Here is a 57,671-nt window from a genome sequence, read left to right on the forward strand (position 1 = left end):
TCGCCCCATGCCGGCGACCATCTCCTCAAGGTAGGCGCCCAGCGCCTCGTCCAGCTTCTTGAGCTGCGCGGGTGTCATCCCGACCGTAGATCACGCCCGCCACCTGGATTCAAGTGACCGGGTAGTATTAGTCCCCTCCCTTACGAGGTCCTGGGCAATCTTGGCAAGAGCCCCCGTCAACGCAACTCGGCACTGATCAGGCCCCCTGCATCCCGCTGTCACGAACTCAAGAATCTCGAAAACGGCTTCATGATACCCGCGAGAGTGCGGCCCTTGGTGCCCCCGGATACGAACCAAGTTCGCGGGGGCATTGAGGCTCATACCTGCCTTGTCAAAAATTTCCTGAAAGCGCTGAGTCCATGGCCCCCCATTCGCGTCGGACACGGTGTTCTTATCCGTGCAGATGTGATGAACCTTGCCGTCAGGGTCGCCTTGAATGCCTCCCCCAACTCCCCCGGCAGGGCGAGCCCCCACACCAGCACCGGGCCCCATGGCGACCGCGGCAACAGCAGTCGGAGCAAGCGCAATGTTGAGGACCCCAGCAGACGAGATCGAGATCGACTGGACCCCTCCCGACAGCGCGCCGGCAAGCACGAAGCCCCCTTCTGCCTCTGCCCTGACCGCTGCCTGAGCGAAGCCCGGCATTCTCGGCCCCTGTGCAGCCATCGCGTTCTTACCGCCGAGCGCCGACAGGGCGACGATCACCAGCACGCGAGCGCCGTTGTCGCCAAGGATCTTTCCGAAGCGATGCCCAGCGCGCTCCAGCTCCGAAACGTTAGCGGCGTCCCTCGATTCGTCCATGAGGCGCAGGAACCCCCGCCCGAGATTCCACACCGGCCCTGTGCCGAGATACGCAATCAGTGATGCCGTTAGCGCAACTGCAATGACCTTCGTAATCGGCTCAGGCGCGACGAGCATTACAAGCGCCGTCCCGATCATCGTCGTCACCATGGCCCGCAACGCAGCCCCGTTCACCATGTCTCGGATGGCATCCTCGACGCCTTCCCAGACCGTATCGAGCGCGAAGTAGAGCGCCATCATACGGCGTTCCATCGGCCCGAACGTAAGCCCACCCGCCAACATGCCCATGCAGCCGTTGGGGTCGTCCTGCCGCTGGCAGATTCGCTCGTAGGCCGACGGGACGGCTCGCCCCTGAGCACCGTCAACGACTCCGCCATTCGACGCGAGCAGGGAGCGACGGTCGTCCCGTTCAACTTCCTTGAACGCGACATCTAATTTCATGTCGAGCACAAGCTGCGTGACAGCTTGCTTGAAGGCATCCCGCCCTATCTCGACAGGGTCGGACTCAAGGGGCGTGTAGCTGATTGTCTTGCCGTATCCCGTGTTGAGGTTGACGACCCGAGTCGTAGCGCATCCGGCCGTCAGCAGCATCAGCACGGCTATTACGAAAGCTCTCATGTGGCCCCAGGTTCAGCCGCCAGCATCCGCAGCGATCCGCCACATACCAACCGGATCTGACAACCTCAAAAGCTCGCTAGAATTCGCGGCTATCGGTAGACATTTCCACCCCAGACGAACGCCGCATTGACAAGCGGCATGCTGTAGGCAGCGACATGCCTTGTTGGCAGCAGGTACGCGCGAGCAGCTCGTTTTCCCAGGCGCCCGGACGCCCCTTCATCCAGTCCGGGGCCGGGGGGGCGGCCCGCGCCGACCGCGATCGCCCGACAGTTACCCTCGCGGCCCGCCCTTACGTGCATGCCAGGCCGGAGGGAGTGCTCGAAGGCGACGGTTGGGCCCGGGGTTCCCCACTCGTCGGCGACCTTCGCGGTGTCACGCTGTCGGGTTGGTAGGTGATCGAGCTGAACGCCTTCGATGCGTCCTCTCATGCGCAAGGTGGAGCGACTCCTGGCGGAGGCCGCGCAGGTGTGCCCGAAGCCGGTGGCCGGCACCGCCAGGGAAATCCTCAAGCTCAAGGATGCGCTCTGGACGTTCGTCTATACCGAGGGCGTCGAGCCCACCAACAACCTCGCCGAGAGGGACCTGCGCCATGCGGTCATCTGGCGCAAGACGAGCTTTGGCACCCAGAGCGAGGACGGTAGCCGCTTCGTCGAGCGCATCCTCACGGCCGTGAGGAGCCTCAGGAAGCAGGAGCGCAACGTGCTCGACGCTCTCACTGCGTCCCTTACGCTGGCACAGGGGGGAGCCGCTGGCGGCCACGCAGCGCAAGGAACTGCTCGAAGTGCTCGATGACCGCTACCAGTTGGGCTCGACGATTGTGGTCAGCCAACTGGAGCCCAAGGACTGGCACTCCGTCATTGGCGACGCGACGCTGGCTGACGCCATCTGCGTCCGACTCGTCCACAACGCGCACCGCCTCAAGCTCGGCGGCGAGTCGATTCGCAAGGCCGAGAGTTCGACCAGCGGGAAGAAGGCGGCGAAGTAGCCCCCACCAGCGTCGTCATCCCGGTGTTCGGCATGCTCCGGGACGGGTGGTCGCCTTGGGCCGGACTCAGTGATCGGCATGGCCGGAATACGCTGCCGGAGTCGCTCCTGGGCGAGGGCGCGGACCTGGAGCGCGACATCCTGGGCCGCGTGGAGCTGGACGGGCAGCGCTACGCCTGGCGGATCGAGCTGTGCGCGGACCCCGGGTGTGAGTGCGAGAACCTCTTCCTGGTGGTGTGGCTGCCCGGAGAGCCCAAGCGCGCCGTGTTCGCCATCACCGCGGACGGCCGCTGGATGGTGGAGCAGGCGGGAAACCCGGCCCTGACCATGGACGCGGTGGAAGGAGCGCTGGTGGCCACGGAGGCGTTCCAGGCGCTGCTCGGCCAGATGCGCGTGGAGCGTATCCTCCAGAAGTACCACCGGTCCTTGCGAGGGCCCTCGGCCGTCTGACGCGGGTCCTTGCCCGCGGTGAGGATCTTCGAACACGAGAAGCTCCCCGCGCAGGGGAGCTGAAAAAGCGAAAGGCCCGGAACCTTTCGGTTCCGGGCCTCTCTAGTGGCGAGGAGTACGGGACTTGAACCCGTGGCCTCCGGCGTGACAGGCCGGCGTTCTAACCAACTGAACTAACTCCCCACAAAAATCTATATGGGCGGAACAGGGATTGAACCTGTGACCATCGCCTTGTAAGGGCGCCGCTCTACCGCTGAGCTATCCGCCCTGGGCGGCCCCGCCGTGATTCAGTGAGGCGGCTTGTACCGTCCTCATCCGCCCCCGTCAAGCATCTGTTTTCGAGCCCCCGTCAGCACGCTCCGCTCCCTCGGAAGGGAGCGGATCCGACGGGCGCGGATCCGCCTGCTACCCGGCCCGCACCTTCCACCGCCGCACGCGACGGCGGGAGCGGGGAATCATCACCACGGCGCCCACCAGCAGGGCCACCGGCACGAACACCAACATCGTCTGCATCATCGCCTCCATGCCCGACACCATACGGACGACGTCTGACATCCTGACGGGGAGTTCGTGACTTTCAGGAAACGACACTCCAAGCCGCCGGGTTTCCGGCCGTCCTGGCAGGCAGGGGCCGGACTGGCGGTGAGGGGCTATTCGCCTTGGGGAGGACCGCCCCGGCCGCCGTGGCCCGGGCCGTGCGAGCGACGCTCCGAAGCGTGTGGGCCTGGGCGTCATGTGTTCGCAGCCGCTATTCAGACGCCGTCTGGATTTCCTGCCCCGGGGCTGGCTTGTCCGCCGAGGCAGGGACCTTCCCGTCGAGCGCCAGGTAGATGTTGAACCACGCCAGATAGGCGCGCCACGCCGGGTCGCGCTGCTCGAGGAGCGTCCGCCGCGCCTGTTCCATCCGCTGGGGCACGTCGAAGGGCATCCGCGTCTTGTCCTCGGATTGCAGCTGCGCCGCGAACCAGAGCACGTCCAGCTGGCCTGCATCGACCGGCGCGTGCGTGCGCGCCATCAGCGAATCGGCGTGCTCCAGCGCCTTGCCCAGCCACTGCGCCGCCTGCGCCGGGTCGCGGCGGTCCACGGCGTTCTCCGCCAGCCGCAGCTCCGCCAGCGTCACCGCGCGGATGTCCTCGTCGCGATCCAGCTCATCGAACTGCTCCAGGAACAGCGCTCGCCGCTGCTCCAGCGCTCGGGCCGCGGCGTCCATGCGCCCGAGCCGCGTCTCCGCGTTGGCGCGCAGCCCGGCGGCGATGATGCGATACGCGCGCTGCACGAACCTGGGCGTGGCGTGCGCCTGCCTCAGAGTGGCCTGCACGGCGGGCGTCGCCAGGTCCCGGTCCACCTGGTCCAGGTCCTCCAGCGCTCGCTGGGGCTTGTCCGCGCCCAGCGCCGCGCCGCCGCGGGCCAGCCGCAGCACCAGCCGGTTGCGCAGACCCTCTTCATCACGAGGGCCGGCTTCGATGCCGGGCAGCGCGCGGTCGTAGAGTGTCAGGGCCCGTTCGAACCGGCCCGCGGCCAGGTTGTAGAGCGCCGCGCGGTCCGTCACCAACGGGAGGAACCGTTCCATCTTCGGCGTGGCCTCCACCGTGGCCAGGGCCTTGTCCGCCGCCTGCGCGGCCTCCGCCTCGCGGTTGACGTGCAGGAGCGCCCGGGCACGGGCCAGGGAGACCGACAATCCCGCGCCGTTGTCCGTGTAGGGCAGCTTGTCCCGCTCGTCCAGGTAGCCCAGTGCGATGTGGTAGTTGCCCACCTGCGTGTGCAGCAGTCCCAGCGCGCCGAGGATCATGGCCTTGTAGCGCGCGTTGTTGCGCACCAGGTCCAGGGCGACCAGGTAGTGCCGGTTGGCGCGCTCGGCGGCGGCGGGGTTGCGGCCGCGCAGGAAGTCCTCGTGGTGGATGGCCCCCATGAGGGCCTGCACCTCGCGCTGGTTCTTGAGCTCCTGCCACGCCGCGCGCAGCTCCGCGAGGCCGGTCTTCACCGCCTGGGCGTGGGCGTCGTCATCCAGCTTGGACAGCCGGCGCGTCGTCACGTAGGCCTTCACGAAGTGCGAGAGCGAGTTGGCCTTGCCCGGCACCTCCGTGGTGACCTCCTTCATCACCACGTCGGGGGCGACGCCCGCGCGCAGGCGCAGGCTCATGGACTCGACGGCGCTCTCCAGCGAGCCCGTCCGCCGCGTCACGAGATCGAAGTCCGCGCGCGCCTCGTCCATCCGGTCCCGCCCCATGCGGCGGTAGGCGCGGCCCATCAGCGCGCGGCGGAACAGCCGCTCCGCCCGGCGCCGCTCCTCGGTGCCGGCCGGCGCGTCGTCGACGTAGAGCGTCGCCAGGGCCTCCATCACGCCGTCGGCGCCCAGGCTCGCCGCGCGCTCGGCGGCGTCCTGCACCACCACGCGGCGGCGGAGCGGATCCGTCTGCTGTTTGTAGAACGCGACCAGGGCGTCCCGGACGGGGCGGGGAGGGCGCTCCTCGTTCAACGCATTGACGTGGCGGCCCAGCTCCAGGGCGAACGCATACGGTGTCCCAGGGGGCTCCGCCGCGAGCGCCTGGGCCATGGCGGCGTCTGCCTCCGCGTAGGGGCGTCCCCGGTACAGGGCGCGGACGGCGCCGCGCGCGAAGTCGAGCTGGTCGTCCTGCTTGAAGACCTTGTTCTGGGAGAGCTTGTGACCGGCGGCGACCAGTGCGTCCCGGTCGTCCAGCTCCCGGTACAGCGCGTCCGCCTGTTCGTACCAGCCCTCCAGCACCGCGCGCGGCGTGGTGTCCGTCAGCTGCGCCGCCTCCAGCTCCTGGCGGGCGAGCGTGAAGTCGCCGGACGACTGCGCCAGCTCGCTGCGCACGACATGCCGGTAGACGGCGGAGGGCGGGCTGGGCGCGGCGGCGGGGTCCAGGGCCGTCATGCGTTGGCGTTCGGCCTCCTGCAACTCGTCCACCATGCGGCCCCGGTCGCGCTCCTTCAGTGCTTTCCGGTGGGCGATGAGGATGCGCAACGGCTCCGACAGCCCGGCGGTGACGGGGTCGTCCACCTTCGACATCTGGCGGGCGTAGAAGTCCGCGGCGTCGAAGTCGCCGTAGGCCAGGTGCAGCTGGCTCAGGCGCATCATCAACAACCGGCGGAGCTTGGGCCGGGTTTCGAGCAGCAGGCGCTGGCGGTAGAGGATGAGCTGATCCGCGCGCCGGCCCACCATGCCCAGCTCCTCGCTGAGGCGCTTCACGTCCCATTCGCCGGGCACCTGGCCATCCAGCGGCAGTTGATACACGTCCAGCGACTGGCCCCGGGAACAGGTCGTGACGAGCGACGCGGCGGTGGGGGACGGGTACTCGCAGTTCCACGCCTCGCTGGTGAGCTGGTTGGGGCTGGCGGCGGCGGCCTGGGCGGGCGCGTCGTCGCGCTCGGAGGCGAAGGGCACGCGGAACAGCACCCCGCTGTCGCTCGCGTCAATCACCCCGTCCCCGTTGGAGTCGGTGAAGAACTGCACCACGTACAGCGAGCGTCCGTCGCGCGCGAACACCGGCTGGCCCGTCTGCCCCGGGATGTCCAGCGTCAGCGGGACGGGGGCCGCGCCGGGGACATCCAACCGGACGGCCTCCAGGTGCGGCGCCGCTCGCGCGGCGAAGCCCGGCCCCACCTCCTGCACGGAGCGTTTGACGGGGACGTACACCAGCCAGCGCCCGTCCGGGGAGAAGGTGGGGCTGGTCAGGTTGCGGTCGAGCAGCGGCGTCACGTGCCACCCGGCCCCCAGCGCCACCTTCGACAGCCGCAGGTCTCCCTGGATGGTCGCGCGGCTCACCAGCGCGATGTGCGTGTCGTCGATCCACTCCGCCTGCAGCGCGCTGAGCTCCTCCTCCAGACAGCGGCGCTCCTTCGCCTCTGGCAGCTCCCTCACGCAGAGCTGGCCGCCGGCCTGGGTGCGGAACGAGATGTAGAGCAGCTGCTTGCCATTGGGGCTGATGCGCGGCCACGTCACGTCCGCGCCTTCGTCGAAGAGGCGGCGCTCGCGGCCCTTCTCCAGGTCCTGGACGAAGATCTCCGTCGCGATGTCCCGGTTGGACACGAACAGCAGCGAGTTCTCGTCGGGCCCCAGCTGCCCCAGGAACTGGTCGCCCATGCCCACGGTGAGCCGCTCGGGCAGGCGCATGCCTCCGTCGTTCTCATCGTCCTGGGCCCAGGCGCCGCCCGCGACGAGCACGGCCAGGGCCAGGACCCAGGGGCCTGGGCGCGTCAGCACTTCTTCTCTCCCCAGGTGCCGTCCTCGGCCTCCACCCAGCCTCCGCAGACGACGCCTTCCGCGTGCGCCAGACGCCAGTTCTGGCGCAGCGTCGCTTCCGGCACGCCGGGGCGCACGGTCTTCATCCACTGCCACAACTGGCGCCGGGCCCGGTTCACCCGCTCCACCAGGGCGGCGTCATCCGCGGACACGCGCCCGGCCGTGCACTGGCGCCGGGTGAGCACCAGCAGCCCGTCCTTGCCCTCGCCCACGCAGTGGCGCCGCACCAGGTCGTCCACGCGGTCCGCCTGCGTCTTGCCCAGGTTCTCCACCAGCGGCGGGGGCTGGATGCCCAGGTCCTCCAACTGGTTGGGCGTGAGCGGCACCGGCGTGGGGTTCATGCCCGCGCGCGCCAGCCGCTGCTCCACGTCCTTGTACGAGCCCGCGGCCTGCTCCTCGAGCGCCGTCGCCCGGTCCACCATGACGATCTCCGGGGCGCTGATGCACCCGGACGCGGCGAGGGCGGCCACGAGCAACAACCCACGGTGTCTCATTGCAGGGCCTCCGGAGGGGTCATGGAAGTGATGAGGCGGTCGACGATGGGGCCCAGGGGGATGCCCCGGATCTCGTTGATGCTGACCAGCCGGGCCAGGCCGCCCATGGTGATGAGCAGGCTGCCGAAGCCCTGCTTGAAGCTCACGCGCACGTGCTCCGGGTACCCCAGGCCCAGCGCGTAGCGGACGCGGTTGGTGGCGGGGTCGGTGTGGTGCGGGTCCTCCAGGTCCAGCAGGTCCAACAGGTGGCGGTTGCCAATGCGCAGGATCTCCGCGCGCCCGTTGATGCTGCGGTCCCTGGCGGAGATGACCATGGCGGCGTTGCCGTCGAAGGGCTCGCCCCGGGAGGACTTCACGCCCGTGGCCCTCACGTGGGCCTCCAGCGTGGAGTGCTTGCCCTGCCAGTTCAGCATGCACTGGCCGGTGATGCGTCCTCCTCGGACGCCCATCTCCAGCTGGCTCATGGAGAACACGTTCTGGTTGATGGCCAGGTTGCCCGCCAGCGGCGCGATGGTCACCCACGGCGTGGTGATGCGGTCCGCGGACATGAAGCCGCTGCGTGTGAGCAGCGGGTGCTGATCCGCGAAGCGCAGCATCGAGTACGGGTTCACGTCCAGGTCGTTCAAGAGCCGCACGCCGTCCTGGGAGACCTCCACGTTCTCCGTCAGCGGCACGTCGCCGTTGAGCGCCTCCACCGCGATGCCGGACTCGGGCATCCGCACGTTCACGTCCTGGAGCTTGAGGTTGGAGGAGGTGCGGAAGACCACCAGGTCCGGCGACGCCACGCGGAAGTCCACCGTGACCTTGCCGCTGCCTTCGACCTGGCCGGGCCGCGCGAGGCGGGCCAGGTCCTGCTCCAGCGAGCCCCGGAGCCCCATGCGCTGCTGCTCGTTGCTCAGGTCGAGCCGCCCCCGGACCTTCAGCAGCGTCTGGGTGCCACCATTGGACAGCTTCAGGTCCGGGATGCGGATGACGCCGGTGGGCTTGCGCACGACGGAGAACGACGCCTCCACGTCCTGCACGGGGTAGGGCAGCGCCGGCTTCTGCTCCATCGAGCGGACCTTCACGAGCTGCTTCAGCTCGATGTCCCCCTTCTCCCATTGGTCGGTGAAGGTGGCGGTGCTGTCGCTGGACAGGTCCGCGAAGGTCAACCGGCGCTCGTTCATGCTGACGGTGAGCTTCTCCACCGCCAGGGTCGTGCGGACGGTGCGCTGGGAGCCCTCGGCGTGGGACTCGCCCTCCCAACGCAGGGCGGGGACGTTGATGGTCTGGTCCGCCTGCTTCCAGCGCACGCCGCGCAGGTCCATGTGGGCCTTGCCCTCGAAGCTGGCGGCGCGCGGAGGCATGGGGGCCAGGCGGAAGCTTCCGTCGGAGCCCAGGTGCGTGATGAGGCCGGTCAGGGTGCCGTGCAGCTCGCCGGTCATCGCGAGCTTGGAGGGGTCTACTTCCGGGGGCACCCGCGCCTTCGCCAGCAGCGGCGACAGGGGGCCCAGCGGCGGGAAGTCGCCCTTCACGTCCATGCGGAGCGCGCGGGCCTTCGGGTTGAACGCCAGCGCCGCGTCGGCGGCGACCTTCAGGCCCTCATGGCCGGTGAGCCCCAGCTTGAGCGCGAGCTTGCGGCGGTCGACGTCGAACGTCAGCGTCTGGTGTTGCACGCCCGCGTCGGTGTCTCCGATGCGCAGCCCTTCGAGCTTCAGGTCCAGGGCGCCCTGGTGCTTCCACTCGTCCCCTTGCGACTTCAGCACCAGCGCGGCGCTGGCGGCCGACACGTCGTCCCATCCCGGCTTCCCCAGGCGCAGCTCTGTCTGGTGATCCACGCGCGGCGAGGGGGCGAAGAGGGCCGTCAGTCTGCCTTTGGAGGTCAGCGCCACGGCGAGCTGCTTCCAGGGGAGCCGCGCGGCGACGTCATCCGGAATGAAGGGCCGTGCGGCGACGAGGTCCGGCGTCTGGACTGCCAGCGTGTAGGCCACGTCGTCGGTGCCCTTGGTGGCGTCCAGCGACGCGTGCAGCGTGCCCACGTCCAGCTCCAGTCGCGCGCGAGCCTTGCTGAGGCGGGGCTCCTCCATCGTGGGGAAGGCGTCCGTCACGTTCAGTTGCACGCGCGCGGGCCCCTTGAGCACCTCGCGGCCCTTCGGGGCGAGCACCCGGAGCGTCTCCACGGGCAGGTCCGCCTTCAGCGCGAACGGGGGCTTCGCCGTCAGGGGCACCTGGAGCTGGAAGCCCAGGCGCTCCGCCATCGCACGGTACCCGGACGCCCGGACGTCCAGCGCATCCACCCTGGCGGACAGGGCCGCGTCGCCCGCGACCCGGAAGGGCGAGGAGAGGTCGGGCCTCAGCTGACGCCCCGTCAGTTCTCCGGAGGCCTTCGGAACGCGGAGCGGAGTGGCGCCTCCGACGTCCAGCCCCTGGAGCGCGAACGCGAGCCGCGTGGCCAGTCCCTGGGGTGCATCCGGGGTCGCCGTCAGCGAGATGCGTCCATCGCCAAGCTCCACCCGGAGCGCCTCCTGCACGAAGAGGAGCTTCGCCACGTCGACGTCCAGCCCGAGCCGGCCCTGGGCTCCCAGCTGGGGCATGTCGCTGAGCGTGACCTCGCGGGCCTCCAGGTGCACCTTGCCGCGCTCCAGCGTGAACGGGCGCAGGTCCTCGGGGATCCATTGCAACAGCCGTCCCAGGTCCACGTTCGCCAGGGCCTGTGTCAGCACGGGAGGAACCTCCGACGCATCCGGAAGCACCAGTTGGGCCTGCACCTCGGCGCTGTCGGTCAGCCGCGTGCGCTCCAACTCGACGGTGGTGTGTTGCTTGCTGGCGTCGAACTTCGCCTTCACCGCGCCGTGCAGCAGCGAGCGGAGCGTGAAGCGCGGATCGAAGGTCTGCTTCGCGACGTCCAGGTCCACCTTCACGTGAGCCACGTCCGTGCTCGCTTCCACCGACAGGGCCAGCTCCAGCAGGGCCTCGGCGGCGGGCGCTTCGCGGTTCAGCGTGAGGGCCAGCGGCTTCCCGGGCTTGCCGAGGTCCACGAAGAGCTTCCAGCCCTTGTCCCGCGGCTTCGCTTCGATTCCGGCTTCCAGCCCGCGCAGGGACCAGCGGTCCGCCACCGCGCCGCCCTGGACGCGGACATACGTCAGCGACACGTTCGACAGCTCGATGTTCGAGACCGGGAACGGGGAGGCGAAGAGGTCCGCGACCTGCCGGGAGGTCCCGGGGGACGCTTCATCCACGGCTTCGGGCTCCGGCGGTCCCGTCAGGTTCGTGAGCGACGTGGTCCCTTTGTCATCCGCCACCAGGACGACGGTCGCGTCGCGCACCGCCACCCGCTCCACCCGGACCGGCCCCTTCACCAGGGCCCCGAACGACCACGCCGCCTCCAGCGTGCCAACGCGCAGGAACTCGGGCGCGACGTCCTGGAACGGCGGCGGGGTCCACACCACCAGGCCCTCCAGGCGTAGCCCGGAGAGCACGTCGATTCGCGCCGTCTGGTAGTCCAGCCGCACGCCCGAGGCCGCTTCCACCTGCGAGACGACGTGCGGCTTCAGCCAGGGGTGGTCGAGGTGGTGGAGCGCGGTCACGACCGCGATGAGCAGGAGGACGAACGTCGCGAGGAGGATCAGGCCTGCGCCCGCGATGATTCGCGTCAACCGGCGACGAGGCCGTTCAGCACCGGGGGAGTCCATGATGTTCCGTCGAGGCGACCGGCCCGCCTCCTCCTACCATGCGACGGAAGCGGGCTTCAATCCGAGGATGCCTCGCGTCCCGGGCGTGGCCGGGCGCCTGGAGACCGTCTCAACCGAAGCTGGACGAAGTCATTCCCGCCGTGCCGCCGGCCAGGGGTTTGTAGGGGAAATAGAGGTTTCGCACGAAGCGGGTGAAGAGGTGCTCCTCGTTCCACCGCTGGCGGGCCATGCCGTACACGCCGGGGGCGCGCAGGTCGTGCGCGGAGACGCCGGTGACGAACTCGCGCTCGCTGTAGATGGCGAAGACCTCATCCACCGCGGCGCGGCTGCGGTACGTGCGGAGCATCGTGCGGTAGATGAGCTCGCTCTCCTTCTGGGTGAAGGCCAGCCCCTGGATGGCGTGCGCCATCTCGTGGAAGACCAGGTACTGCTCCGACTCCAGCCGGTCCTGCCGCAGCGCGATTCTTGCCCTGGGCCAGTCCGGATGGTCCCAGAAGAGGCCCGCGGCCTGGGGGGACACGGCCCGGGGATAGCCGTACTTCACCAGCGTGTGCCCGGGGGGAATCAGCTCCAGCGTCAGGGGCCGCGCGGCCTCCAGGCGGGCGATGAGCTGGAGGTTCCCGGCGAGCTGCCGCACCACCTCGTCCTGCACCCGCTTCACCTGGGCCGCCGGAGCGCCGTACGGCTTGAGCTCCAGCTTCGCGCTCACCCAGGCGCGGGCCCTCGCGGGGCCTTCCGCGGGGGGACGGCCTCCGCGCGATTCGAAGACGTCGCCTCCCTCCAGCAGGGTGAAGGCGCTCAACGGTTGCTTGAGCCCGACCTCCGCCGCCAGTGGGGTGACGTCCGGCGTGGAGCCGTCCAGCGTCTCGTAGCGCTCCGGGGCCATGGGCTCAGGAGCAGGTCTTCGCCTGCTGCTTGCAGGCGTCGGTGCAGGCCGGCGTCTGCGTATCGGGGGTGAGCCGCTCCGCGTAGCCCTGCGCGGAGTCCGGTGGCTGCCGCGATGCGGGCCGGCCGCGTGGCTGACAGCTGTCGAGGCAGGCGTCGTACTGGTCGCGGCAGGAGGGCGACATGTTCGACGTGTCGAGCGTCGCGCAGCCGGACAGCAGGGACAGGGCGGTCACTCGCAGTGCGAGGGCGGGAAGCGTCTTCATGCCCTGGAATCTACCCCTGAACCGACCCCGCGGGCCCATGGGCGTGGCGGACACCGCGAAACATGGAAGGCATTCAAAACGTGCTTGTGATTCGCGCGCTTCCGGGCCCGGGTCAGGGCGCACCGACTTATCGAAGGGGGCGGCCTTCAGGTAGTGTCTGTCCTTGTCGGCGTGCCGCACCGTCGCGCATGGGCTGACACCTCTTCCTGAACTGAAAGTCCTCATGGCCTTCCGCCATTGTCTCCGTCTGACTTCCGCGCTCGCGGCCGGTCTGGTGTTGCTCCTCACCGCTTGCACTCCCACGCAGATGCCCGTGGAGCCCGCATCCAGCGCTCCCGCGTCCACTGGCGATTCCGCTCCGGTGGACGTCTCGCCGGCCATCGACTTCCAGGCCGTCATCCGCCGCGTGCGCCAGTCCTTCCGCGCGGAGTCCGGGGCCTTCACGAGCGGGCAGGGGACGTACTCGGTCCGGGTCGACGCCGGTGGGTCGGTGCAGGTCTCGCCGCGCCATGTGACGGAAGGGCAGGACGCTCCCGTTACCGGCTCGCCGCTGCGGGTGAGGACGGCGTCGGTCTCCCGGGGTGGGCAGTCGCTGGCGAAGGCCGCGCGGACGTCGGTGCGCGACGACGGGGCGCTGGCTCTGGAGCGGGGGCCGGTGGTGGAGGTCCTCCAGAATGGCGACGCGGGGCTGGAGCAGCGCTGGGAGCTGGCGGCGCGGCCGGAGGGCTCGGGCGACCTGGAGGTCCGGGTGGAGCTGACGGGCATGGATTACGTCAGCGAGACGGCGCAGGGACACCACTTCGTGGACCGTCAGACAGGGCTGGGCGTGAGATACGGCCGGGCCACCTGGGTGGACGCGGCGGGCACGCGCACTCCTGTGGCGTCCGTGCGGGAGGGGCAGGCGCTGGTGCTGCGCGTGCCGGCGCGGGTGTTGGAGGAGTCGGGATATCCGGCCGTGCTGGATCCGATCATCTCTCCGGAGATCAGCCCCGACGCCCCGGTGCCCACATCGAGTCGCAACAGTGAATCCTCTCCGGCGGTCGCGGTGGGCAATGGCATCTACCTGCTGGCATGGGTCATCAACAACGGCACCGACAATGAGGTCGTTGGCACCCGCGTGCGCAGCTCGGATGGCGCGGTGCTGGACTTTTCGGGCCTGCTCCTGGGGACGGGGTGGGGCCCCCAGTCCAATCCCGCCATCGCCTCCAACGGGAGCGATTTCCTGGTGGCCTGGGATGAGGCCAGCGGCATCAACGCGGTGCGGGTGAGTGGCGCTACGGGTCAGCGTCTGGGGAGCGCGTTCGCGGTCTCCGTTGGCCAGGGGAGCAGGAACTCGCCAGCGATCACTTTCGATGGCGCCAACTACTTTGTCGTCTGGAGCGACTCCCGGAACACGTTCAGTGACATCTACGGCGCGCGCGTGAGGGCGTCGGATGGCGCGGTGCTCGACAGCTCCGGCATCCCCATTGCCCGCCTGTCAGGGGCCCAGCACTCACCTGCCGTGAGCTTCAACGGCAGTCAGTTCCTGGTGGCCTGGACCGACGACAGGAACAGCTCGGCGACGGACATCTACGGGGCGCGCGTCAGCGTCGCTGGCACCGTGGTCGACCCGGCGGGCATCGCCATCTCCCGTGCGATTGGCACCCAGAGCGGGGTCTCTATCGCCGCCGCCGGTGACACCTTCCTTGTGACCTGGGATGACACCCGTGCCGGTGCCGCGCAGAGCGACATCTACGGCGCGCGGGTGAGGAGCGCGGATGGCGTGGTGCTCGACCCTCAGGGGCTTGCCCTGGCCACCGGCCCCGAGTCTCAGGTCTCGAACTCCTGCGCCTTCGATGGAAGCCAGTTCCTGGTCGTGTGGCAGCGGACGTCCGGCTCCCAGCGGGACGTCTGGGGCGTGCGGGTCGGCGTGGATGGCACGGTGCTCGGCCAGACGGTGGCCCTGGCCTCGTCCCTCACGCATGCCGAGGAACTCCCGCTCACGGTCTTCGACGGGACCCGGTTCCTGGTCGTCTGGACGGACCTGCTCGATTCCAGCAAGGACATCCTTGGCATCCGGGTGCGCGGCTCGGATCTGGCGGTGCTCGACACCGCTCCGCTGATGCTCTCCGCGGAGGCCAACGCCGAAGGGGCGCCCGCCGTGGCCGCGGGCGCGGACAGCTACCTCGTGGTGTGGCAGGACACGCGTGCGCGCCCCGCGTACTCCGACATCTATGGCGTGCGGGTGAGGGCCTCGGATGGTGTCGTGCTTGATCCGGTGGCCATCCCCATCGCCACGGGTGTCAATACCCAGACGAATCCCTCCGTCAGCTTCGCGGAGGGCCAGTTCCTGGTGACGTGGATGGACAGCCTGCCCGGCCGTAGCTCCGGTTACGACATCCTGGGCGTGCGTGTCCGGGAGTCGGATGGGGTGGTGCTGGAGTCGTCGCCCATCGTCATCAGCGCCGCGTCCAACTCGCAGTTCTATCCGAGGGTGGCCGCCGGCGCCGGGCTGTTCTTCGTCACGTGGGAGGACTACCGGAACGGCACGGGCGGGACGAAGGATGTGTATGGCGCGCGGGTCCGGGCCTCGGACGGGGCCGTGCTGGACCCCGCCGGCATCGCGGTGGCGGTGGGCAGCTACGACGAGGGCACTCCCGCAGTGTCCTTTGGTGGAGGCTACTTCCTGGTGACCTGGACCGACTACCGCAACGGGAGCTCGAATCAGGACATCCATGCCGCACGCGTGCGCGCCTCGGACGGCACCGTCGCGGACAGTCCGAGCCTTCCGGTCACGACCCGCGCCGAGATGCAGCGCTCTTCCGCCGTGGCCTTCGATGGAACGCACTTCCTGGTCGTCTGGTACGACGCGGTGAGCTGGACCCCCTCGACGCTCTACGGCGCGCGGGTCAGGGCCCAGGATGGAGCCCTCCTGGACGGCGCGGGTCGCGAGCTCTTCGCGGGCAGTGCCTCCAAGGGCGCCCCTGCCTTGGCGTTCGATGGCAATGCCTATCTGTTGGTCTGGCGGGAGAGCTCCGCGTCCGCGTACCAGCTCCTGGGCGGGCGGCTGATGCCAGACCTCACGCTGGTGGACGCGGCGCGGTTCCTCATCTCCGACATCCCCATGAGCGTGTCGAGCACGACGGTGCCGGCGGTCGCATCCTGGGGACGGGGGCGCTTCCTGGTGGCGTATGAACCGTATGAGGTGGCGGTCGCGCAGCTGCGCACCAAGCTGCGGCTCGTGTCCGACCCCGTGAACGGTGCGAAGTGCGCCACTGGCCCGGACTGCACCAGCGGCTTCTGCGTGGAGGGCGTCTGCTGCCAGAGCGCGTGCGCGGGCGGAACGTGCGGGGGCGGAACGTGCACCTATCCTCCCGCGAGCATCACCTGCCCGGGAGACGTGGTCGCCGAGGCCACCTCTGCTTCGGGCGCGTCCGTGAGCTATCCGGCCGCCAGTGCCGTGGGCATGCCTCCGCTCGCCGTGACGTACAGCCATGAGTCCGGGAGTGGGTTCCCGCTGAGCAGCACCACTGTCACGGTCACGGTGGTGGATGGGGCCGCGCGCACGGCCTCTTGCGGCTTCTCCGTCACCGTGCGGGACACCACCGCGCCGGAGCTCACGTGCTCAGGGGAGGTGGTGGCGGAGGCCGTGGGACGCACCGGGGCTCCGGTGGACTTCCCTGCGCCCACGGCCACGGATGCCGTCACGGCCGCGCCCACGCTGTCGTTGAGCCATGAGCGCGGCAGCACGTTCCCCTTGGGCACCACGCCGGTGACGGCCACGGCGACGGACGCGGCGGGCAACTCCGCCACCTGCTCCATTCCCGTCACGGTGCGGGACACGATGCCGCCCTCGCTGTCCTGTCCGGCGGACGTCACGGTGGAGGCCACGAGCCTCCAGGGCGCCACCGTCACCTACGCGGCGGCGAGCGCTTCGGATCCGGTGTCGGACGTCACGGTGGAGTACAGCGCCGCGTCGGGCTCGCACTTCGACGTGGGCGGCACGCAGGTGCGGGTCGTCGCGACCGATGTCGCGGGCAACAGCGCCACGTGCACGTTCAACGTCACCGTGTCCCTGCCGCCTCCGCCCACGATCACCTGTCCCGCGCCGCTCGTGGTGGAGGCCACCCGCGCCGGGGGCGCCTCCGTCGTCTACCTGTCCGCGACGCCTTCTGGACGTGGACCGCTCGCCGTGACGTACAGCCAGGACTCCGGGACGGAGTTTCCGCTCGGGGCGACGTCCGTGAGCGCGACCGTCACGGACGGGCTGGGCCGCACGGACACCTGCGGCTTCACCGTCACCGTGCGCGACACGCAGGCGCCGTCCGTGTCGTGCGCCGCGGACGTGGTGGCCGAGGCGACGGGCCCCTCTGGCGCCTTGGTTGTCTTCCCGATGCCCACCGCCGCGGACGCGGTCACGGCCGAGCCCCAGGTGGCGCTGAGCCATGTCAGCGGCGCTGTCTTTCCGCTGGGCTCCACTCGGGTGAGCGCCACCGCGACGGACGGGGCCGGCAACACGTCCGGCTGCACCTTCACCGTGACGGTGCGTGACACAGCGGCTCCGGTCCTCTCCTGTGGCGCGGACGTCGTCGCCGAGGCGACGGGGCGCAACGGCACCGCCGTGGACTTCGCGGCCCCCTCGGCCGTGGATGCGGTCACGGCCGTGCCCGCCCTCGTGCTCAGCCATGAGCCCGGGGCGCTCTTCCCGCTGGGCACCACTCGCGTCAGCGCGGAGGCGACGGACGCGGCGGGCAACATCGGTCGGTGTGCCTTCACCGTCACGGTGCGGGACACCACGGCGCCGGACGTGGGCTGCCCCGGTCCGTTGACCCGCGAGGCCCAGGACGTCACGGGCACCCAGGTCGATTTCTCCGTGCCCGCTCCGCGCGACCTGGTGACGGCGTCTCCCAGTGTGTCGCTGAGCCACGCCCCCGGCAGCCTCTTCCCCCTGGGCACGACCGAGGTCGTCCTCTCCGCCACGGACGACGCGGGCAACACGGCGTCCTGTTCCTTCACCGTCATCATCCAGGACACCACCGCTCCGGTGCTCACCTGCCCCGCGCCGGTGCGGAAGGCGGATGCGCCCTCGGAGGGATTGGCCGTGGACTACCCTGCGGCCACCGCGCGGGACCCGGCATCCACTCCGACGCTGAGCTACAGCCACGCCTCCGGCGCCGTGTTCCCCGTGGGGACGACGCAGGTGACGGTCACCGCCACGGATGACGCGGGCAACAGCGCCACCTGCACCTTCCCGGTGAGCGTGGCCGCGCGCGTCCAGCCGCCTCCTGACGAGCCGCTCCCCGCGGGAGGTTGCGGCTGTGGCGCGAGCAGCGAAACCTCCGCGGGCCTCAGCTGGAGCGGGCTGCTGATGTTCACCTGGGGCGTGATGCGCCGCCGCCGTTCACGCACGGGAGGCCAGGAGGGCAGGGCGTAGCGCGATGCCTCCAGGGGCGCGAGCCGCTGGGCCTCCGGTGGAGGCTCATGCCGATGGGAAGAACCTCACACTGGAGCCATGTCCCGCTCTCGCTGTCCACGGCGCTGCTGCGACGCAGGTCCTTCAAGGAGCTGCGGCAGGCCGTGGACATCGCGCCGTTCACACGCTTCGACCTCGACCTGCTGGAGTGCCTGGACGAGGACGAGGACCGGGGACCGTTTGGAGACCGCTCCCGTCGCGAGCTCTGTCTTGATGCGCTCCAGCAGCGGACGAAGGACGCGTGTCTGCGAAAGGTGCTGAGCCCCTAGCCATGTCCCCCGAGCACCTCATGTCCCCGTGTTCCGCCCGTCGTGCGACCCTTCTCGCCGCGCTCGGGGTGCTGCTCCTGGGCGGGCGTGCCGCGCAAGCGACGTCCCCGCTCCCCCAGTCGACGCCGGTGATGCGCGCCATCACCCGGGACGACGCCGGGGCGTTGCGTGCGTTGCTGGCCGAGGGCGCGTCCCTCAACGACACCGACGAGCTGGTTCATCCCCGCCTGTATTCCCCGCTCATGGTGGCGTGCGAGTCCGGGAGCGAGAAGGCCGCCAACGTCTTGCTGGACGCGGGCGCGGATCCGCACCTCGTCGTGCCCCGGCACGCGCGGTACTGGCCTCCACCCGGGTGGAACGCGCTGTGCTTCGCGCGCCTCAGCGGCTTGAAGCGCATCGAGCAGCGCCTGCTGGACGCGGGGGCCTCCGCCGGGTCCGCGTGTCTGCCGGAAGCGGACTTCCTCGCCGCCGTCAAAGCGCGCCAGACTCCCCGGGTGAAGCGACTTGCCCTGCGGCGGCGGGGTGGGTTTTCCCCTTCCGTCATGCAGGACGCCATGGGGCAGGCCTTCGCCCACTGGGACCTCGCGCTGATGCGTGCCGTGCTGGCCGCGGGCGTGCCTTCACCGTCGCCCGAGGTGGACGACGTCGTCAGGCGTTGGCTCGGGGACGTCAACGACAAGGGCCCGGCGATGGTGGACGTCCTGTTGGAGGGTGGGGTGCGGCCTCCCCTCTGGATGCTGGCGGAGTCCGGCCTCACCGCGCAGGTGGCGCGAGTTCTCAAGCTGGGCGCTTCGCCCGATGGCCAGACGGGGGACGCAAGCACGCCGTTGCGGCTGGCCACGGTGAAGGGACATGTGGAGGTCGTCCGGCTCCTGCTGAAGGCGGGCGCGAATCCCAACGCGACGAGGCTCTCGACTCCCGTCCCGCTGCTGGAAGCGGTGCGGCGGCTCCAGGAGGACAAGGGGGACCCCACGCTGGTGAAGCTGTTGCTGGATGCCGGCGCGCGCGTGGACCTCCAACGCACCTCCGGTTCGCCCATCGCGCTTGCCGCGAACGGCTGTAGCGCGCAGGCCGTCTCCCTGCTGCTGGGCAGGATGTCTCGTGGCGCCATCGCGGAGGAGCCAGGCACCTCTCTGTATGCCCAGGCCCTGCGCGCAGGGGCCTTCTGCACGGAGGCCAGGGCCGTGCAGGTCCTTCAGGCCCTCTTCGCGGGCGGGGTCCGCATCCGGGAGCAACGGGACCTGCACGCGGACTTCCTCCGGGGGCGGGCCCGGGAGTCCCGCGCCATCAAGACCGAATTGCTGAAGGCGGGCCTTCAGCTGCCCGAGACACCGTGAGGAGGCCGCCGCTCCCGCGCCCGGCGTCTCCTGCCCTGCGCCCAGGCCGCCCATAGCAGGACTCCCGCCACGGAGACGCCAGGGGCCGCGCCGCAGCCGTTCGCGTTGCCTTGCCCGCCCGGCTGCCCCGGACCGCCTGGAACCTGCGGCTCCAGGGGCATGGAGACAGGCTCCCCGCCCATGCGCGGGGCGGCTGGGTTGCCGGTGGTCAGTTCCCCGTAGCGCTGGATGAGCCGCAGCCGCGCCGCATCGAACAGGGCGCCGTCATCCGGCACCTGCCACGCGTTGGGGATCAGCTCCCGCGCCACCTGGCGCGCGAAGGCCGGGTCTCCCGCGTCACTCACCGCCTTGAGCCATTCATAGTCCTGCATGCCCTGGCGGATGAGCTTCAGTCGCAGGGATGCCACCGGCACGTCCGTCTTCCCGCCAATCATCTCGGGCGTGCCCGCGTAGAACAGCGTCCCGTCCCCGTTGCCACCGAAGTGGTACTGGTCCGTCCACGCCGTGGGGAGCAGGGCCCCTGTCTCGTAGTACAGCTCGCCCTTGGCGCCGAAGAGGAAGGCCAGCCACTGCATCGCGCGGGCCTTCGCCGAGGGGCGGTCCACCATGTAGGACGGCCAGCCCGACCCCGGCTGGTTCTCCGGCATGTGGCTTCCGGGAGCGCAGCCGTGGCTGGAGCAACTCTGATACATCCACAACTCCGTTCCAGGACGCGAGAGGAAGCCCGCGTACGTCGGGCTCTGGTCTCCCAGGTAGTCCGGAGTCGTGCCATCCAGGTGGTTCACCAGCGGCACCGCGATGTCCACGAGGGACTCCATGCCGTTGCGCTTCAGCTGGAGGGAGTTCACCGTCAGCATGGTGCGAAGGCCGGGCGCGGCCTGCCGCACCAGCGTCCCGGTGGCCTGCACCAACTGGAAGGAGAGCGCGTCGAACGGCTCATCGCCAATCTTCGCATGGGCACGCGCCAGCCAGCCGCGCTCGCGCATGTGCCCGGTGAAGGCCTCCAGGCCGCCAGCGGTGAAGGGGCCCGCGTATTCCACGCTCGTCATCCGCGCGCCGGACAGCCGCGTGGGCGCGGTGCCATCCAGGCTGGGCCCCCACGTCGCGTCGAAGTCGCTCCAGCCTTGAGGCCCGGACCTGGTCAGGTAGAGCTTGGGCTGCGTGAGGCGGTGCTCCAGCGACAGCTGCTGGTAGCGCACGAGCAGCGGCTGCAGCTCCGCGGGCGAGCAGTCACTCCGGCCCAGGTGCGCGCGGCACACCTGCGTCGGCAACAGGGGGAACGCCGAGGCCAACGAGGACGTGCTCGGCATCACCGCGTCCACCACCGTCAGTATCGCGGTCACCTGCCGCTGGAAGCCGCCCTCCGCCTCCACCGTCACCGTGCCCGTGTATTCGCCCGGCGGCGCGTTCGCGGGCACGTGCACGTCCACCCAGAGGGCTCGCGCCTCGTGCGCGGGCACGTCGAAGGGAAAGGCGTTGCGCGGCTCCCTGGCGATCTCGTCCGTGTCCGGCACCAGCCCGTCCGGCCACCGCCCCATTGGCTGTCCGGACACGGAGTCCTGCTGGATGGTGAGGTACGCCTGCCGGTACAGCGTCACGTCCGGCCCCGTCAGCGTCGAGGGCCCCACCAGCCCGGGCAGGCGGGCGCGCACGCCTCGCAGGCCCAGGTCCCCGCCGTGCAACGCCACCTGGAAGGAGACGAACTCATTGCGCGCGGCGGTGAGTCGTACCTCGGTGCTGCTTCCTGGCGCGGTGTCGTCGGGGCGGACCTTCACCATCATCCCTTCGCCCCACACCTCGGGGTCCGCCGCGTACACCGGCCAGGTCACGGACAACGCCAGCCAACCGAGTCCACACTGTCGAAGAGCCAGCATGGGGAATGGATGCGCACGGGCCGTGCACGGCTCCAGCCTCCCGGTTGTCCCGTCATCCGGGCCCACCAGCGCTCCCAGGCTCGGACGCCGGCGGACAGCGCCATGGCCAGGCATGAGCGGCCGCCGATGGCCTGCCTCCACGTCTGGTCGAGTAAGGTGCGCGCTTCGCATGACGGCGCGAAGCCTGGGGAGATTGACGGTGGATGGCAGGGAATGGCGGGTGCGGGTCCTGGGGCTGGCGCAGCTGTGCGGCCCCGACGGTCAACGGGTGAGGTTGGAGCGGCGCACCGCGGCGCTGCTGGCGTGGCTGGCATTGCAGGGCCCCTCGCCCAAGTTCGCGCTCGCGTCCCTCCTGTGGCCGGATTCGCCGCCCACGACGGTGCGAAGCAACCTGCGGCAGCTGCTGCGCCGCCTGCGGGTCGCCACGGAGGAGGCGCCCCTGGTGGAGGGCGACGCCGAACGGCTGGCATTGGTCTCGCCCTCGTCCGTGGACGCCGCGTGCTTCAAGGCCGCCGCGGAGGCCCGTGCCCACGCGGAGGCCCTGGCGTGTGTCGACGCGGAAGACAGCACGCTGCTGGCCGGCTTCGACTTCGATGACTGTCCGGAGCTCGCGCGCTGGCTGGACGGCGCCCGCGCGGGCATCGAGGGGTGGGGGCGCGAGGCGCGCGAGGGCCGCATCGCCCAGCTCACCGCCGCGGGTGATTGGACCGCCGCCCTGGGGCTCGCGCAGACGTGGGCGCGGCAGGAGCCCGAATCCGAGCAGGCCGGCCGCCACCTCATCCGGCTGCACTACCTGCAGGGTGACCGGGGCGCCGCGCTCGCCACCTTCGAACATCTGCGCGGCGTGCTGGACCGGGAGCTGGGCGTCACGCCCATGCCGGAGACGCTCGCGCTGGTGCGGGAGGTGGAGCAGGCCACGCCGCGCCCCCGCTCCGCTCCGGCCACTCGGCCCGCGCTGCCGCTGTCCGTGCTGCGTCCTCCGGTGCTGGTGGGCCGGGACGCCGCGTGGCGGCAGCTGGAAGCCGGCTGGGAGGCGGGCCAGTTGCTGTTCATCTCCGGTGAGCCCGGCAGCGGCAAGACGCGGCTGGCGGAGGAGTTCGCGGCCACGCAGGGCCGCTGGGGGCGCATCGACGCGCGAGTGGGAGACCGGGACGTGCCGTTCGCGTCCCAGGCGCGCGCCTTCCGCACGCAGCTGCGGCGCTGGCCGGACGTGAAGCTGCCGGACTGGGTGCGCACCGAGCTGTCGCGCATCCTCCCCGAACTGGGAGATGCGCGGCTCCTGCCACCCCTGGCCTCCGAGGCCGGCATGCTGCGCTTCTACGACGCCATCGTGGTGTCGCTCCATCTGCTTCACGAGCACGAGGACATCAGCGTCGCGGACGACGTGCAGTACTGGGACGGGGCCAGCGCGCGGGCCTTCGCCTTCGCGTTCTCCCGGCTGGCCGACTCAGCCCCTCCGGGCGCCCGGAGCCTGCGCTTCATCGACTGCTACCGCCGGGGAGAGCTGGTGCCTGAGACGGGAATGCACGTGGCCCGGCTCGTGGAGGCGGGGCTGGCGTGCATCGTGGAGGTGGACGCGCTGACGGACGAGGACGTGAAGCGCATGGTGGCGGGCATGGGGCTGCCGGGCGCGGAGGCGCACCTGGAGGCCCTGGCCCGCTACACGGGCGGCAATCCCCTGTACGTCGTGGAGACGCTGAAGCACCTGCTGGAGACGGACTCGCTGCACCGCGAGTGGCCCCAGCGGCTGCCACCTCCGGGGCGCGTGGGCCCGCTCATCCAGCGGCGTCTGGAGGGGCTGTCCCCGCTGGCGCTCCAGTGCGCGCGGCTCGCGGCGTTGGCGGCGGCCTTCTTCCAGACCTCGCTCGTGCCCGGGGTGCTCCAGGTGAAGCCGGCGGAGGCGCACGAGGCGCTCGCGGAGCTGGAGGCGGCCCAGGTCCTCCTGGGGGAGCGCTTCAGCCACGACCTGGTGATGGAGGCGGTCCTGGCGGGGATGGGGCCGGGCGAGGAGCGCGTGCTGCACGCCCGGCTCGCCACGGTGTTCGAGGCGGACGGCGCTCCCTCCATCCTCCTGGCGCACCACTGGCTGGGCGCCGGAAGGACGGAGCGGGCACTGCCGCACCTGCTGGCGTCCGCGCGCTCCGACGAACAGGTCCTTCCGCCCGAGCTGGCGGCGGAGCACTACGCGAGGGCCGCGGCCCTCATGCTGTCGCTGGGACAGCACGAGGACGCCGTGCAGGCGCGGGCCGCCGAGGCGCGCTGCCGGCTCCAGGCCACCTCCGCGGGAGTCCTCACCCCCGGGCCCACGGCAGGCCCGGGCGCTCGCTGAGCTTCAGCGGGGTTCCGGCTCAGGCGCAGTAGTACGTCGGGGCCAGCTCCAGCACGCGCTGCTCCGCGAGGGGGGAGAGCGCGCGCAGGCGGGAGAGGAAGAGCGGGGCCTTCATTCCCATCCCGATGAAACCCCAGACATACGAACGCTCCTGGGACTCGGACAACTGCTGGCGTTCGGTGGGCGTGAACGTGCGCCCCACCGCCTTCTCCAGCGTCTGGAGATCCAACGCGAGCTGCGCGTTCAGGGTGCCACGCAGCGCCTGGAGCAGCTCCGCGTATTCGGTCAGGGCCGCGTCCAGGGCTTCGGGCGCCTGGGCGAGGATCTTCTGGGCCTCCAGGAAGTCCAGCCGGGTGTGCTGCGCCTCTTCCAGCCAGTGGTGCTTGAGCAGGTTGCAGAACAGCGGATCCAGCGTCTCGTCTTTGTTTCCGCGAACCGTTTCCTGGTAGTGCTGCTGCGTCATCAGCTCCATGTGCAGGTTGAAGATCAGCACGCCCAGGTTCGACTTCGACATGATGGCCCGGGCCACCTCCACCTGGTTGTCGAGCAGGGCAGGGGCGACCTTGAAGCCCTTGGCGAACGCGCCGGTGAAGCGCGCGAAGAGCTGCTGGTGCTTCAGCTCCTCCTCGGTGAAGCGCAGCAGCGCCCGCATGTGCGTCGCGTTCCCGTGAAGCTCCAGGCCGGCGCGCTGGGAGGCCAGGGCGACGGCGTACTCCTCCAGGAACAGGAACAGGTGCGCGTAGCTGTTGGAGCGGATGTGATTCAACATCAGCCGCTCCTCCGCGCTCAGGAAGGGGATGTCTTCCGTCCCGGTCAGCGCATCCGAAAGGAACCGGTGGCTGAAGTCGAGCACGGTGTCCCTGGGCAACAGCTCATCCAGACGCCAGGACACCCGTTCGGAACTCTGGATACAGGACTGGTACTCCGGGGTTTGATTGAGCATGGATGAATCAAACGGGTTTTCCCGGCTTTGGGTCAATGGGGGGACCTCGCCCCTACTCGTCGCGGCGGGTCATTCCTGCCTGGGATTGGGTGGGAAGGGAGGGGTGGGCTATGAAGTCGCCATGCCCAGGAACCTTGTTCTGCCTTTGTTCGCGCTGCTCACGTTCGTCGGCTGTACCCACCAGGTGAGGCCGAGCCCCGCGCCCATGTCCAACGCGGGGACGCCGTTGGCGCTCCGCGCGCGCTACTTCATCTCCCCCGAGCAGAAGGCGCTCATCGATTCGGGCAAATACTTCGCCCTGGGCTTCACGCAAACCTGGGACATCTACATCGGCGAGGCCCTCACCCGAAGCTTCCCGCAGATGATGGGCACCGTCTTCCAGTCCGTCCAGGAGGCGTCCAGCCCCGACGACCTGGGTGACGCGGATGTGCTCATCATCCCGGAGATCCAATTCTTCAGCGTCCACGCCGGTGGCTTCGTGTCGGAGCTGAAGCTGACGGTCCACTCCAAGGGAGGCCAGGACTCCGTCTCGATGCGCGACCTGTTCGAGGGCGCGTCCCAGAAGAGCAAGGGGGCCTCCGCGTGGCTGCGCGGGGGCGCCAGCGGCGAGGAAACCCTGGGGCAGTCCGCCGCGTTCGCCTTCGAGGACGTGATGCCCAAGGTCGCCACGCGCCTGCGTGAGGTCTTCGCCAAGGCCCAGGCGAAGGCGTCCCCGGGCGTGCTCTGACCCCAAACGCCAACATCAACGAACACCTGAGGGCCCGGAACACAACCGTTCCGGGCCCTTTGTTTTTCCCAGACACGCTAACGCGCTGCGTATTGAGAGCCCGGAATCCGGGGCCTACAAGGTTCCTTGTTGTCAAAGTGCCAATAGGCGTCGGAGGCCGTGCATGAGACTGCGATGGAGCCGTAGGTGGGCGTGTCCGAGTTCCCTGGTCCTCTTCCTGTTCAGCGCCGCGGCTGCCGCCGACCCATTACCGCTGCTGGAGACCACGGCGGTGCGGTCGCCGTTCGTGGCGGCCTGCAACGGGAAGCCGGACTCCACGCCGCTGCCGGTGGACCCGCGCACGCTGGTGGTGCCGGGCGTCAACAAGCCCGGGGCGGCGGTCCAGTTCAACGCGTACTGGGTGGACCTGCACAATCCCCCGGCGCCGTTTGTCTCCACGCTGCCGCCCAATCCCACGACGTGTGGCGAGTTCCGCGCGAGCGTGGCCCGGGGGCGCACCAACATTGAAACGCGCGCCTACTTCCAGCCGTTCACCACCTCGCTCGCCTACTACAACCTCTACATGCTCTGGGGCTTCCTCATCCGCCCCTCGGACTTCGACGAGCAGGTCATCAAGCGCTACGGCATGGCGAAGGCGCCGTTCCGCAATCCCTATCCGCTGCCGTGGGAGAACCCCAACCTCACCAATGGCGGCAGCGGCCAGCTCCCCCTGGGGCTCGTGCAGGAGCGGGACTCGAACGGGCGCTACACGGGCGCCATCAGCTCCAGCTGCTCGGGGTGCCACGACTCGCGGCTGGGGACCGAACAGGAGTCCGGCTTCGTGTGGGGGCGCTCGAACGACGCGCTGGACGCGGGGTTGATCCAATCCGACTTCTTCCGCTCGACGGGCGTGGGCACCGTGCTGCAGCTGGCGCCCGTGCCCTGGAGCGTGGGCCGCGGCACCAGTGACGCCATTGGCATCGTGGACCTGCTGCCCGCGCTCTTCGACATGGACTCGCTGGCCCTGGCGCCCAGCCTGCTCGAGTACTTCCCCTCCCATGCGGGCGGCCAGTCCCGCGCGCCCAGCTGGTGGCACCGCGCCTTCAAGACGCGGCAGTTCTGGGATGGCGCCCTCACGTCGGACAACGTCCGCTCGGAGATGGCCTTCAGCATCGCGAACCTGGGGCGCACGCCCGCGCAGCGCCGGGCGATGACCGTCGAGTTCGAGGACAACGACAACTTCTTCATCTCGATGTCCCCCCCCACGTACCCCAAGACGGTCAACACCGCGCTCGCCGAGCAGGGCGCGGTGCTCTTCCACGAGAGGGACCTGTGGGCCAACGGCGCCAACGCCAACATCCCCAAGGCGCCGGGCAACGGCTCCTGCGCGTCCTGCCACGGCGTCTATTCGCCGCGCCATGCCGCGAACCCGGCGTACCTGCCCGACCCGCGCCTCAAGGGCGTGGCGGGCGTGATTACCCCCATCGAGACCATCCGCACGGACCCCGCGCGCAAGGACCTGATGGCGGACATCCGCAAGCGCAAGGCCTGGAACACGTCCTTCCTGGCCTACAACGACGAGTCCCCCGACCACGGCCCCTTCTACGACGACCTCATCATGAGCGCCCTGCGGCGGGTGCCGCGCAGCGCGTATGACAACGGGCTGGGCCCCGTCTATTCACCCGTGGGGCCCAACGAGTGGCTCAGCCCGTTCGGCTACATCGCGCCGCCGCTCTACGGCGCGTGGGCCTCCGCGCCGTTCTTCCACAACGGCAGCGTGCCCACCCTCTGGGACGTGCTGAAGCCGGCGGACCGGCCCTCCGTGTGGAAGCGCCTCCAGACGTCCGCCAACATCCTGGGGACCAACGCGGGCTACGACGCGAGCTACGCGTCCTACGACTTCGCGAAGCTGGGCTGGAAGGTGTCGTCGCTGCCCTGCGCCAACACCCCGGCCAACGACCCGTTCATCCCGTGCAGCGGGGAGATGGCGACGGCCGACGTGCTCTTCGCGAACATCGCGAACCTCGCCGCCAACTACAACTCGCTGGCCTACCAGTCCCCGCCGCCCATCACCCAGAAGCAGATCCGCTCCCGGATGATCTTCAACTCCCACCTCTACGGCATGGGCAACGGCGGACATGACTTCACCCAGTCGCTCACCGACCCCGAGCGCTGGGCCCTCCTGGAATACATGAAGACGCTGTAGTCAGCGGGGGAGGGGGCGCGGAAGAAAACCGCGCCCCCGGCCCGTCACAGGAAGCGGCGCAGCAGGTCCAGCTTCCCCGTGTAGGGCGGGTAGCGCAGCTTCATGTCCAGGATGAACGGCCGCTTCACCACGCTCTTCTTGTGGCTGAAGGCATCGAAGCTGGCCTGGCCGTGGTAGCCGCCCAGGCCGGACTCGCCCACGCCGCCGAAGGGCATCCCCTCCGCGGCGAAGTGGACGCACACGTCGTTGGTGACGGCGCCGCCGCTGGACGTCTCCGCGAGCACGCGCTCGTTCACCGCGGCGTCCCGCGCGAAGGTGTAGAGGGCGAGCGGCTTGGGGCGGGCGCGCACGAAGCGGATGGCGTCGTCGACGCCCTCGCAGTCGACCAGCGGGAGCAGGGGACCGAAGATCTCCTCCTGCATCAGCGGGCTCGCCAGGGGCGCGTCGGTGATGACGGTGGGCGCGAAGTAGCGGCTCTGAGCGTCGCGCTCTCCGCCGAAGGCAATCTTTCCATGGGCCGCGAGCGCGCTGACCCGCTCGAAGTGGCGGGCGTTGACGATGCGGCCGTAGTCGGCGCTCGCGCTCGCGTCGTCTCCGTAGAAGCTCCGTACGGCCTTCTGGACCAGCGCCGTGAAGCGCTCCTGGAGGTCGTTCGGAATGAGCACGTAGTCCGGCGCGATGCAGGTCTGCCCGGCGTTGACGTACTTGCCCCAGGCGATGCGGCGCGCGGTGACCTCCAGGTCCGCGCTCCGGTCGACGATGCAGGGGCTCTTGCCGCCCAGCTCCAGGACGGTGGGCGTCAGGTGCCGGGCCGCCGCTTCGGCGACGGTCCGGCCCACCTGGGGGCCTCCGGTGAAGAAGATGAGGTCCCAGCGCTCGTCGAGCAGCGCGCGGCTCTCCTCCACGCCGCCCTCCACGACGGAGACGACCTCGGGAGGAAATGCCTCGCCCAGCATCTTCGCGAGCACGCGCGAGGTCGCCGGTGCGTGCTCACCAGGCTTCAGCACGGCGGTGCAGCCCGCGGCGAGCGCCCCGATGAGCGGCGCCAGCGACAGCTGATAGGGATAGTTCCAGGGCGCGATGATGAGCGTAACGCCCAGGGGCTCCGCGTACTGCCAGGCCCGCGCCGGCTGGATGACGAGCGGCGCGGAGCCCTTCCGGGGCTCCATCCAGGCCTTCACGTGCTTGAGGGCCGTCTTCAGCTCCCCGTAGATGCTGCCCACCTCCGTCAGGTAGGCCTCCTCCGGGCTCTTCGAGAGGTCGGCCTTGAGGGCGGCCAGGATGGCCTCCTCATGCTTGCGCGCCGCCGCTTCGAGCGCCCGCAGCTGCTCCTGCCGCCACTTCAGCGGGAGCGTGACGCGGGTTTCGAAACAGGCGCGCTGCCTTGAAACGAGTGCCTTCACGTCATGCTCCCGCTGATGCCTCATGGGGCGACCTCTTGTGTGGGTGAGGGGTTTACTCGAGCAGCTCTCCGCGCTCCGCCTTCGCGACCAGGGACGCCGGCGGCAGGAAGTGCTTCCCGTAGCGCTCCGCCAGCTGGCGCGCGCGGATGACGAAGCCGCGCGGCCCCGTACCGGACGGGCCTTCGTAGCCGTTGATGTACTGCACGACGCCGCCCGTCCACGGCGGGAAGCCGATGCCCAGGATGGAGCCCACGTTCGCGTCCGCGGTCGAGCGCAGCACGCCCTCGTCGAAGCAGCGCACCGTGTCGATGGCCTCCGCGAAGAGCATCCGCTCCTTCATGTCCTCGAAGGGGATGGTGTGCCCGGGCTTCGTGTAGTGCTGCGCCAGCCCCGGCCACAGGTTCGTCCGCTTGCCGTCCGCGTAGTCGTAGAACCCTCCGCCCGTGGAGCGGCCCTTGCGCCCGTGCTGGTCGATCATCGCGTCCATCACCGCGTAGCTGCCGTGGTCCGTCCACGGCTGGCCCGCGGCCTCCACGGCCGCCTTCGTCTCCTGGCGGATCTTCCGGGGCAGCGTCAGCGTCAATTCGTCCACCAACTGGAGCGGGGCGGCGGGGTAGCCCGCCTGGAGTCCCGCCTGCTCGATGGACGCGGGCGCGATGCCCTCGCCCACCATGGCGATGGCCTCGTTGAGGAACGTGCCGATGACGCGGCTGGTGAAGAAGCCCCGGCTGTCGTTGACGACGATGGGCGTCTTGCCAATCTGCACCGCGATGTCGATGGCCTTCGCCAGCGTCGCGTCACTCGTCTGCTTGCCGGCGATGAGCTCCAGCAGCGGCATCTTGTCCACGGGGGAGAAGAAGTGCATGCCGACGAAGTCCGGCGGCCGCGTCACGCCCTCCGCGAGCAGGCTGATGGGCAGGGTGGAGGTGTTGGACCCCAGCACCGCGTCCGGCGCCACCACGCCCTGGATCTCCTGGAAGACCTTGTGCTTGAGCTTCACGTCCTCGAACACCGCTTCGATGACCAGGTCGCAGCCCGCGAGCGCTGCCGGGTCCTCCGCGGGGGTGATGCGCGCCAGCAGCGCGTCGCCCTTCTCCTTCGTGACGGAGCCCTTGGAGACGGCCTTCTCCACCAGCTTGACGGAGTAGCCCTTGCCCTTCTCCGCGGCGGCGAGGCTCACGTCCTTGAGCACCACGTCGATGCCGGCCTTGGCGCACACGTAGGCGATGCCCGCGCCCATCATGCCCGCGCCCAGCACGCCCACCTTCTTCGCGGTGTGCTGCGGGAAGCCCTTGGGACGGCCGCCGCCGGAGTTGATGTGCTGCATGTCGAAGAAGAACGCCTGCATCATGTTCTTCGCGACCTGGCCGACGACGAGCTCCGTGAAGTAGCGCGACTCGATGGTGAACGCGGTGTCCACGTCCACCTGCGTGCTCTCCACCGCCACCGCCATGATGGCGCGCGGCGCGGGCATGTTCGTGCCCTTGAGCTGCTTGCGCAGGTTGGCGGGGAACGCGGGCAGGTTCGCCGCGAACGCCGGGTGGGACGGCGTGCCGCCGGGGATCTTGTAGCCCTTCTGGTCCCACGGCTGCTGCGCCTTCGGGTTCGCCTTCACCCACGCCTTCGCCGCGGGCAGGAGCGCGTCCACGGACGGCACCACCTCATGGACCAGACCCAGCTCCTTCGCCTCCTGCGGGCGGTAACGCTGGCCCTGGAGCAGCACCTTCATCAGCGCGTCCGTGATGCCCAGCATGCGCACCGTGCGCACCACGCCGCCGCCGCCGGGCAACAGGCCCAGCGTCACTTCGGGCAGGCCCACCTGCGCACCCTTCACGTCCGCGAGGATGCGGTGGTGGCACGCGAGGGCGATCTCCAGCCCGCCGCCCAGCGCCGCGCCGTTGATGGCCGCGACCACGGGCTTGCCCAGGGTCTCCAGCGTGCGCAGCTGCGCCTTGATCTCCTGGCCCAGGTCGAAGACCTGCTTCGCTTCATCCTTCTTCACGCGGCGCAGGTCGTTGAGGTCGCCGCCCGCGAAGAAGGTCTTCTTCGCGGAGGTGATGACGACGCCGGTGATGCTGTCCTTCTCCTTCACCAGCCGGTCCACCGCCGCGCGCATGGACTTCACGTAGGCGGCGTTCATGGTGTTGGCGGACTGGGAGGGGTCGTCCATCGTCAAGACGACGATGCCGTCCGCGTCCTGTTCCCAGCGCAGGGTGTTCTGTTCGCTCATGGTGTTCGCTCGAAAGTCTTTGAAAGGGGAGGGAGGGTCAGACGCGCTCGACGAGGGTGGCCACACCCATGCCGCCGCCGACGCACAGGGTGACGACCGCGCGGCGCGCGTTGCGCCGCTCCAGTTCATCCACCACGGTTCCAAGAATCATGGCGCCGGTGGCGCCCAGCGGGTGCCCCATGGCGATGGCGCCGCCGTTGACGTTGAGCTTCTCGTCCGGGATGTCCAGGTCCTTCTGGTACTTGAGGACCACGGAGGCAAAGGCCTCGTTGAGCTCGAAGAGGTCGATGTCCTTCACCGACAGGCCGGCGATGTCCAGCAGCTTGCGGGTGGCCGGCAGCGGGCCGGTCAGCATGATGGTCGGCTCCGCGCCGGACGTGGCCACGGCGGCGATGCGCGCGCGAGGCTTGAGGCCCAGCGTCTTGCCCACCTTCTCCGAACCCACCAGCACCAGCGCCGCGCCGTCCACGATGCCGGAGGAGTTGCCCGGCGTGTGCACGTGGTTGATGCGCTCCACCGCGTGGTACTTCTGGAGCGCCACCGCGTCGAAGCCGCCCATCTCACCCATGGCCGTGAAGGACGCGCTCAGCTGGCCCAGCGAGGCCACGGTGGAGTCCGGGCGCATGTGCTCATCGCGGTCCAGGATGGTGAGCCCGTTCTGGTCCACCACGGGGACGACGGACTTCTGGAAGTAGCCGTTCTTCCACGCGTGGGCGGCGCGCTCCTGCGAGCGCACGGCGTAGCGGTCCACGTCCTCGCGGGTGAAGCCCTCCATGGTCGCGATGAGGTCCGCGGAGATGCCCTGCGGCACGAAGTAGGTGTCGTAGTTGGTGGCGGGGTCCATGGCCCACGCGCCGCCGTCGGAGCCCATGGCGACGCGGGACATGCTCTCCACGCCGCCCGCGATGACCAGGTGCTCCCAGCCGGAGCGCACCTGCTGCGCGGCCATGTTCACCGCCGTCAGGCCGGAGGCGCAGAAGCGGTTGAGCTGCACTCCGCCGGTGGTCTCCGGCAGGCCCGCGGCCAGAACGAGCGTGCGCGCGATGTCCGCGCCCTGGTCGCCCACGGGGGACACGACGCCCAGCACCACGTCGTCGATGTGCTTCGGGTCCAGGTTCGGGTGGCGCTGCTTGAGCGCGTCCACCAGGCCGACGAGCAGCGACACCGGCTTGGTGCCGTGCAGGGCGCCCTTCTTGCCCTTGCCGCGAGGGGTACGGACGGCGTCGAAGATGAATGCTTCCTGGCTCACGGGGAGCCTCCTTGTGAGAAGGGAGGGGCTACAGGGACCGGGCGACGAGCTCCTTCATGACCTCGTTCGCGCCGGCGAAGATTCGCAGGACGCGGGTGTCCGCGAACAGATGGGCGATGGGGTATTCCTTCATATAACCGTACCCACCGAACAGCTGGAGGCAGCGGTCCACTACCAGGCAGGCCTGGTCGGACACCCAGTACTTCGCCATGGCCGCCGTTGTCACATCGAGTCTGCCTTCCAGGTGGGACGCAATGCAGTCATCCACGAAGGTGCGGCAGACCCGCTGGAGCGTGGCGCACTCCGCCAGCTCGAAGCGCGTGTTCTGCAGGGCGAAGAGCGGCTTGCCGAAGACATGGCGCTGCTTCGTGTACTCGACCGTGAGCTGGACGGCGCGCTCCAGGCTCGCCACCGCGATGATGGCCGTGGTCAGCCGCTCCTGGGGCAGCTGCTGCATGAGCTGGGCGAAGCCCCGGCCCTCCTCGCCTCCCAGCAGGTTGACGGCGGGGACGCGCAGGTCGTCGAAGAAGAGCTCGGTGGTGTCCTGACCCTTGCCCCCCAGCTTGTCGAGGATACGGCCGCGCTGGAAGCCGGGCGTCGTGTCGGAGACCTCCGCGCACAAGAGGGAGATGCCCGCGTGGCCCGGCTGCCCCGTGCGCACGACGATGATGATGAAGTCACACACGTGGCCGTTGGAGATGAACGTCTTCGCGCCGCTCACCCGGTAGAAGTCGCCCTCACGCACCGCGCGGGTGCTGATGGCCTGGAGGTCGGAGCCCGTGCCCGGCTCGGTCATGGCGATGGCGCCCACCCACTCGCCGCTGGCCAGGCGGGGCAGCCACTTCTGTTTCTGGGCCTCCGACGCGTAGGCGAGCAGGTAGTGCGCGACGATGGCGCAGTGGACGGGGAAGCCCATGGACGGGTCCCCGGCGCGGATCTGTTCCTCGATGAGGACCGCCTCGTGCGCGAACGTGCCGCCCGCGCCGCCGTAGGCCTCCGGGATGGACATGCACAAGAGGCCCAGCTCTCCGGCGCGGCGGTAGAGCGCCTTGTCCGGATGGCCCTGCTCCACGTGCTTGGGAAGGTTGGGGAGGACCTCCTTCGTGAAGTAGGTGGCCGCGAGCGTGCGCACCTGCTCGACGTCATCCGAGCTCCAGCGGGGACGTGCCGTCGTCATGATGTCTGTCTCCTAGAGTCCGAAGGTCTTGCCGATGATGTCGCGCTGGATTTCGCTGGTGCCGCCGTAGACGGTGGAGATGACCGTGGCGCGCAGGTGCGACTCCATGTCGTATTCGGTGGCGTAGCCGTAGCCGCCCATCATCTGCATGCCCTCCAGCGCCACGCGCTTGGCGGTCTCCGTCGTCTTGAGCTTCGCCATGGAGGCCTCGCGGGGGAGCATCCGGTCCGGGTGTTCATCCGCCATGGCCGCCACGCGGTAGACGAGCAGTTCGCAGCAATCCAGCTCCGTGGCCAGGTCCGCGATGCGGTGCTTGAGCGCCTGGAAGGAGCCGACGGCGCGGCCGAATTGCTTGCGCTCCTTCACGTAGGCGACGGCGTCGTCGAACGCGCGCCGGCCCCGGCCGAGCATGGACGCGGCGAGCAGGAGCCGCTCGCTGTTGAGCCCCGCCATCAACTGGGGCCAGGCCTGATCCACGAGGCCGACCACGGAGGACTCCGGCAGGAAGCAGTCCGTGAAGAAGACGTCGTTGACCTCCTTGCCGCCCATCGTGGGGATGCCGCGGATCTCCATGCCGGGCGTGCCCGCGGAGACGCAGAACATGGTGAGGCCTTCATGCCGAGAACCCACGGAGTTCGTGCGCGCCACGAGCAGCACGTGGTCCGCGAAGTGCGCGTTGGAGCACCAGGTCTTCTGGCCGTTGACGACGAAGCCCCCGTGCGTCCGGACCGCGCGGCAGGTGATGGCGGCGGCGTCGGAGCCGGCCCCGGGCTCGGAGATGGAGATGGCCTCCACCCGGCCACGCGCGATGCCGCCGAGGAGGGTCTCCTTCTGCGCCGGGGTCCCGAACTTCGCGTAGGGGCCCGCCGCCACCGCGGTGGTGATGTAGCCGCCCACGGGCGCGAGCCCATAGGCGGTCCGCTCCGCGAAGAGGCACATGTCGGCCATGCCTCCGCCGGAACCGCCGTACTCCACGGGGAGGCCCACGCCCAGCCAGCCCAGTTCGGCCATCTGGGCGTAGAGGCCGGGGGCATGGGCCTCCGTGCCGTCGTGGGTCAGCGCGTCCCGCTGCGCGCGCGTGCCCGTCCTGGCGCGGCAGAACGCGTCGATGGCATCCGCGAACGATGCTTGCTCCGGGGTTCTTACGTGCATGGCGGTTCTCCGAAGGGGCGTCAGGCGTTCGCGTAGAGCGCGGCGATGCGTTCGGCGTACTGCGCGAGCAGCACGCGGCGCTTGAGCTTGAGGGTGACCGTCAGCTCTCCCGTCACCGGGGACCAGGCTTCCGGGACGACGTGGAAGCGCTTGATCTGCTCCGAGCGGGAGAGGCGCACGTTGGCCGCGGCGACGAGAGAGTCCAGCTCCGCCTGGACGGTGGGGTCTCGCGCGAGGTCTTCGATTGCCACGGAGGACAGGCCCTTGGCCTTGGCCCAGACGGGCGCGGCCTCCGGATCCAGGGAGACGAGCGCCGTCACGTAGGGGTGGCCGTCGCCAATCGCGAGGGCCTGGGCCACCAGCGGGTGGGCGCGCAGCATGCCTTCGAGCTTGGAGGGGGCGATGTTCTTCCCGCTCGACGTGATGATCAGCTCCTTCTTGCGGTCGGTGATGCTGAGGAAGCCGTCCGCGTCGAGCGTGCCGATGTCGCCGGTGGCGAGCCAGCCGTCCGCGTCTGTCGCGCGGACAATCTGGCCGTCCGCCGCGAGGTAGCCCAGGAACACCACCGGGCCGCGCACGAAGATTTCGCCGTCCTCCGCCAGCTTGAGCTGAAGCCCGGGGATGGGCCGCCCCACGGAGCCGACGCGGAAGTCGGTGGGGATGTTGATGGTGGCGCAGCCGGTGGTCTCGCTCATGCCCCAGACCTCCAGCACCTGGATGCCGAAGCCGCCCAGGAACTCGAGGATGTCCACGGGGATGGGCGCGGAGCCGCTGCTCGTCCATTGCAATGCATCCAGGCCCATGGACTTGCGCAGTGGTTCGAGCACGCGCGCCTCGGCGTCCGAGGCCTTCTGCTGGACCTCCGGGGGCACGGGCCTGCCAGAGCCGCGCAGCCGGAAGGACTCCAGCGCGGCGGCGTGGGCGGCGAGTAGGGGCTCACGCTGGGCGGGCGGGAGCGCGTCCACCTTCATGCGGAGGCCGGACGCGAGCTTCTCCCAGAGGCGCGGCACGCCGAAGAACGCGGGCGCGCGCGAGCGGGCCAACAGCGGCACCACGCCCGTGGGGTCCGTGCACAGGTGCATGTGCAGCGCCTTGTAGAGCGCTCGGTACAGCCCCAGCTCGCGCTCCGCCACGTGGGCCAGCGGGAGATAGGCGATGGAGGGGACCCGCATCGGCACGGGGACGCACTGGTCCACCGCGACGGCTTCATAAAATGCGTTGAGGTGGCTCAGCACCACGCCCTTGGGGTCGCCTGTGGTGCCGGAGGTGTACATCATCGCCAGCGGATCCTCCGGGCGGATATCCCTCCAAGTGTCCTCGAAGGCCTGGGGGTTGGCCTCGTGGAGGGCGCGGCCTTCGGCTTCGAGGTCCGCGAAGGAGATGAACCGCGAGTCCCCGCGTGGAAGGGCGGAGGCGTCCACGACGACGATGCGCTTGAGGGCGGGGAGCGCTTCGAGCACCGGCCACCACCGGGACAGCTCGTCCGCGCCCTCCAGCACCACCACCGTGGCCGCGCTGTGCCGGGCGACGTAGCCCACCTGTTCCGTGCTCAGGGTCTGGTACGCGGTACAGGAGATGGCGCCCAGGTGGGCCGCCGCATAGTCGATGATCCAATGCTCCGGTCGGCCGGACATCATGATCATCATCCGCTCGCCGCGCTTCAGCCCCAGCACGCAGAGCCCTCGGGTCATCGCGGCGGTGCGCTCGCGCAGCTGGCCCCAGGTGAGGGTGCTGTTCCCGTAGGTGAGCGCGGGCGCGTCCGCGTATTCCGTGGCGTTGCGCTGGAGGAGGCGCGGCAGCGTGAGCTGGGCCGCGAGGGACAGGCACTGCGCTTCCAGGTTCGCGTCAAACGCACCCATGGACACACCTCCGCCAGGTCAAAGGACAATCCGCTTGTCTGTTGTGCTTCCTCTTCAGGGGTCGACGTACAGGTCGAGCGCCACATCCGGGCCGCCGCCGTAGCGGCTGAAATCAGTGACTCCAGCCGCGCGCAGGACGTCCTCGTCGATGAAGGTCTGTCCGGTGCACTCGCGCGGCGGGCGCTGGAGGATGGCCACCGCCGCGTCCGCCATGATGTCCGGCGAGCGGGCCCGCTCCATTGAAGCGTCCCCGCCGAGCAGGTTCTTCACGGCGGCGGTTGCGATGAGCGTGCGCGGCCAGAGCGCGTTCGCACCGATGCCGGCGTCCGCCAGCTCCGCCGCCCAGCCGAGCGTGAGCAGCGTCATGCCGTACTTGGCCATCGTGTACGCGGGGTGCAGGCCCATCCAGTGGGGCGCCAGGTTCACCGGCGGGGACAGCGAAAGGATGTGCGCGTGGGACGAGCGCCGCAGGTGCGGCAGCGCCGTGCGCGTCAGCAGGAACGTCCCGCGCAGCTGGATCTGCTGCATCAGGTCGAAGCGCTTGAGCGGGAGTTCCTCGGTCTTGAGCGGGGCCAGGGCGCTCGCGTTGTTGACGCAGAAGTCGATGCCGCCGAAGCGCGCCACCGTTTCGTCCACGGCGCGCTGCACGTCCGCCTCGTCCCGCACGTCGCCCACCACCGCGAGCGCCTTGCCTCCCGCGGCTTCAATCTCCGCGGCGGCCGTGTGGACCGTGCCCGGCAGGCGCGGGTCCGGCGTGCCTGTCTTCGCCAGGAGCGCGACGTTCGCGCCCAGCCGTCCGGCCGCGACACCGATGGCCAGCCCGATGCCACGGCTTCCCCCGGACATGAGCAGCGTGCGTCCGGTGAGCGGGCCCGGACCGGCCATTGGCCCCGTCACTTCTGGGCCTTCGGCTTCGCGGGGGTGGCGCGTCCGGGCGTCGCCGTCCGGGCGAGCTGGGGGAGCAGGTCGCGCACGATGAGCAGGAGCGATTCGCTCAGGAGCAGGTGCGTCTCCTCGCGGGTGAGCGTTCCGTCGCGGAGCCACTCGCGGATGGAGGCCTTCACCAGCCCGCTGTAGGAGCGGATCATCGCCCGTTGCCGCGAATCGTTGCCGACCTCGGCCTTGAGCCCCAGGAACTCGAGCGTTCGCGACGCGGCCACGTCGTCCGCCTCGGCGATGATGCGATCGACGTCCGGATCCGCGCCAATGCTGCCGCTCCCGATGACGGCCAGATACGTCTTGCCGTGGGTCGCCACGGTGTCCAGGTACCACTCGACGCTGCGCTCCACGCGCTCTCGCAGGGTTCCGGTCATGGGGACGCTCTTTTCGATGCCGGGCATGAGCAGCATTCGCTTCACGACCTTCAGGTAGAGATCCCGCTTCTGCCCGAAGTAGTGATTGAGGAGCCCCCGCGCGACGCCCGCCTCCTTGGCGATGTCGGTGGTGGAGACGTCCGCGTAGGGGCGCTCGCCGAACAGGCGCATGGCGCACTCGAGGATCTGCTTCCGGCGCTCGTCCGGTTCCAGCCGCTTCCAGCGGGGGGCCAGCGCGCTCATCGCCGGGCCTCCTGCCAGGGGAGGAACGCGGGCAGGTCTTGGGTCACCGTCCGGGAGAACCGCGCGGGTCGCTTCTGCATGAAGGCCATGACGCCTTCTAGCGCGTCCGCGCTCTCTCCGAGGCTCGCGATGAGCTGGCTGTCCAGGGCGAACGCGGGCTCCGGCGAGGGGAGGGCGCTCATCCGGTAGAGCGCCTGACGGATGACGGCCACGGACACCGGCGCAGTGGACTCCACCAGCTCCTTTGCTAGCGCCTGCGCGGCGGCGGCCAGGGCCTCGGGTTCATGGAGGGATTGGACGAGCCCCGCGCCGAGTGCCTCCTCCGCCGGGACGAGCCGGCCACTCACCATCCAGTCCATCGCGCGGCCCAGGCCCACCAGTCGTGGCAGGAACCAGCAGGAGCCCGCTTCCGGGTAGATGCCCCGCCGGCTGAAGACAAACCCGAAACGGCTGTTCCTGGCCGCGAGCCGGAAGTCCGCGGGGAGGATCATCGTGGAGCCCACGCCCACCGCCGCGCCCTGGATGGCGGCGATGACTGGCTTTCTCAACATGAACAGCTGGCGCGCGACGCGGGTCGCGGGTTCGACCCATGCGCCCCCGGGAATGTCTGTGTTCGTGACCTCCAGGGCCTGACCGCTGAGGTCCGCCCCCACGCAGAAGTCCTTGCCCGCGCCAGAGAGGATGACCACCCGCACCGCTTCATCCGCGTCCGCGGCGGCGAGCGCGGCGGCCAGTTCATCCGCCATGAGCACGGTGAAGCCATTGCGCGCTTCGGGCCGGTGCAGTTCCACATTGGCGACCCGGTCCGCGTAGGAAACGCGGATGTGTTGGTAGCTCATGGTTGGAAATCCTGGCTCATGTGATGGGTATAGTGGAGACTTGTTGGCGCGGCGTCAACAGCAAGAGTCGCCAGACATCACCCGGAGTCTTTCGACGTTTCGCGTCATCGATTGCCTGCCCTGGAGCCCGTTCATGAGTGTGGATGCGTTTGGCCTGGAGGGACGCCGCGCGCTGGTGACGGGCGCCTCTGGAGGGTTGGGTTTGCACTTCGCGGAGGTGCTGGCGCGGGCGGGCGCGGAGGTGGTGTTGGCGGCGCGGCGCTCGGACCGGCTGGCCGCGGAGGTGGAGCGGCTGCGGGAGCTGGGGCTGCGCGCCCATGCGGTGTCCATGGACGTGACGCTCGCGGCGTCCGTGCAGGAGGCCGTGGCGGAGGCGGAGGCGCTGGCGGGTGGGGTGCTGGACGTCCTGGTGAACAACGCGGGCGTGTCCGGCGAGGGCTTCTTCCTCCAGGTGGAGGAGGCGCAGTGGGACGCTGTCATCGACACCAACCTCAAGGGTTCGTATCTCGTGTCGAGGACCGTGGCGCGCCGTCTGGTGGAGCACGAGACACCGGGCAGCATCATCCACATCGCGTCCATCCTGGGGCTGCGGGTGGGCGGCGGGGTGGCGCCCTACTGTGCCTCCAAGGCCGGGTTGATCCACCTCACCAAGGCGATGGCGTTCGAGCTGGCGCGGCATCGGATCCGCGTGAACGCGCTGGCTCCCGGCTACATCGAGACGGACTTCAACCGGACCTTCTTCGGGAAGGACGCGGGACAGAAGCTGCTCGCTCGCATTCCCTTCCGGCGGCTGGGCCACATGCGGGAGCTGGATGGGCCGCTGCTGCTGCTGGCGTCGGAGGCCGGCAGCTACATGAGCGGTTCTGTCATTGAAGTGGATGGTGGCCACCTCTGCTCCACCCTGTAGTCCTTCCTCTCCAGGAGCCCCTGATGGACTTCTCGCTCTCCCCTGAAATCGAAGCGTACCGGCTGCGCGTGCGTGAGTTCGTGGCCACGCATGTGCTGCCGCTGGAGAAGCAGTTGGATGCGTTCGACGCGCACGAAAACCTCCGCGAGGAGGTGGTGGCTCGGGTGCGTGAGTTGGCCCGCGCGCAGGGGCTCTGGGCCTTCCAGATGCCGAAGGCGCGCGGAGGGCAGGGCCTGGGCGTGGTGGGCATGGCGGCCTGTTACGAGGAATCGGCCCGTTCGCCCTTTGGACCCGTGATGTTCAATGCCGCGCCTCCGGATGACGGCAACATGATCGTCCTGGAGAAGGTGCTCGCGACGGAGGCGCTGAAGCAGCGCTGGTTGCAGCCCATCATCGACGGCAAGGTGCGCTCCGCCTTCGCGATGACCGAGCCCGATGGCTGCGGCTCCGATCCGTCCCTCACCTATACGCGGGCGGAGAGGCAGGGCGACGAATGGGTGCTCACGGGCCGTAAGTGGTTCATCACCGGCGCCCAGGGCGCGCAGCACTTCATCGTGGTGGCTCGCACCTCCGATGACGAGCGCAAGGGGCTGACCGCCTTCCTCTTCGACGCCAGCCAGCCTGGATGGCGCATCGAGCGGCGCATCCCCATCATGGGCCCCGAGGAGCACGGCGGTCATTGCGAGCTCGTCTTCGAAGGGCTTCGCATCCCGGACGAGCAGCGACTGCTGGGCGTGGGCGATGGCCTCAAGGTGACGCAGATCCGCCTGGGCACGGCGCGCCTCACGCACTGCATGCGCTGGCTGGGATTGGCGAAGCGGTGCCTGGAGGAGGCGGGCGGCTATGTCTCGCGACGGATGAGCTTCGGGGAGACCCTGGCTCGGCATGAGGGCGTGCAGTGGATGCTGGGCGATGCGGCGAAGGACATCCACATCGGGCGGCTGCTGACCATGAGCGCGGCCTGGAAGCTGGACCAGGGGGACTTCGCGCGCACGGACATCTCCATCGCGAAGATCCACGTGGCGGATGCGCTGCACAAGGCCGCGGACACGGCCATCCAGTTGATGGGCGCGCGCGGCTACTCCAAGGACACGCTCGTTGAATGGGTTTACCGGTACGCGCGTCAGGCTCGCTTGGTGGATGGCGCCAGTGAGATCCACAAGATGGTGCTGTCGCGTGCCTACCTGGCGGAGGGCGCGGACTTCTTCCGGTGGGGAGTGGGATGACGATGCGCGAGGAACACAAGCACGCGCTGGAGTCCTTCCTGGCCACGAAGGCGGAGGCCCGCGAGGTGCGGCTCGTCGATGCGCGCCTGCTCTCCGGAGGCGCCATCCAGGAGAACTGGCTGCTGACGGCGGTGGTGAGCGGAGGGCCGCATGAAGGCGTGCTGGAGTGCGTGCTGCGCTCCGACGCGGCGTCAGGCGTCTCCGTGTCGCACGGCCGTGCGCAGGAGTTCGCCCTGCTGCGAGAGGCCTTCCGCGCGGGCGTGACGGTGCCGGAGCCGCTGTGGCTGGGAGACGGCTCCGTGCTCGGGCGCGCGTTCTTCGTGATGCGCAAGGCGCGGGGGACCGCCGCCGGCCATCGCATCGTGAAAGACCTGGGGCTGGGCGGAGACCGCGAGGTGCTGACCGAGCGGCTGGGGGAGGAGCTGGCGCGGCTGCATGCCATCCGCCCTCCCGTGGAGGCCCTGTCCTTCCTCCCGGTGCCGGCGCTGTCACCCGCGCTGCGAGGCGTGAAGGAGTTCCAATCCTTCCTGGACGGCCACCACACGGCGTTCCCCGCGCTGGAGTGGGGGATCCGCTGGCTGGAGCGGCATGCGCCCCGGACGCCGGAGCTGGTGCTGACGCACCGGGATTTCCGCACGGGCAATTACATGCTGGACGAAGCCGGGCTCACGGCCGTGCTGGATTGGGAGTTCGCGGCGTGGTCGGACCCGCTGGAGGACCTCGGGTGGTTCTGCGCGCGGTGCTGGCGCTTCGGCCAGTTCGACAAGGAGGCGGGAGGCATCGGCTCCCGTGAGGCGCTGGCGCGGGGGTATGCGCGCGTGAGTGGCCGGCGGCTGGATTGGGAGGCGGTGCGCTACTGGGAGGTCTTCGCCCACGCTCGGTGGGCGGTGATTGCCCTGCAGCAGGGCGAGCGGCACGTCTCCGGCCGGGAGCCTTCGCTGGAGCTGGCGCTGACGGCGCATGTCGTGCCGGAGCTGGAGCTGGAACTTCTTTCGATGACGGGGGGACGGAATGCGTGAACAGCCGGACGGGGCCGCGCTGCTGGCGATTGCTCGCGAGGTGCTGCTCCGGGAGCTGCTGCCCGGGCTGCCGGAGGACAAGGTCTACGCGGCGCGGATGATCGCCAACGCGATGGGCATCGCGGAGCGGCAACTGCGCGCGGGTGACGAGCCTCAGCAGGAAGAACGCGGGGCGCTGGTGGTCCTGCTCCATCGCGAAGGGGGGCTCGAGGAGCTGAACCGCGAGCTGGCGGCGCGGATCCGCGAGGGCGGGTTCGATGGAAACCGCGAGGCCTGGTCGCTGCTCTGGGACTCCACCCTTCAACGGGTCCGGGAGAGCGCACCGAAGGCACTGCCGGCTTCCGACCGGATGGGGTAGAGGTCGGACCCATGAAGAAGACGTCCAAGTCGCCCGCCCGCGACCTGCCGTTCGAAATCCTCACCTGGTCCCAGGTTCGCGACGAGGTGAAGGCCCCTGGCAATCGCGAGGATGACTCGGACCGCGTGCTCGTCCTCAACGGGAATGTCGTCATGCCCTACGACCTGGGGCTGGACTTCCACCAGGGAATCTTCGCGCAGGACGACGAGGATGAACCTCCGTTCACCGGCCTCATCGTGCGAGGCGACCTCACCGTCGAAGGCTGCGTGCTCAACTGGGAGAACGACTTCGGGCCGTTCCTCCAGGTGCACGGCAACCTCGTCGCGAAGCGCATCGCCATCGGCGGTGCTCGGCTTCACGTCTCCGGCGACGTGACGACCGAAGACCTGGTGGCGGTCTACAACCATGGCAGCGTCTCCGTGGGCGGCAACCTCAAGGCCCGCACCCTTGCCTCGCATTACTCCTTCAAGGTGGCGGGCGCTGTTGATGCGCACCGCTACCTGGGCCAGGACTCGAAGGTGTTCGCGGTGGCCGGCGGGGTGGAGGACGTGAAGGACCCCTACGAAGGGAAGGGCGTCTTCGTCCCGGCGGTGGTGAGGGACGGCCGCGTCGATCTGGAGAAGGTGCGGGCCCGGCTGGCGGCGGGCAAGCCCGTCGCTCGCGACGCGTTCACCAGCATCCGGGAGGCGTTCCGTCAGCTCGTCGCGAAGAAGATCGCGGAGCCCGACAAGGTCAAGAGCCTCACGCTGGAGGACAAGGGGCTCACGTCCCTGCCGGAGGAGCTCTTCCTGTTCCGCAAGCTGGAGAAGCTCAACCTCCGCCGCAACAACCTCCGCGCGCTCCCGGAAGAGCTGGGGCAGCTCACGGAGCTGCGCGAGCTGGACCTGCGCGGCAATCGCCTGTTGGAGCTGCCGGAGTCCATCGGCGAGCTCAAGAAGCTGCGGGTCCTGGACCTGGAGTCCAACTGCCTCTGGCGGCTGCCGGAGTCACTGGCCGGATGCGTCGAGCTGCGGCGGGTGAATCTGGTCAACAACCCCCACGCCTACGTCCGGCTGGCCTTCGGGAGCTGGCGGCAGGTGAAGCTCATGTTCGACTTCCCGGAGGTCCTCACGCGGCTGCCGAAGCTGGAGGTGCTCACCTTCGAGGGAACGCCGCTGCGCACGCTGCCGACGCGGCGCTTCGACAGCACGACCTTGAGCAAGGCCACGGTCCTCAGGTCGCTGGTGACGCACGTGGATCCGGAGCTGCACGGCCAGCTCCAGGTGGACGTGGAGCGCAGCCGCGAGAAGGCGGCGGCCTATATCGGCTACTGGTTCAAGCCGGAGACCGTTCGCCTGGAGTCCTTCTACGACGCGAAGTCGGACCGCTACGACTTCGCGGAGCTCCTCGCGCTGCTGGCGCTGCTGCTGCGCATCAACATCCCCACGGCGGCGCCCTACGAGGAGTCGCTGGAGAAGTTCCGGGTGCAGAGCCGGGAGATCGCCCGGCACCTGGACTGGGACGGCGACAAGCCCCAGCACGTCCACGCGCTCTTCGCAGGGCTGCGCGACGCGCTGGGTCCGCTGGGCGAGCCGTACCCCGGCGACGCGCTCATCGCGGGCCTTCGGGATGTCTTCGCGGCCCTCGCTGGCTGAAGCCCACTGGTGACTCGGGACATCAGCTGGTGAATGGCGTCATCGCGACGAGCGGGGATCGCTCGGCCCAAGTGATTGATTTCACGGAGCCTGGAGGCTGGCATGCGTCCTGCTCTTGGGTCCCGGCATGTCCATCTCCTCCCTGAACCGCGCGTCCTCCTTCCAGCCTTCCTCGAGCATCTCCCAGCTCAAGCCGGCCGCCGCTTCGGCTCAGGGTGTGGTGGGTGCTTCGGCGCAGCAGCCCCGGAACGACCTGCGCCGGATGCTCATGACCGACTCCTTCGAGGCGGGCCCGAGCCGGCTGGGCGGCGCTTCCGGCGGGGACTTCGAGAAGCAGCTGTCGCAGCTGGCGAGCCAGCTCTCGCAGCTGGTGAAGATGCTCCAGACGCAGTCGCCCGCGGGCCTGGGCCAGGGCGCCGAGGGTGCCGCGTCCGCGGTGGGCGGCGTGGGCGGCGCGGCCCCGGCGCAGAAGGCGGCTTCCGCGTCTTCGGCCTCCACCTTCGAGGCTCCGGAGGCTTCCGCGTCCGCGGCTCCTTCTGCGGCGGCCCCCTCTGCTCCGATGGCCCAGGGCGCGGCTCCGGCTTCCAGCGCGGCCGCTCCGGCGCACCCCACGTACAACAGTGACGCGGGCCCCGGCTTCGGCCCTCCGTCCGCCGGCTCCACGGAGCCCGCGCCCGCGAACGCGCCGTGGCTCGCGAAGAACAACGTCGGGTCGCCCTACAACAGCAACATGCAGCTCATCGACGAGAGCCAGAAGGGCCAGTTCAAGTACACGAACACCTTCACCAACAAGACCAACGAGCCGCAGACCATCACGCTCTGGAACAAGACGGGCGAGAACGGGAACCCGAACGACGGGCAGAACTTCGACAAGAGCACGCCCAAGACGTTCACGCTCCAGCCCGGCCAGTCGCAGGTGGTGGCGTTCGACAACAACACCAGCGTGGCGTGGGCCGCGTCGAAGGACGGCACGGCGAAGCCCGGCGCGAACTCCGGTCAGACGTGGGGCGAGGCCACGTTCGCGAACTCCGGCACGGGTTGGAGCGGCTTCGACACCAGCCAGATTGCCCCCGCGGGTCACAACGGCAAGATGTCCATCACCAACGAGGCGACCGGCAAGACCGTGACGGAAGCCAACGCCTGGCAGACGGAGAAGGACGACCCCGCGCTTCACGACGTCGGTGTCCCCGCCGGTCCGCTGAGCCTGCGGACGGAGATCGGCTGAAGGCTATCCGGCCCGCGTTGACTCCAGGCCGAGCGCCGCCTTGCACGTCTTCACATACAGGTCCCGGAAGAGGTTGTCCGGGTCCGTGCGCTGCTTCACGGCCTGGTATGTCTCGCGGTTCCAGATGCTCCAGAAGGTCGCCTCGTCGTAGTAGTTGTAGGAGATGAGCGTCTTGGTTCCGTTCACGCGCTGGAGCTCGTCCTCCAGCTCCTTGTAGACGTTGCGGCCCGGTGGCTGCGGCATGCCGTACACGGCCAGGTCCAGGAACAGCGGGTCGTTCATTCCGGCCCACCAGTCCGGTGTCAGCCATTCGTAGTCGCGCGCCCGCCGGAAGGGCACGCACCAGACGGGGTAGTGCCGCATCTCGCGGTGGTACCAGTCCATGAAGTCCGCAGAGCGCGAGAAGGGGATGAACACGTCCACGATGACTGGCGGGTCCTTCTTCGGCAGAAGCTGGGTGAAGCGGTTGGCGGTCCTCAGCACGCTGTCGGAGTGGATGAGCTTTCCAAACAGGGCCCTCGCGAGCAGGTTCTGCGGCCGGGCGTGCGTGACGCCCCGGTTGTAGCGGAAGAGATAGTCATACGTCGTGAGGTAGTCCTCGCTCCGTCGCGGGATGGTCTCGCAGTACGCGGTGAGCCATTCGTAGCGGTTCACGTACGGCGCCTTGTCCACGAAGTGGCCCACGCAGAGCACGTGCTTCGTGGGAGAGAAGATCTGCCCATCCAGATAGTCCGCGCCCGGCTCCTGGAAGTGGTGCCAGATGCCCTGCTGGAAGGACTCCAGCGTTGAATGCGTCTCGTTCGTCACCCGGACATAGGGCGCTGCTCGCGTGAGCTTGAAGCGCACCTTGGACAGGATGCCCAGCGTCCCGAACGAGCCGTGCATCATCTGGAAGAGGAGTGGATCCTCCTTCGGTGAGCAGCGCAGCACGTCTCCCTTCGCGGTGATGACCTCGTACTCCAGACACGTGTCGTGGAAGCCGCCCTGGCGGAAGGACATGGACTCGATGGAGCACCCCGCGATGGCGCCCCCGAGCGTGATGGTCTTGTGCTCGGGGACGATGAACGGGACGAGCCCATGCGGCAGCGTCGCTCGCACCACCGCGTCGAAGGTAGCGGCGGGCTCGGCGGTGCAGGTCATCCCCACGGGGTCGATGTCGAGGATGGCGTCCAGGTCGCCCAGGTCCACCTTCTCGTCGCGGCGCCGGGAGTCGAACCGCTTGGGGACACTGTGGGGCGGGGACTTCTTCTTGAAGGACGCGGGCCCCTTTCCCTTCCGCTGCCGCAACTGCCGGGCGATGGCCTCCACCTTCGCTTCGTGAAGCGCCTCCGTCCGGGGACCGCCTGACACCGACTCCGTGAGCATCCATTTCCTCCGTTGGCGGAAGGGTGGGGATGCCGCGGCGCGTGGTGAGCCCTTGCCTGTCGGAGTGGGGCCAACCCGGACGCCCGCCCACCGAGCGGGCGTCCAGGCGGGTGCGTCCGCTCAGGTGGCTTCGAGCTGTCGTCGCAGCTCCGTGGTGCTCACTTCCGGCGTTCCATCCCGGCCCATCAGTGACTGGCCATCCGCGGAGTATAGCGCCGGGCGCCGGTACAGCGTGCGCAGGGCGTGCAGGTGCGGATAGACGATGGAGGCCCGCGGGCTCAGCTCTCGCAGGTGCTTGCGCAGGAGCGGGGCGTACTTCGGGCTCTGCGCCGGGAAGATGTGGTGCTCCTGGTGGTAGCTGAAGTTGAAGTGCATCCAGTTCATCAGCGGGTGCGTCTCCACGCTGGCGGTGTTCACGAAGGGGTTGTCCGTCTCCTCCGCCGCGGGCTGCATCCAGTGGTTGGTGGCGATGTAGATCATCAGCGTGACGTTCCCGATGAGCAGCGGGAGCACCAGCGCATAGAACGCGGCCCTGGGGCCCAGGACCCACCCGAGCGCCACCCAGCCCACGGTGACGAGCACCGTGAGCACGCGCTCCTGGGTCCGGTGCAGGTGCACGTGTTGGAACGCGGGCAACCGGCAGTGGTGCCACAGGAAGGCCTGGCCCTGCGCGGTGAAGAAGACGCTGAAGCTGATGAAGCTCAGCCAGTGTCCGGAGCCGGGGGACATGGCGTGGAACAGCTTCGCGAACCCCTGGGTGTGCCAGTCCGTCCTGCGCGGGAGGATGTCCGGATCCCTCACGAGGACGTTGGCGGCGCTGTGGTGGGCCTGGACGTGCCAGGCCCTCCAGTTACCCGGTGTCACCAGGAAGGGCGCGAAGCCCACCCAGCCCAGCAGGCTCTCCCACTTGCGGCTGTGGAACACCGAGTGGTGCAGGGCCTCATGCGCGGCAAGGCCCACGGCGGTGATGAGTTGGCCCAACGCGAAGGCGATGAGCAGACACGCCCAGTGGGGCAGCGTCCAGGTGCCGAGCACCCAGATGAGCGCCGCCTCCACCGGCACCAGGCAGAGCGCGACGATGCCGCGCAGGGGTTGTCGTTCGAAGGCCTCCGGTGGCAGCACGCGGCGCAGCTCCGAGCGGAGCCGCTTGGCGTCATCCGGGGGCATGGGAAGGGACGAAGAGAAGTCAGTCATGGCGGTTGCCTGAGCGGGAAGGGGGTTCAAGCCATGGGGCGGGCGATGCCGCCTTCGACGAGCATCCGCAGGCGGCCGGCTTCGTCATGGGCCGCCACGGTGCCGCACTGGAGCAGGTCACCCTCCACGCGAGGGGCGAGCGACTTCAGCGTGAGGCGGCGAGGAGCCCTGGAGTCGTGCGCCACCAGGTCCCGGTCGAACGTGGCCCGTTGGACGCCCACGGGAGCGAACACGTCATTCGACACGCCCTCCACGTGCATCGCGCTCAGGCGCAGGGCTGCGTCCAGCACGAGCGCCGGAACGCCGTGGCCCGCTTGCCGAGGTGACTCCGGCAGCCCGAGCCGCGCGAAGCGGGCGTCCTCCTCCAGGCGGATCTCCTCCAGGCAGTCGAACATCCTGCGCAGCTCGATGGGGGAGCCCGTGGCGCAGTGCGGGTCGTGCACGGACAGGCCGTGGCCCGAAGCGTGGGCGGCCTCCAGCCGAGGTGGGGGCCGGGGCGGTTCCGCCGTCAGCGTGAAGCGGGCCTCGGCGTAGACGAGGTCGCGCTCCAGCACCACGCCGGAGGCATGGACGATGTCCCCGGTGAGCTTCACCTGCACGCTGTGCTGGCCTGGAGTGTCGGTCAGCGGAGTGCATTCGGCGCGCAGGGACTGCTGGCCTCCGGGCTTCACGCGGATGAAGCGGGAGAAGCGCACGTCCTCGATGGTGACGGTGCGCAGCTCGGGGCGGGTGTCGTCCAGGGCCGCCTGGAACATCAGGTCCAGGGCCCAGGCGCCGGGCAGGGTGGGCGTGCCTCGGACGAGGTGGTCCTCCAGGCACGGGACGCTCGCCGCGTCGACCGTGAGGTCCCGTCGCGTGGGACGCGGAGGTTCCGGGGTGGGCTCATGCGGGGCAATCACCTCCAGGCCGTAGAAGCTGCGCTCGCTCTCGGTGAGCTGGACGTTGATGGGTTGGACGGGCTGTCCGTCCACCAGCTGGAGGAAGAGCGCCTCGCCCTCGTCGGCGCGGATGCCGCGCAGCCGGCGGCTGGCTCCGAGCACGCGGTACTCCGAACCGCGCGTCATGCCGATGCCGTCCCAGGCGAGCCAGCCCACGCTGCACCACTGCACGTCCTGTCGCGTGTCGCTGACCCAGGCGCAGAGCCGGTCCAGCGCCTCGTTCGCCGCGCCGTAGTCCGCCTGTCCGTCGTTGCCGATGTAGCTGAACGCGGAGGTCAGGACGTGGAAGGGCACGGGAGCTGGGAGGCGGCGAGCGCAGGCCTCGCGCAGGTTGCGGAGTCCCACCAGCTTGGTGTCCAGCGTGCTCCGGAGCTCCGTGAGCCGGCGGCGGTGGAGCTTCTTGGAGACCTGCGTGCCCGCGCCATGGACCACCAGGTCGAGCCGCCCGTGTTCGCGGATCAGCTCCTCCACCACGCGGTCCACGTCCTCGGGGCGGGTGACGTCCGCGGCGCGGTAGGTCATCTGGCCGGGAAGCCGCATGAGTCCATCGAGCGTGGCCCGCAGCTCACGTACGGCCAGGTGGCGTTCGAAGCGTGCACGCAGCGCGGGCATGCGCACCGACCTGTCACGGGCGAGCTCGGAGGCATAGAACTCGCGCTCCACGGCGCCCAGTTTCTCGTCGCGTGCCTGGAGCACGCGCTCGGGAGCATCGGAAGGGTCGCTGCGGCCCAGGAGGACGACCTTGCAGCCGTACCGCTTGAGCAGCGCTCCGGCGAGGACGGCCGTCACGCCGCGTCCACCACCCGTGAGCAGGACCACCGAGTGGGAGTCGAGCGTGACGCCGGGACGCGCCGGAACGTCCGTCGGCTGGAGCAGCCGGACGCAACGGACGGAGCCATCGAAGCAGACCTCCACGGGCGCGGTGTCGTCACCGGTGCCCAGCTCGGACGCGACGTGGTTGAGCGCCATGCGGAGCGGGAGCGGACCCGTGGCGATGGCACGGATGCCACGCGCTGGAACCTCGCGGCCCAGGGACTTGAGCAGGCCGGCGAAGAGGCCGGTGACAGGGTGCAGCGTCCGGCGAGCACCGACGCCGCCGATGCACAGGCTCGCCAGCGTCACGGTGCCGGCGGACAGTCCTTCATAGGCGCGGCGGGCGGACAGGAAGAGCAACTCCAGCGCCTCGTGGCGCAGGGCCGTGTCCGCGACGACGGAGGACTCGCTCTCCTTGGATGACATGCGGCACACCGCGACGATGACCTGAGGCTCGAAGCCAAGCGCATCCAGGCCCGCCTCCGCGGTCTCCTCCCGTGTCAGGTCGATGCCATGGATCCGCGCTCCCGCATCGGATGCGCCCGAGTGGAGAATGCGGAACTCAGGGCCGCAGATGTCGTGGGCCTGGGCCGAAAGCTCACGGGCCACGGCTTCGTCTTGAGCGATGAACAGCACCCGCCGACCGCGCAGTTGCGACACTCCGGTCGTCAGTGCCGGGCGCTCGACGAGCACCGGCGCGTGGTAGCGGATGGGCGCCGAGTGGTCGAAGCCGTCGGATGCCTCCGGGATGGAGGTGGCGGATGCGGTGACCGTTGCGATGGCTCCTGGTGCAAATGGAGCGCCAGGCCCACGGACATCCAAGGTGCCCGCCTCCGGACCGGAGCGGCCCAAACCTGTCCGACTGTCGGACAAGTTCCCGTGGCCCGGCTGAAGGGGGAGCCCCTCCCGGCCGACCGGGTTGTCCAATCCTGTCCGGCTGTCGGACAGGTTTTCGCGGCCCGGCTGAAGGGGGAGCCCCTCCCGGCCGGCCGGGTTCTCCAAACTTGTCCGACTGTCGGACAGGTTCGTGCGGTTCGCCGCCGACGGGGCGGTCCTGCTGAGGTCTCGATTCTCAGCACTGGAGACGGAAGGCATGCCCGAGGACCTGGCGGATCTCTCCAGTTCGCGGCGCTCCGCGGACGGAGACCTTGCCGCCACTGCTTGTTCCTTCGGTGCTCCAGGCCGGGCGCTGAGGCCAGGCTGAAGCTGGAGGACCAGCCGTGTGCCGGTCGCGGCATCCGGATGGAAGCGCAGCGTGATGGCCTGCCCCTCAGCGGCGGCCCGCACCGCGTTCAGCACCTCCTGTGCTTCCCGAGCGGAGTGGGGCGGCAACGTGACGCCCGGCCCTGCGCCGGAGCCAGCCTCTTCGGACATCCTCAGATGGCACAGTGGCTTCAGGCCGTGCGCTTCCGCCTTCGCTGCCGTGGTCACCGCCAACATCGTCATGCCCTCTTCGGGCGCGGACACAGCGGGGCCTTCCCCGGGCCTCTTCACATGGGCGCTGCCCACGAGCACCAGCTCGAAGCCGCTGTTCATCAGGGCCCTCGATGCCCGCAGCGATGCGGCCAGCGTGCCGGCCCCCGCATCCACCACGAAGTTCGGTCCCTTGGTGTCGAGCGCCCCCGCCACCCGTCCCGGCGTGACGTTGGGCATCATCCCCTGGAGCGTGTACGGCCCGGACGGTCGCAGCGCGCCCACTGCCGCATGGAGCCGGTCCACCAGCGGCAGAAGCCGCGCGGAGCCCGGAGCCCGCTGGATGTGCTCGCGCAGCCTGCGCCGCGTGGAGTCCGCGAGCACTCGCTGCGTGGCCTCCACGCCCCGGCGCGTCTTGCCCTCCAACCCCAGGACGATGGCCGTCCCCGTGCGCAGCGAATCGAACGCCCCGAGCTTCTTCACGACGTCGCTCGCGACGATGAGGCCCAGGTGCTGCGTGAGGTCCATGTCCTCGGTGATGTCCGGCAACAGCCGCACGGACGCGGGCAGACGCATCCCCTTGGCGTCGAAACGCACCTCCGGGAACATCCCCTCCGCGGCCACCACCACCAGCTCTTCGCCCATGGAAGGCACGGCCCTGGCGCGCGGCGCGAGCGGACCTCCCCGGTACTCCTCCAACACCAGGTGCGCATTCGTGCCGCCGAAGCCGAAGCCGTTCGTGGCCGCACGGCGCGGATGGTCCCCGTTTTCCGGCCACGGCTGCTCCCGTGTGCTCACCTCGAAGTCCGGCCCGAGCGCTCGCAGGCCCGTGCCTGGACGATCGAAGTGGGACTGCGGCGGGAAGCTCCGGTGCTCCAGCGCCTTGCACAGCTTGATGACCGAAGCCGCACCCGCGGCCCACCCCACATGGCCGATCAACGCCTTCACGCTCGCGAGCTGGAGGCCCTTCCGCTTGCCTCCGAAGACGCGGCCAATCGACTGCAACTCGGTGGTGTCTCCGGCCGGCGTGGCCGTTCCGTGCGCTTCGATGTACTGGATGGACGCCGGTTCAACGCCCGCTGTCGCGTAGCACGCCTCCATCGCGGCCACCTGTCCGTCCGCTCGCGGGACGTTGGCGGAGCTGCTGCGCCCGTCGCTGGAGAGCCCCGCGCCACGGATGACCGCGTGGACCTTCAACCCCGCGGAGACGGCATCCTCCAGGCGCATCAGGCCGACCACTCCCGCGCCCTCGCCGAAGATGACGCCATCCGCTCGCTCGTCGAACGGCCGGCTCCCTGTCGCCGACAGTCCCTTGAACTGGGAGAACAGACAGCTGTTGCCCGGACCCGGAGAGAACACCCCGCCCGCGAGCACCAGGTCGGCCTCGCCGCGCTCCAGCGCCTTCATCCCCAGCGCGATGGCGTAGAGCGAAGAGGCACACGCCGCGTCCAGCAGTACCGTGGACACGCTCGGGCCCACCACGTCCGTCACCACCGACTGGAGGGTGGGGTGCGGTGCCAGTTCGGAGGACGTCGCGGTGACACCCAGCGCCTCACACATCAACGCGGAGAACTCCCGCGCCATCTCGCCCCGAGCACGCAGCAGGGACTCTCCCGCTTCCACGCACAGCGAGTCGTCGTACTCGGGCGAGCCGTCAGCGGTGGATCCGAGCAGGCACTGGATGCGTCCAGGCGCACGCGGCGCGGTGGACCGCAAGGTTTCCATCGCCTGACTGAGCGCGATGGCCAGCAACCGCTGCTCACGGCCGTAGCGCTGGAAGCGGTCCGGCGTGATTCCCGGAGGCGGAACGAGGTCGCTGTCCAGGACCCGCCCGGTGAGCAGCGTGTACGTGCGGTCCGGAGTCACCGCCGGACCCACGAAGTCCACGACCTGATCCGGATGGCTCACCCCCGTGTCGACGATGCCGCTGATGCCCCGCTGGATGTTCCGCCAGTACGTCTCCGGATCCTTCGCGCCGCCCGGAAGCATGCAGCCCAACGACACCACCGCGATGGCCGGATCCACGGGCGCTGCATCCCGAGCGACAGGCGTCACGACCGGTGCACTCTCGGGCAGCGAACGGTCCACGGACGTCAGCGTCATGGACGTGTCCTTGGGAAGGATCCGCTGGACGATGCGCGTCAGCCGTCCCCCCGTGCCGCAGTCCACGAACCGCGCGCAGCCCACGCCCACCAACGTCTCCACCGCGCCCGGGAAGTCGAAGGGACGCACCAGGTGGGACGCGAGCGCCCCCGCCAGCTCGGACCCACCACGTCCGTACGCCCGCCGCTCGATGGGCGAATAGATGGGCCCGCGTGCAGGATGCACCGTCAGGTCCGCGAGGCTCGTGCGGAACGCGGTGACCGCGGGCGCCAGGCTCGGGTGGTGGAACGGGTAGCGGCTGGCGATGAACGTGAAGCCCTTGCCCTGCCGCTCCAGGAACTCGCGCAACCGCTCCAGTTCCTCACGAGGCCCCGCGACCACGGTCTGCCGCGAGTGATTGCGGCCCGCGACCTCCAGCGTCCTGGCCCCACTCTCCGCCACGGCCCGGACGGTTTCCGAATCCGACAGGGCGACCGCCGCGAGCGTGCCCAGGTCGTCCGGCACCGTCTGGAGTGCCCGGATGCGACGGCACACCACCGCCGCGCCCGTGCGCAGGTCCATGGCTCCGGCCGCGGTCATCGCCGCGATCTCCCCGAAGCTGTGCCCCACGAACACGTCCGGCCGGGTGCCCTGGCGCTCCATCCACCGCGCCCCCAGCACCCCGGACAGGAAGATGCCGAGCTGATCCAACAGCGGCGCCGCGTCCAATACCCGGCCCACCTGGGCGACGTCCTCCGCCGCGAGCAACGGCCCCACGTCGATGCCCTGCGAACGGCAGGCCTCCGACACCGCCAGCAGTTCGTCACGTAGCTCCGGCTGGAGCGCCTTCAACTGGAGGAAGAGGGCAGGCTCGAAAGTGCCCTGTCCCGCGAACAGGAACGCGGTGGCGTTGGTCGGCAGCTGAAGGCCGGGCACTGGCTCGGGAATGCGGACCATCCGCGAGACGCCGCGCGGAGCGGTGTCCGCCAGCAGCGTCCGCGCCAGCTCGCGCACGGCCTCCGGGAACAAGGCCTGGACGCCTCCACCGCCCTGCAACGCGAGGTCGCGGAAGCTCTTCGTGCCCGCCGGCTCATGCAGTGCCGCCAGCGATTCGAAGCTGCGCTGGAAGGACTGCGGGAACGCGCGCAGCGTCCCTTGCCGGTCCGCGCAGAGCACGGTCTGGTAGCCGCAGGCCACCGGCGTTCCGTCACTCTTCAACGTGCGGAAGCAGAAGCGCAGGGACACCTCTCCGCGCTCCTCCAGCGACGTCAGGATGATCAGCCGATCCCCCAGCGCCGCCGGGGCGAGGTTGCGCGAATAGCCCTCGTAGGTGAGCAGGAGCACCTGGTCGAAGTCGCGCCGGAACTCGGGCTCCTCGAAGGCGTGCGGGCTGAAGAGCAGGTGCTCCCGGCCGGCGCACTGGAACTTGAAGTTGGTGAGGAAGTGATGGCTCCCGTAGGCCATCGTGTCGTCGAAGTGGATGTCGTACGGGACAGCGAAGAAGTCCATGGTGATGGCTCCTGGAAGAGGAAGGGTCAGGACGCGCGCGCGGCCGGCAGCAGGCCGTCCACGGTTCCGGAGAGGCCGGCGTCCACCACCCAGATGGCGCCATTCACACGCTGGGTCTTCGGCCCCAGCAGCAGCTCGGTCACGTCCGCCACGTCGTCCGCGGTGCACAGCCGTCCACCGGGCGTCGCGGACTCCCAGCGTGCGACGCGCTCCGGCGCGTCCGGGAACATCCCCAGCAGGTCCCCGTGCACGGGCCCCGCGGACACGCAGTTGGTGCGGATGCCCTCCGGCGCCAGCTCCGCGGCCAGGTAGCGCGTGAGGGACTCCACGCCCGCCTTCACCACGCCCTGGCAACCCAGGTCGTGCATGTACCGCTGCGACATGGACGTGGACATGGTGACGATGCTCCCGCCCCCACGCGCGGCCATCAGCGGGCGGGCGCGCATCGCGCACTCGTAGGTGCCGGTGATGCAGGTGCGGAACGCCTTGTCCCAATCCCGGGGCGCGATGCGGTCGAACGGACCAATGAGCCCGTTGGACGCGTTGCACACGAGCAGGTCGAGCCCGCCCAGCTGCTCGCGGATCGCCGCGAACATCCGCTCCAGGTGCTCCTCCTGCGCGACGGAGCCCCACAGGTGGACCGCCCTGCCACCCGCGTCGACGATGTCCCGCGCCGTCTTCTCCCCGTCCTCACGGGAGTGGAACGAGTTGACGACCACCGTCGCGCCCGCGTGAGCCAGCCGCGTCGCGATGACCCGGCCGATGCCTTTCCCCGAGCCCGTGACGAGCGCGACCTTCCCCTCGAACGGCAGCTCCGTGCGCGACGGAACAGGCAAGGGCGCCGCGTGGACGGGAGCGCGAGGCCTGGCTTCCACGACGGGCGGCGCGGCTGGCAGCAGCGCACGGGCCGCGTCGGTGATGGCGGCCATCGTGCGCAGGCGCTGCGACGGCTTCGGCGCGTCGCCCAGCCCCAGTTCCTTCATGATCACGGCCATCACCTCCGCCTGCTTCACGGAGTCGATGCCCAGCTCGTCCTCCAGGTCCGCGTGCGGCGTGAGCAGTTCCTCCGGGTAGCGCGTCACACGCGCGAACACGGCGCGCACGCGCGGCAGGAGGTCCAGCGTGGCCGGAGCACCGGTGCTCGCCTTCGCTTCACCGATGCTCGCCTTCACTTCGACGACAGCGGGAACAGGCGTGACGTGGAGCGACGGTCCGGGCTCCGTGCCCAGCGCCTCCGTCACCGCCCCCGCGATGGCGCCGAGCGTGCGCGCCTTCCCGTTGCGCGGCAGCCGGTCCGGCGGCAGCTGGAACTCACGAGCGATGACCGCGGCGATCTCCGCGAGCTTCACGGAGTCGATGCCCAGCTCGTCCTCGAGCTGCGCATGCTCCGTCAGGATGTCCAGCGGATACCGCGTGACGGACGCGGCGCACTGCCGCACCTGCTCCAGGATGTTCGAAGGCGTGGATGTATGGGATTGAGGAGAACGCGCGGACATGATGGCCCCTGTCGTTTCAATGCGTGACGGGGGCCGACTGTAATTGGGGGTCTGACACGTGCCGCGAAGCGACGTGCACAGCTCGCAGCAATCAAGGAGGGAGTGAAGACTCCTCGTGCGCGGGAATACGCGCGCCTTGTTCGCGAGCCGTGCGAGCACGCCGCCATCCCAGCCACAGGGGAATGAACAGCGACGGCAGCGTGAGCAGATCCGTGATGTCCACTGTGTGCACCGTGGGACGGACCGAGGGAATGGGCGCGCCCGCGAGCCCCGCGCGCAGCGCGTAGAAGGGCCACTGCAGCGCGCCCAGCGCCCAGCGCCACGCATCCCCCGCGTCCGAGGAAAGCTTCGTCGCGGCGAAGCACAGCCCCGTCAGCACGACCGCTCCCACGAGCACCCGGAACGACGGACGGAATTCCCGCGCGCGGCGCTGGAACGCCTGCTCCCACAGCGCCTGGAGGAGCACCGGGAACATCGCGAGCCCGGCGACGTCGGAGAGCTTCCCCGTCCACCACGACGGCCAGCGCGCCTTGAACACGTGGTCGTTCAGCACGAGCAGCACCACGGCCACGAGCACCGCCGGGTGCAGGAGGCCGCTGGCCGGAAAGGGCTTCGTCCCGGTGGATGTCCCGCCCGCGTGCATGGGGGCACTGTCACATTCGCGGCCGGGACATGGGAAGCCTCGTGATTGCGAGGGTTTGGGAGACTCGGCGGGAAAATAAAAAGGCCGTGTCGATTTTCCCCAGGCCCATTCGTTGCGTCCCTGAAGGCAGGAGAAGCACACCCCCCGCGGCCCGACGGCGCGCGGCAGGAGACACGACCATGCGCTTCATGATCATCCGCAGGGCGGACAAGGACACCGAAGCCGGCGTGCTCCCGGACGAGAAGCTGCTGGCCGCCATGGGCGCCTACAACGAGGAGATGGTGAAGGCGGGCGTGATGCTCCAGGGCGAGGGCCTGCATCCCAGCAGCAAGGGCGCCCGCGTGAAGTTCACGAACGGCAAGCCGGCCATCCTCGACGGTCCCTTCGCGGAGACGAAGGAGCTCATCGCCGGCTTCACCCTCATCCAGGTCAAGTCGCGAGAGGAGGCCCTGGCGTGGCTCAAGCGCTGGCCGTCCATGGACGCGGGCGGCAACGTGGAGCTGGAGCTGCGGCAGGTCTTCGAGGACGACGACTTCGGCGCCGAGTTCACCCCCGAGCTGCGGGAACAGGAAGCGCGCATCCGCGAGCAGGCCGCGAAGAACCTCCGCTAGTCGCGATGGCGCCTCCGCGTGACATAGGCTGCCGCGCTTCCAGGGCCGGAGCGAAGGCAGGTGCAGCGATGTTCCAGCGGATGGTGCTGCTGCTGTGCGTGGTGTGTCTCATGGCGTGCGGAGGCAAGCGGGTGCCCACGGGGCCGGGCTCGCCGCCGGACCGGCTCGATGACGGCTGGGCCGTGGCCTCCTTCGAGGACACGGGCGTGCAGCGCTCGTGGTTC

Annotated in this window: 38 protein-coding genes, 2 tRNA genes and 2 pseudogenes (1 of these 42 running past the window's edge); 17 read left to right on the forward strand and 25 right to left on the reverse strand. The window is 69.7% G+C overall.

The features are described from left to right. Nucleotides 1–90 precede the first annotated feature (90 nt). Nucleotides 91–1,419, reverse strand: a complete 1,329-nt coding sequence (locus D7X30_RS15840) for an AHH domain-containing protein (RefSeq protein ID WP_120563779.1) — start codon at nt 1,417–1,419, stop codon at nt 91–93. Between the two features lie 414 nt (nt 1,420–1,833). On the opposite strand from D7X30_RS15840, the pseudogene D7X30_RS15845 reads away from it, so the two are divergent. From D7X30_RS15845 to D7X30_RS15855, 3 genes and pseudogenes are all read left to right on the forward strand, one after another. Next, a pseudogene (locus D7X30_RS15845) lies at nt 1,834–2,211 on the forward strand (transposase); the annotation flags it as partial. Beyond that, a pseudogene (locus D7X30_RS15850) lies at nt 2,165–2,404 on the forward strand (ATP-binding protein); the annotation flags it as partial. The pseudogenes D7X30_RS15845 and D7X30_RS15850, both read left to right, overlap by 47 nt. 32 nt (nt 2,405–2,436) lie before the next feature. Beyond that, entirely contained in the window at nt 2,437–2,853 is a 417-nt protein-coding gene (locus tag D7X30_RS15855) for a hypothetical protein (protein WP_147443218.1), read from the forward strand. A gap of 106 nt (nt 2,854–2,959) precedes the next feature. Here D7X30_RS15855 and D7X30_RS15860 read toward each other — a convergent pair. The 8 genes from D7X30_RS15860 to D7X30_RS15890 form a co-directional block, all read right to left on the reverse strand. Beyond that, nucleotides 2,960–3,036, reverse strand: a tRNA-Asp gene (locus D7X30_RS15860). Nucleotides 3,037–3,049: 13 nt separating this feature from the next. Continuing rightward, nucleotides 3,050–3,121 (reverse strand) — tRNA-Val (locus D7X30_RS15865). Between the two features lie 137 nt (nt 3,122–3,258). After that, a complete protein-coding gene (locus tag D7X30_RS41965; protein ID WP_158619277.1) occupies nt 3,259–3,408 on the reverse strand; it encodes a hypothetical protein in 150 nt (49 codons plus the stop codon). Nucleotides 3,409–3,601: 193 nt separating this feature from the next. Beyond that, complete coding sequence (locus D7X30_RS15870; RefSeq protein ID WP_120563782.1) at nt 3,602–7,078, reverse strand: PD40 domain-containing protein; 3,477 nt, start codon at nt 7,076–7,078, stop codon at nt 3,602–3,604. Beyond that, complete coding sequence (locus D7X30_RS15875) at nt 7,072–7,611, reverse strand: DUF1318 domain-containing protein (RefSeq protein WP_120563783.1); 540 nt, start codon at nt 7,609–7,611, stop codon at nt 7,072–7,074. The genes D7X30_RS15870 and D7X30_RS15875 overlap by 7 nt, the downstream gene beginning before the upstream one ends. Continuing rightward, nucleotides 7,608–11,282, reverse strand: coding sequence for a hypothetical protein (locus D7X30_RS15880; RefSeq protein ID WP_120563784.1), 3,675 nt, complete (start codon nt 11,280–11,282; stop codon nt 7,608–7,610). The genes D7X30_RS15875 and D7X30_RS15880 overlap by 4 nt, the downstream gene beginning before the upstream one ends. Before the next feature lie 109 nt (nt 11,283–11,391). Then, nucleotides 11,392–12,168 carry a hypothetical protein gene (locus tag D7X30_RS15885; RefSeq protein ID WP_120563785.1) on the reverse strand — a complete coding sequence of 259 codons (777 nt, stop codon included), beginning with the start codon at nt 12,166–12,168 and terminating at the stop codon, nt 11,392–11,394. 4 nt (nt 12,169–12,172) lie between these two features. Then, the gene (locus D7X30_RS15890) at nt 12,173–12,433 is read right to left on the reverse strand and encodes a hypothetical protein (protein ID WP_120563786.1); all 261 of its coding nucleotides are present in this window, start codon (nt 12,431–12,433) and stop codon (nt 12,173–12,175) included. A 223-nt stretch (nt 12,434–12,656) separates the two neighbouring features. Here D7X30_RS15890 and D7X30_RS15895 point away from each other — a divergent pair, with 223 nt between their 5' ends. Genes D7X30_RS15895 through D7X30_RS15905 form a run of 3 tightly spaced genes read left to right on the forward strand, consistent with a single transcriptional unit; the run spans nt 12,657 to nt 19,491 of the window. Beyond that, nucleotides 12,657–17,846 carry an HYR domain-containing protein gene (locus D7X30_RS15895; protein ID WP_120563787.1) on the forward strand — a complete coding sequence of 1,730 codons (5,190 nt, stop codon included), beginning with the start codon at nt 12,657–12,659 and terminating at the stop codon, nt 17,844–17,846. Nucleotides 17,847–17,899: 53 nt separating this feature from the next. After that, the gene (locus tag D7X30_RS15900) at nt 17,900–18,154 is read left to right on the forward strand and encodes a hypothetical protein (RefSeq protein ID WP_120563788.1); all 255 of its coding nucleotides are present in this window, start codon (nt 17,900–17,902) and stop codon (nt 18,152–18,154) included. A gap of 20 nt (nt 18,155–18,174) precedes the next feature. Continuing rightward, the gene (locus D7X30_RS15905) at nt 18,175–19,491 is read left to right on the forward strand and encodes an ankyrin repeat domain-containing protein (RefSeq protein ID WP_158619278.1); all 1,317 of its coding nucleotides are present in this window, start codon (nt 18,175–18,177) and stop codon (nt 19,489–19,491) included. Here D7X30_RS15905 and D7X30_RS15910 read toward each other — a convergent pair. Further along, nucleotides 19,470–21,320, reverse strand: a complete 1,851-nt coding sequence (locus D7X30_RS15910; protein WP_233591594.1) for a glycoside hydrolase domain-containing protein — start codon at nt 21,318–21,320, stop codon at nt 19,470–19,472. The genes D7X30_RS15905 and D7X30_RS15910 overlap by 22 nt on opposite strands. A 214-nt stretch (nt 21,321–21,534) precedes the next feature. On the opposite strand from D7X30_RS15910, the gene D7X30_RS15915 reads away from it, so the two are divergent. Continuing rightward, nucleotides 21,535–23,694, forward strand: coding sequence for a BTAD domain-containing putative transcriptional regulator (locus D7X30_RS15915; protein WP_199724350.1), 2,160 nt, complete (start codon nt 21,535–21,537; stop codon nt 23,692–23,694). A 19-nt stretch (nt 23,695–23,713) separates the two neighbouring features. Here the strand turns inward: D7X30_RS15915 and D7X30_RS15920 are convergent, their stop codons facing one another. After that, on the reverse strand, nt 23,714–24,637 hold the full coding sequence (locus D7X30_RS15920) for a hypothetical protein (RefSeq protein ID WP_120563791.1): 924 nt from the start codon (nt 24,635–24,637) through the stop codon (nt 23,714–23,716). Between the two features lie 121 nt (nt 24,638–24,758). Between D7X30_RS15920 and D7X30_RS15925 the strand changes: the two genes are divergently transcribed. After that, nucleotides 24,759–25,364, forward strand: a complete 606-nt coding sequence (locus D7X30_RS15925) for a hypothetical protein (RefSeq protein WP_147443219.1) — start codon at nt 24,759–24,761, stop codon at nt 25,362–25,364. Nucleotides 25,365–25,635: 271 nt separating this feature from the next. Further along, on the forward strand, nt 25,636–27,549 hold the full coding sequence (locus tag D7X30_RS15930; protein WP_304984696.1) for a hypothetical protein: 1,914 nt from the start codon (nt 25,636–25,638) through the stop codon (nt 27,547–27,549). 44 nt (nt 27,550–27,593) lie between these two features. Here the strand turns inward: D7X30_RS15930 and D7X30_RS15935 are convergent, their stop codons facing one another. The 9 genes from D7X30_RS15935 to D7X30_RS15975 are packed head-to-tail and all read right to left on the reverse strand — an operon-like array spanning nt 27,594 to nt 39,014. Continuing rightward, entirely contained in the window at nt 27,594–28,976 is a 1,383-nt protein-coding gene (locus D7X30_RS15935; RefSeq protein ID WP_120563794.1) for an aldehyde dehydrogenase family protein, read from the reverse strand. A gap of 28 nt (nt 28,977–29,004) precedes the next feature. Beyond that, the gene (locus D7X30_RS15940; RefSeq protein WP_120563795.1) at nt 29,005–31,182 is read right to left on the reverse strand and encodes a 3-hydroxyacyl-CoA dehydrogenase NAD-binding domain-containing protein; all 2,178 of its coding nucleotides are present in this window, start codon (nt 31,180–31,182) and stop codon (nt 29,005–29,007) included. A gap of 37 nt (nt 31,183–31,219) precedes the next feature. Then, entirely contained in the window at nt 31,220–32,431 is a 1,212-nt protein-coding gene (locus D7X30_RS15945; protein ID WP_120563796.1) for an acetyl-CoA C-acetyltransferase, read from the reverse strand. Nucleotides 32,432–32,459: 28 nt separating this feature from the next. After that, nucleotides 32,460–33,608 (reverse strand): acyl-CoA dehydrogenase family protein, encoded by a 1,149-nt coding sequence (locus D7X30_RS15950; protein ID WP_120563797.1) that lies wholly within the window; start codon nt 33,606–33,608, stop codon nt 32,460–32,462. A 12-nt stretch (nt 33,609–33,620) separates the two neighbouring features. Then, on the reverse strand, nt 33,621–34,760 hold the full coding sequence (locus tag D7X30_RS15955) for an acyl-CoA dehydrogenase family protein (RefSeq protein WP_120563798.1): 1,140 nt from the start codon (nt 34,758–34,760) through the stop codon (nt 33,621–33,623). A 20-nt stretch (nt 34,761–34,780) separates the two neighbouring features. Then, nucleotides 34,781–36,619, reverse strand: a complete 1,839-nt coding sequence (locus D7X30_RS15960) for a long-chain fatty acid--CoA ligase (RefSeq protein WP_120563799.1) — start codon at nt 36,617–36,619, stop codon at nt 34,781–34,783. A 54-nt stretch (nt 36,620–36,673) separates the two neighbouring features. Next, entirely contained in the window at nt 36,674–37,504 is an 831-nt protein-coding gene (locus D7X30_RS15965; protein WP_120563800.1) for an NAD(P)-dependent oxidoreductase, read from the reverse strand. An 8-nt stretch (nt 37,505–37,512) separates the two neighbouring features. Continuing rightward, nucleotides 37,513–38,175: a TetR/AcrR family transcriptional regulator gene (locus tag D7X30_RS15970; protein WP_120563801.1), complete on the reverse strand. Its 663-nt coding sequence runs from the start codon at nt 38,173–38,175 to the stop codon at nt 37,513–37,515. Next, nucleotides 38,172–39,014: an enoyl-CoA hydratase-related protein gene (locus tag D7X30_RS15975; protein ID WP_120563802.1), complete on the reverse strand. Its 843-nt coding sequence runs from the start codon at nt 39,012–39,014 to the stop codon at nt 38,172–38,174. The genes D7X30_RS15970 and D7X30_RS15975 overlap by 4 nt, the downstream gene beginning before the upstream one ends. Before the next feature lie 133 nt (nt 39,015–39,147). On the opposite strand from D7X30_RS15975, the gene D7X30_RS15980 reads away from it, so the two are divergent. From D7X30_RS15980 to D7X30_RS16005, 6 genes are all read left to right on the forward strand, one after another. Further along, entirely contained in the window at nt 39,148–39,921 is a 774-nt protein-coding gene (locus tag D7X30_RS15980; RefSeq protein ID WP_120563803.1) for an SDR family NAD(P)-dependent oxidoreductase, read from the forward strand. A 23-nt stretch (nt 39,922–39,944) separates the two neighbouring features. After that, the gene (locus D7X30_RS15985) at nt 39,945–41,147 is read left to right on the forward strand and encodes an acyl-CoA dehydrogenase family protein (RefSeq protein ID WP_120563804.1); all 1,203 of its coding nucleotides are present in this window, start codon (nt 39,945–39,947) and stop codon (nt 41,145–41,147) included. Nucleotides 41,148–41,149: 2 nt separating this feature from the next. Continuing rightward, a complete protein-coding gene (locus tag D7X30_RS15990; protein ID WP_120563805.1) occupies nt 41,150–42,166 on the forward strand; it encodes a phosphotransferase family protein in 1,017 nt (338 codons plus the stop codon). Next, on the forward strand, nt 42,159–42,524 hold the full coding sequence (locus D7X30_RS15995; RefSeq protein WP_120563806.1) for a DUF6285 domain-containing protein: 366 nt from the start codon (nt 42,159–42,161) through the stop codon (nt 42,522–42,524). The genes D7X30_RS15990 and D7X30_RS15995 overlap by 8 nt, the downstream gene beginning before the upstream one ends. Nucleotides 42,525–42,535: 11 nt before the next feature. Next, entirely contained in the window at nt 42,536–44,158 is a 1,623-nt protein-coding gene (locus D7X30_RS16000; protein WP_120563807.1) for a leucine-rich repeat domain-containing protein, read from the forward strand. Nucleotides 44,159–44,285: 127 nt separating this feature from the next. Next, nucleotides 44,286–45,383 (forward strand): hypothetical protein, encoded by a 1,098-nt coding sequence (locus D7X30_RS16005; protein WP_120563808.1) that lies wholly within the window; start codon nt 44,286–44,288, stop codon nt 45,381–45,383. 3 nt (nt 45,384–45,386) lie between these two features. Here D7X30_RS16005 and D7X30_RS16010 read toward each other — a convergent pair whose 3' ends face one another. The 5 genes from D7X30_RS16010 to D7X30_RS16030 all read right to left on the reverse strand — a co-directional run bounded on the left by D7X30_RS16010 (nt 45,387) and on the right by D7X30_RS16030 (nt 56,836). Next, nucleotides 45,387–46,748, reverse strand: a complete 1,362-nt coding sequence (locus tag D7X30_RS16010; protein WP_120563809.1) for an FAD-binding oxidoreductase — start codon at nt 46,746–46,748, stop codon at nt 45,387–45,389. A 120-nt stretch (nt 46,749–46,868) separates the two neighbouring features. Next, nucleotides 46,869–47,942, reverse strand: a complete 1,074-nt coding sequence (locus D7X30_RS16015) for a fatty acid desaturase (RefSeq protein WP_120563810.1) — start codon at nt 47,940–47,942, stop codon at nt 46,869–46,871. Nucleotides 47,943–47,968: 26 nt separating this feature from the next. After that, nucleotides 47,969–54,697, reverse strand: coding sequence for a type I polyketide synthase (locus tag D7X30_RS16020; RefSeq protein ID WP_120563811.1), 6,729 nt, complete (start codon nt 54,695–54,697; stop codon nt 47,969–47,971). 26 nt (nt 54,698–54,723) lie between these two features. Continuing rightward, a complete protein-coding gene (locus tag D7X30_RS16025; protein ID WP_120563812.1) occupies nt 54,724–56,193 on the reverse strand; it encodes an SDR family oxidoreductase in 1,470 nt (489 codons plus the stop codon). A gap of 91 nt (nt 56,194–56,284) precedes the next feature. Then, the gene (locus tag D7X30_RS16030; protein WP_120563813.1) at nt 56,285–56,836 is read right to left on the reverse strand and encodes a hypothetical protein; all 552 of its coding nucleotides are present in this window, start codon (nt 56,834–56,836) and stop codon (nt 56,285–56,287) included. Nucleotides 56,837–57,015: 179 nt separating this feature from the next. Between D7X30_RS16030 and D7X30_RS16035 the strand changes: the two genes are divergently transcribed. Further along, nucleotides 57,016–57,447 carry a YciI family protein gene (locus D7X30_RS16035; protein WP_120563814.1) on the forward strand — a complete coding sequence of 144 codons (432 nt, stop codon included), beginning with the start codon at nt 57,016–57,018 and terminating at the stop codon, nt 57,445–57,447. A 68-nt stretch (nt 57,448–57,515) separates the two neighbouring features. Further along, on the forward strand, nt 57,516–57,671 hold the beginning of the coding sequence (locus D7X30_RS16040; protein WP_120563815.1) for a serine hydrolase. The gene runs 966 nt beyond the window's last position; the window shows 156 of its 1,122 coding nt (coding positions 1–156); it begins with the start codon at nt 57,516–57,518; its stop codon lies off the right edge, out of view.

This window comes from Corallococcus sp. AB011P, from assembly GCF_003611605.1.
Lineage (GTDB): Bacteria > Myxococcota > Myxococcia > Myxococcales > Myxococcaceae > Corallococcus > Corallococcus coralloides.

What these genes read in the sequence shown, in the direction of transcription:
- D7X30_RS15840 (WP_120563779.1), bottom strand. Translation starts at nt 1,419, where the DNA reads ATGAGAGCTTTCGTAATAGCCGTGCTGATGCTGCTGACGGCCGGATGC.
- D7X30_RS15855 (WP_147443218.1), top strand. Translation starts at nt 2,437, where the DNA reads ATGCTCCGGGACGGGTGGTCGCCTTGGGCCGGACTCAGTGATCGGCAT.
- D7X30_RS41965 (WP_158619277.1), bottom strand. Translation starts at nt 3,408, where the DNA reads ATGTCAGACGTCGTCCGTATGGTGTCGGGCATGGAGGCGATGATGCAG.
- D7X30_RS15875 (WP_120563783.1), bottom strand. Translation starts at nt 7,611, where the DNA reads ATGAGACACCGTGGGTTGTTGCTCGTGGCCGCCCTCGCCGCGTCCGGG.
- D7X30_RS15880 (WP_120563784.1), bottom strand. Translation starts at nt 11,282, where the DNA reads ATGGACTCCCCCGGTGCTGAACGGCCTCGTCGCCGGTTGACGCGAATC.
- D7X30_RS15885 (WP_120563785.1), bottom strand. Translation starts at nt 12,168, where the DNA reads ATGGCCCCGGAGCGCTACGAGACGCTGGACGGCTCCACGCCGGACGTC.
- D7X30_RS15890 (WP_120563786.1), bottom strand. Translation starts at nt 12,433, where the DNA reads ATGAAGACGCTTCCCGCCCTCGCACTGCGAGTGACCGCCCTGTCCCTG.
- D7X30_RS15895 (WP_120563787.1), top strand. Translation starts at nt 12,657, where the DNA reads ATGGCCTTCCGCCATTGTCTCCGTCTGACTTCCGCGCTCGCGGCCGGT.
- D7X30_RS15900 (WP_120563788.1), top strand. Translation starts at nt 17,900, where the DNA reads ATGGGAAGAACCTCACACTGGAGCCATGTCCCGCTCTCGCTGTCCACG.
- D7X30_RS15905 (WP_158619278.1), top strand. Translation starts at nt 18,175, where the DNA reads ATGTCCCCGTGTTCCGCCCGTCGTGCGACCCTTCTCGCCGCGCTCGGG.
- D7X30_RS15915 (WP_199724350.1), top strand. Translation starts at nt 21,535, where the DNA reads ATGACGGCGCGAAGCCTGGGGAGATTGACGGTGGATGGCAGGGAATGG.
- D7X30_RS15920 (WP_120563791.1), bottom strand. Translation starts at nt 24,637, where the DNA reads ATGCTCAATCAAACCCCGGAGTACCAGTCCTGTATCCAGAGTTCCGAA.
- D7X30_RS15925 (WP_147443219.1), top strand. Translation starts at nt 24,759, where the DNA reads ATGCCCAGGAACCTTGTTCTGCCTTTGTTCGCGCTGCTCACGTTCGTC.
- D7X30_RS15935 (WP_120563794.1), bottom strand. Translation starts at nt 28,976, where the DNA reads ATGAGGCATCAGCGGGAGCATGACGTGAAGGCACTCGTTTCAAGGCAG.
- D7X30_RS15940 (WP_120563795.1), bottom strand. Translation starts at nt 31,182, where the DNA reads ATGAGCGAACAGAACACCCTGCGCTGGGAACAGGACGCGGACGGCATC.
- D7X30_RS15950 (WP_120563797.1), bottom strand. Translation starts at nt 33,608, where the DNA reads ATGACGACGGCACGTCCCCGCTGGAGCTCGGATGACGTCGAGCAGGTG.
- D7X30_RS15955 (WP_120563798.1), bottom strand. Translation starts at nt 34,760, where the DNA reads ATGCACGTAAGAACCCCGGAGCAAGCATCGTTCGCGGATGCCATCGAC.
- D7X30_RS15960 (WP_120563799.1), bottom strand. Translation starts at nt 36,619, where the DNA reads ATGGGTGCGTTTGACGCGAACCTGGAAGCGCAGTGCCTGTCCCTCGCG.
- D7X30_RS15965 (WP_120563800.1), bottom strand. Translation starts at nt 37,504, where the DNA reads ATGGCCGGTCCGGGCCCGCTCACCGGACGCACGCTGCTCATGTCCGGG.
- D7X30_RS15970 (WP_120563801.1), bottom strand. Translation starts at nt 38,175, where the DNA reads ATGAGCGCGCTGGCCCCCCGCTGGAAGCGGCTGGAACCGGACGAGCGC.
- D7X30_RS15975 (WP_120563802.1), bottom strand. Translation starts at nt 39,014, where the DNA reads ATGAGCTACCAACACATCCGCGTTTCCTACGCGGACCGGGTCGCCAAT.
- D7X30_RS15980 (WP_120563803.1), top strand. Translation starts at nt 39,148, where the DNA reads ATGAGTGTGGATGCGTTTGGCCTGGAGGGACGCCGCGCGCTGGTGACG.
- D7X30_RS15985 (WP_120563804.1), top strand. Translation starts at nt 39,945, where the DNA reads ATGGACTTCTCGCTCTCCCCTGAAATCGAAGCGTACCGGCTGCGCGTG.
- D7X30_RS15990 (WP_120563805.1), top strand. Translation starts at nt 41,150, where the DNA reads ATGCGCGAGGAACACAAGCACGCGCTGGAGTCCTTCCTGGCCACGAAG.
- D7X30_RS15995 (WP_120563806.1), top strand. Translation starts at nt 42,159, where the DNA reads ATGCGTGAACAGCCGGACGGGGCCGCGCTGCTGGCGATTGCTCGCGAG.
- D7X30_RS16000 (WP_120563807.1), top strand. Translation starts at nt 42,536, where the DNA reads ATGAAGAAGACGTCCAAGTCGCCCGCCCGCGACCTGCCGTTCGAAATC.
- D7X30_RS16005 (WP_120563808.1), top strand. Translation starts at nt 44,286, where the DNA reads ATGTCCATCTCCTCCCTGAACCGCGCGTCCTCCTTCCAGCCTTCCTCG.
- D7X30_RS16010 (WP_120563809.1), bottom strand. Translation starts at nt 46,748, where the DNA reads ATGCTCACGGAGTCGGTGTCAGGCGGTCCCCGGACGGAGGCGCTTCAC.
- D7X30_RS16015 (WP_120563810.1), bottom strand. Translation starts at nt 47,942, where the DNA reads ATGACTGACTTCTCTTCGTCCCTTCCCATGCCCCCGGATGACGCCAAG.
- D7X30_RS16020 (WP_120563811.1), bottom strand. Translation starts at nt 54,697, where the DNA reads ATGGACTTCTTCGCTGTCCCGTACGACATCCACTTCGACGACACGATG.
- D7X30_RS16025 (WP_120563812.1), bottom strand. Translation starts at nt 56,193, where the DNA reads ATGTCCGCGCGTTCTCCTCAATCCCATACATCCACGCCTTCGAACATC.
- D7X30_RS16030 (WP_120563813.1), bottom strand. Translation starts at nt 56,836, where the DNA reads ATGCACGCGGGCGGGACATCCACCGGGACGAAGCCCTTTCCGGCCAGC.
- D7X30_RS16035 (WP_120563814.1), top strand. Translation starts at nt 57,016, where the DNA reads ATGCGCTTCATGATCATCCGCAGGGCGGACAAGGACACCGAAGCCGGC.